55 protein-coding genes (2 of these 55 only partly in view) are annotated in these 57,031 nt (G+C 67.2%); 29 read left to right on the top strand and 26 right to left on the bottom strand.

Annotation, left to right across the window (positions count from 1 at the left end):
- Positions 1–558, top strand: the 3' portion of a protein-coding gene (locus DAT37_RS11610; protein WP_198654192.1) for a hypothetical protein. It extends 537 nt beyond the left edge of the window; the window shows 558 of its 1,095 coding nt (coding positions 538–1,095); its start codon lies off the left edge, out of view; it ends in the stop codon at positions 556–558.
- Positions 559–579: 21 nt separating this feature from the next.
- On the opposite strand, the gene DAT37_RS11605 is transcribed toward DAT37_RS11610, so the two are convergent.
- The 3 genes from DAT37_RS11605 to DAT37_RS11595 form a co-directional block, all read right to left on the bottom strand.
- Positions 580–1,791: a PGAP1-like alpha/beta domain-containing protein gene (locus tag DAT37_RS11605; protein WP_109524747.1), complete on the bottom strand. Its 1,212-nt coding sequence runs from the start codon at positions 1,789–1,791 to the stop codon at positions 580–582.
- Between the two features lie 49 nt (positions 1,792–1,840).
- A complete protein-coding gene (locus tag DAT37_RS11600) occupies positions 1,841–2,749 on the bottom strand; it encodes an SMP-30/gluconolactonase/LRE family protein (RefSeq protein WP_232839688.1) in 909 nt (302 codons plus the stop codon).
- 677 nt (positions 2,750–3,426) lie between these two features.
- A complete protein-coding gene (locus DAT37_RS11595) occupies positions 3,427–4,143 on the bottom strand; it encodes a metal-dependent hydrolase (RefSeq protein ID WP_109524745.1) in 717 nt (238 codons plus the stop codon).
- A gap of 507 nt (positions 4,144–4,650) precedes the next feature.
- On the opposite strand from DAT37_RS11595, the gene DAT37_RS11590 reads away from it, so the two are divergent.
- The 8 genes from DAT37_RS11590 to DAT37_RS45385 all read left to right on the top strand — a co-directional run bounded on the left by DAT37_RS11590 (position 4,651) and on the right by DAT37_RS45385 (position 13,368).
- Positions 4,651–5,985: a sensor histidine kinase gene (locus tag DAT37_RS11590; protein ID WP_232839687.1), complete on the top strand. Its 1,335-nt coding sequence runs from the start codon at positions 4,651–4,653 to the stop codon at positions 5,983–5,985.
- Positions 5,985–6,401: a roadblock/LC7 domain-containing protein gene (locus tag DAT37_RS11585; RefSeq protein ID WP_109524744.1), complete on the top strand. Its 417-nt coding sequence runs from the start codon at positions 5,985–5,987 to the stop codon at positions 6,399–6,401. Before DAT37_RS11590 ends, DAT37_RS11585 begins: the two co-directional genes overlap by 1 nt.
- Positions 6,398–6,775, top strand: coding sequence for a DUF742 domain-containing protein (locus DAT37_RS11580; RefSeq protein WP_109524743.1), 378 nt, complete (start codon positions 6,398–6,400; stop codon positions 6,773–6,775). The genes DAT37_RS11585 and DAT37_RS11580 overlap by 4 nt, the downstream gene beginning before the upstream one ends.
- Positions 6,776–6,827: 52 nt before the next feature.
- Positions 6,828–7,403, top strand: a complete 576-nt coding sequence (locus tag DAT37_RS11575; protein ID WP_232839686.1) for a GTP-binding protein — start codon at positions 6,828–6,830, stop codon at positions 7,401–7,403.
- A complete protein-coding gene (locus DAT37_RS11570) occupies positions 7,400–8,686 on the top strand; it encodes a cytochrome P450 (protein WP_232839685.1) in 1,287 nt (428 codons plus the stop codon). Before DAT37_RS11575 ends, DAT37_RS11570 begins: the two co-directional genes overlap by 4 nt.
- A 35-nt stretch (positions 8,687–8,721) precedes the next feature.
- Positions 8,722–9,909 (top strand): cytochrome P450 family protein, encoded by a 1,188-nt coding sequence (locus DAT37_RS11565; protein WP_109524741.1) that lies wholly within the window; start codon positions 8,722–8,724, stop codon positions 9,907–9,909.
- A gap of 168 nt (positions 9,910–10,077) precedes the next feature.
- On the top strand, positions 10,078–11,130 hold the full coding sequence (locus DAT37_RS11560) for a fused (3R)-hydroxyacyl-ACP dehydratase subunits HadA/HadB (RefSeq protein ID WP_109524740.1): 1,053 nt from the start codon (positions 10,078–10,080) through the stop codon (positions 11,128–11,130).
- Positions 11,131–11,484: 354 nt separating this feature from the next.
- Positions 11,485–13,368 carry a DUF4153 domain-containing protein gene (locus DAT37_RS45385; RefSeq protein ID WP_232839684.1) on the top strand — a complete coding sequence of 628 codons (1,884 nt, stop codon included), beginning with the start codon at positions 11,485–11,487 and terminating at the stop codon, positions 13,366–13,368.
- A gap of 10 nt (positions 13,369–13,378) precedes the next feature.
- Here DAT37_RS45385 and DAT37_RS11550 read toward each other — a convergent pair whose 3' ends face one another.
- Positions 13,379–14,077, bottom strand: coding sequence for an SDR family oxidoreductase (locus DAT37_RS11550; RefSeq protein ID WP_232839683.1), 699 nt, complete (start codon positions 14,075–14,077; stop codon positions 13,379–13,381).
- A gap of 59 nt (positions 14,078–14,136) precedes the next feature.
- Positions 14,137–14,808: a TetR/AcrR family transcriptional regulator gene (locus DAT37_RS11545; protein WP_198654191.1), complete on the bottom strand. Its 672-nt coding sequence runs from the start codon at positions 14,806–14,808 to the stop codon at positions 14,137–14,139.
- 85 nt (positions 14,809–14,893) lie between these two features.
- On the opposite strand from DAT37_RS11545, the gene DAT37_RS11540 reads away from it, so the two are divergent.
- The 3 genes from DAT37_RS11540 (at position 14,894) to DAT37_RS11530 (ending at position 17,648) form a co-directional block, all read left to right on the top strand.
- Entirely contained in the window at positions 14,894–16,030 is a 1,137-nt protein-coding gene (locus DAT37_RS11540; protein ID WP_109524812.1) for an FAD-dependent oxidoreductase, read from the top strand.
- Between the two features lie 450 nt (positions 16,031–16,480).
- A complete protein-coding gene (locus tag DAT37_RS11535) occupies positions 16,481–16,807 on the top strand; it encodes an amphi-Trp domain-containing protein (RefSeq protein WP_109524739.1) in 327 nt (108 codons plus the stop codon).
- A gap of 358 nt (positions 16,808–17,165) precedes the next feature.
- Positions 17,166–17,648, top strand: coding sequence for a hypothetical protein (locus tag DAT37_RS11530; RefSeq protein ID WP_157978419.1), 483 nt, complete (start codon positions 17,166–17,168; stop codon positions 17,646–17,648).
- A gap of 683 nt (positions 17,649–18,331) precedes the next feature.
- Here DAT37_RS11530 and DAT37_RS11525 read toward each other — a convergent pair.
- Genes DAT37_RS11525 through DAT37_RS11510 form a run of 4 tightly spaced genes read right to left on the bottom strand, consistent with a single transcriptional unit; the run spans position 18,332 to position 21,274 of the window.
- Entirely contained in the window at positions 18,332–18,892 is a 561-nt protein-coding gene (locus DAT37_RS11525; RefSeq protein WP_109524737.1) for a nuclear transport factor 2 family protein, read from the bottom strand.
- A 32-nt stretch (positions 18,893–18,924) separates the two neighbouring features.
- Positions 18,925–19,785 (bottom strand): SDR family NAD(P)-dependent oxidoreductase, encoded by an 861-nt coding sequence (locus DAT37_RS11520; protein WP_109524736.1) that lies wholly within the window; start codon positions 19,783–19,785, stop codon positions 18,925–18,927.
- Positions 19,786–19,817: 32 nt separating this feature from the next.
- Positions 19,818–20,357, bottom strand: coding sequence for a nuclear transport factor 2 family protein (locus tag DAT37_RS11515; RefSeq protein ID WP_109524735.1), 540 nt, complete (start codon positions 20,355–20,357; stop codon positions 19,818–19,820).
- Entirely contained in the window at positions 20,354–21,274 is a 921-nt protein-coding gene (locus DAT37_RS11510; RefSeq protein ID WP_109524734.1) for an SDR family NAD(P)-dependent oxidoreductase, read from the bottom strand. The genes DAT37_RS11515 and DAT37_RS11510 overlap by 4 nt, the downstream gene beginning before the upstream one ends.
- A gap of 228 nt (positions 21,275–21,502) precedes the next feature.
- Between DAT37_RS11510 and DAT37_RS11505 the strand changes: the two genes are divergently transcribed.
- Together DAT37_RS11505 and DAT37_RS11500 are read left to right on the top strand one after the other, a co-directional pair.
- Positions 21,503–22,762, top strand: coding sequence for a hypothetical protein (locus tag DAT37_RS11505; protein ID WP_109524733.1), 1,260 nt, complete (start codon positions 21,503–21,505; stop codon positions 22,760–22,762).
- 352 nt (positions 22,763–23,114) lie between these two features.
- Entirely contained in the window at positions 23,115–23,945 is an 831-nt protein-coding gene (locus DAT37_RS11500; protein ID WP_109524732.1) for an acyl-CoA thioesterase domain-containing protein, read from the top strand.
- Between the two features lie 94 nt (positions 23,946–24,039).
- Here the strand turns inward: DAT37_RS11500 and DAT37_RS11495 are convergent, their stop codons facing one another.
- The gene (locus DAT37_RS11495; RefSeq protein WP_109524731.1) at positions 24,040–24,900 is read right to left on the bottom strand and encodes a TauD/TfdA dioxygenase family protein; all 861 of its coding nucleotides are present in this window, start codon (positions 24,898–24,900) and stop codon (positions 24,040–24,042) included.
- A 138-nt stretch (positions 24,901–25,038) separates the two neighbouring features.
- On the opposite strand from DAT37_RS11495, the gene DAT37_RS11490 reads away from it, so the two are divergent.
- Positions 25,039–25,683: a TetR/AcrR family transcriptional regulator gene (locus DAT37_RS11490; RefSeq protein ID WP_232839682.1), complete on the top strand. Its 645-nt coding sequence runs from the start codon at positions 25,039–25,041 to the stop codon at positions 25,681–25,683.
- Here the strand turns inward: DAT37_RS11490 and DAT37_RS11485 are convergent.
- Genes DAT37_RS11485 through DAT37_RS11475 form a run of 3 tightly spaced genes read right to left on the bottom strand, consistent with a single transcriptional unit; the run spans position 25,680 to position 27,832 of the window.
- Complete coding sequence (locus DAT37_RS11485; protein WP_109524729.1) at positions 25,680–26,345, bottom strand: GntR family transcriptional regulator; 666 nt, start codon at positions 26,343–26,345, stop codon at positions 25,680–25,682. The two genes, DAT37_RS11490 and DAT37_RS11485, sit on opposite strands and share 4 nt — an antisense overlap.
- Positions 26,332–27,078, bottom strand: coding sequence for a maleate cis-trans isomerase family protein (locus DAT37_RS11480; RefSeq protein WP_109524728.1), 747 nt, complete (start codon positions 27,076–27,078; stop codon positions 26,332–26,334). Before DAT37_RS11480 ends, DAT37_RS11485 begins: the two co-directional genes overlap by 14 nt.
- 13 nt (positions 27,079–27,091) lie before the next feature.
- On the bottom strand, positions 27,092–27,832 hold the full coding sequence (locus DAT37_RS11475) for a maleate cis-trans isomerase family protein (protein ID WP_109524727.1): 741 nt from the start codon (positions 27,830–27,832) through the stop codon (positions 27,092–27,094).
- A gap of 86 nt (positions 27,833–27,918) precedes the next feature.
- On the opposite strand from DAT37_RS11475, the gene DAT37_RS11470 reads away from it, so the two are divergent.
- Together DAT37_RS11470 and DAT37_RS11465 are read left to right on the top strand one after the other, a co-directional pair.
- Complete coding sequence (locus tag DAT37_RS11470) at positions 27,919–28,884, top strand: D-2-hydroxyacid dehydrogenase (protein WP_109524726.1); 966 nt, start codon at positions 27,919–27,921, stop codon at positions 28,882–28,884.
- A 13-nt stretch (positions 28,885–28,897) separates the two neighbouring features.
- Positions 28,898–30,298 carry an amidase gene (locus DAT37_RS11465; RefSeq protein ID WP_109524810.1) on the top strand — a complete coding sequence of 467 codons (1,401 nt, stop codon included), beginning with the start codon at positions 28,898–28,900 and terminating at the stop codon, positions 30,296–30,298.
- A gap of 79 nt (positions 30,299–30,377) precedes the next feature.
- Here the strand turns inward: DAT37_RS11465 and DAT37_RS11460 are convergent, their stop codons facing one another.
- Together DAT37_RS11460 and DAT37_RS11455 are read right to left on the bottom strand one after the other, a co-directional pair.
- Positions 30,378–30,872, bottom strand: coding sequence for a DUF3830 family protein (locus DAT37_RS11460; RefSeq protein ID WP_109524811.1), 495 nt, complete (start codon positions 30,870–30,872; stop codon positions 30,378–30,380).
- Positions 30,873–30,901: 29 nt separating this feature from the next.
- Complete coding sequence (locus DAT37_RS11455; protein WP_109524725.1) at positions 30,902–32,143, bottom strand: aspartate aminotransferase family protein; 1,242 nt, start codon at positions 32,141–32,143, stop codon at positions 30,902–30,904.
- Between the two features lie 159 nt (positions 32,144–32,302).
- Between DAT37_RS11455 and DAT37_RS11450 the strand changes: the two genes are divergently transcribed.
- Both DAT37_RS11450 and DAT37_RS11445 read left to right on the top strand, forming a co-directional pair.
- A complete protein-coding gene (locus DAT37_RS11450; protein ID WP_109524809.1) occupies positions 32,303–33,775 on the top strand; it encodes an NAD-dependent succinate-semialdehyde dehydrogenase in 1,473 nt (490 codons plus the stop codon).
- Entirely contained in the window at positions 33,772–34,842 is a 1,071-nt protein-coding gene (locus tag DAT37_RS11445; RefSeq protein WP_109524724.1) for a tartrate dehydrogenase, read from the top strand. The genes DAT37_RS11450 and DAT37_RS11445 overlap by 4 nt, the downstream gene beginning before the upstream one ends.
- A gap of 34 nt (positions 34,843–34,876) precedes the next feature.
- On the opposite strand, the gene DAT37_RS11440 is transcribed toward DAT37_RS11445, so the two are convergent.
- From DAT37_RS11440 to DAT37_RS11430, 3 genes are read right to left on the bottom strand one after another with little or no spacing between them, the layout of a single operon-like run.
- The gene (locus tag DAT37_RS11440) at positions 34,877–39,226 is read right to left on the bottom strand and encodes a type I polyketide synthase (RefSeq protein ID WP_109524723.1); all 4,350 of its coding nucleotides are present in this window, start codon (positions 39,224–39,226) and stop codon (positions 34,877–34,879) included.
- Positions 39,223–39,507: an acyl carrier protein gene (locus DAT37_RS11435; protein WP_109524722.1), complete on the bottom strand. Its 285-nt coding sequence runs from the start codon at positions 39,505–39,507 to the stop codon at positions 39,223–39,225. The genes DAT37_RS11440 and DAT37_RS11435 overlap by 4 nt, the downstream gene beginning before the upstream one ends.
- A gap of 22 nt (positions 39,508–39,529) precedes the next feature.
- A complete protein-coding gene (locus DAT37_RS11430; protein WP_109524721.1) occupies positions 39,530–41,188 on the bottom strand; it encodes a fatty acyl-AMP ligase in 1,659 nt (552 codons plus the stop codon).
- 463 nt (positions 41,189–41,651) lie between these two features.
- Between DAT37_RS11430 and DAT37_RS11425 the strand changes: the two genes are divergently transcribed.
- From DAT37_RS11425 to DAT37_RS11415, 3 genes are all read left to right on the top strand, one after another.
- The gene (locus tag DAT37_RS11425) at positions 41,652–42,575 is read left to right on the top strand and encodes an LLM class F420-dependent oxidoreductase (RefSeq protein ID WP_109524720.1); all 924 of its coding nucleotides are present in this window, start codon (positions 41,652–41,654) and stop codon (positions 42,573–42,575) included.
- Positions 42,576–42,587: 12 nt separating this feature from the next.
- Positions 42,588–43,397 (top strand): SDR family NAD(P)-dependent oxidoreductase, encoded by an 810-nt coding sequence (locus DAT37_RS11420; protein ID WP_109524719.1) that lies wholly within the window; start codon positions 42,588–42,590, stop codon positions 43,395–43,397.
- Between the two features lie 77 nt (positions 43,398–43,474).
- Positions 43,475–44,689, top strand: a complete 1,215-nt coding sequence (locus DAT37_RS11415; RefSeq protein WP_109524808.1) for a CaiB/BaiF CoA transferase family protein — start codon at positions 43,475–43,477, stop codon at positions 44,687–44,689.
- A 47-nt stretch (positions 44,690–44,736) separates the two neighbouring features.
- Here DAT37_RS11415 and DAT37_RS11410 read toward each other — a convergent pair whose 3' ends face one another.
- A complete protein-coding gene (locus DAT37_RS11410) occupies positions 44,737–45,387 on the bottom strand; it encodes a TetR/AcrR family transcriptional regulator (protein WP_109524718.1) in 651 nt (216 codons plus the stop codon).
- A gap of 39 nt (positions 45,388–45,426) precedes the next feature.
- Between DAT37_RS11410 and DAT37_RS11405 the strand changes: the two genes are divergently transcribed.
- From DAT37_RS11405 to DAT37_RS11395, 3 genes are all read left to right on the top strand, one after another.
- On the top strand, positions 45,427–46,356 hold the full coding sequence (locus tag DAT37_RS11405) for an acyl-CoA thioesterase (RefSeq protein ID WP_109524717.1): 930 nt from the start codon (positions 45,427–45,429) through the stop codon (positions 46,354–46,356).
- Entirely contained in the window at positions 46,353–46,952 is a 600-nt protein-coding gene (locus DAT37_RS11400; protein WP_109524716.1) for a VOC family protein, read from the top strand. Before DAT37_RS11405 ends, DAT37_RS11400 begins: the two co-directional genes overlap by 4 nt.
- Before the next feature lie 82 nt (positions 46,953–47,034).
- Positions 47,035–47,604: a carboxymuconolactone decarboxylase family protein gene (locus DAT37_RS11395; protein WP_109524715.1), complete on the top strand. Its 570-nt coding sequence runs from the start codon at positions 47,035–47,037 to the stop codon at positions 47,602–47,604.
- A gap of 15 nt (positions 47,605–47,619) precedes the next feature.
- On the opposite strand, the gene DAT37_RS11390 is transcribed toward DAT37_RS11395, so the two are convergent.
- Positions 47,620–47,913, bottom strand: a complete 294-nt coding sequence (locus DAT37_RS11390) for a hypothetical protein (RefSeq protein WP_232839681.1) — start codon at positions 47,911–47,913, stop codon at positions 47,620–47,622.
- A gap of 55 nt (positions 47,914–47,968) precedes the next feature.
- A complete protein-coding gene (locus DAT37_RS11385) occupies positions 47,969–48,739 on the bottom strand; it encodes an SDR family NAD(P)-dependent oxidoreductase (protein ID WP_109524713.1) in 771 nt (256 codons plus the stop codon).
- Between the two features lie 153 nt (positions 48,740–48,892).
- On the opposite strand from DAT37_RS11385, the gene DAT37_RS11380 reads away from it, so the two are divergent.
- Positions 48,893–49,519: a TetR/AcrR family transcriptional regulator gene (locus DAT37_RS11380; RefSeq protein ID WP_232839680.1), complete on the top strand. Its 627-nt coding sequence runs from the start codon at positions 48,893–48,895 to the stop codon at positions 49,517–49,519.
- Between the two features lie 25 nt (positions 49,520–49,544).
- On the opposite strand, the gene DAT37_RS11375 is transcribed toward DAT37_RS11380, so the two are convergent.
- The 5 genes from DAT37_RS11375 to DAT37_RS11355 all read right to left on the bottom strand — a co-directional run bounded on the left by DAT37_RS11375 (position 49,545) and on the right by DAT37_RS11355 (position 54,005).
- A complete protein-coding gene (locus tag DAT37_RS11375; protein ID WP_109524711.1) occupies positions 49,545–50,180 on the bottom strand; it encodes a hypothetical protein in 636 nt (211 codons plus the stop codon).
- Positions 50,177–51,106, bottom strand: a complete 930-nt coding sequence (locus tag DAT37_RS11370) for an NAD(P)-dependent oxidoreductase (RefSeq protein WP_109524710.1) — start codon at positions 51,104–51,106, stop codon at positions 50,177–50,179. The genes DAT37_RS11375 and DAT37_RS11370 overlap by 4 nt, the downstream gene beginning before the upstream one ends.
- A gap of 10 nt (positions 51,107–51,116) precedes the next feature.
- Positions 51,117–51,497 carry a carboxymuconolactone decarboxylase family protein gene (locus DAT37_RS11365; RefSeq protein ID WP_109524709.1) on the bottom strand — a complete coding sequence of 127 codons (381 nt, stop codon included), beginning with the start codon at positions 51,495–51,497 and terminating at the stop codon, positions 51,117–51,119.
- A gap of 36 nt (positions 51,498–51,533) precedes the next feature.
- The gene (locus DAT37_RS11360; RefSeq protein ID WP_109524807.1) at positions 51,534–52,340 is read right to left on the bottom strand and encodes a TauD/TfdA dioxygenase family protein; all 807 of its coding nucleotides are present in this window, start codon (positions 52,338–52,340) and stop codon (positions 51,534–51,536) included.
- 216 nt (positions 52,341–52,556) lie between these two features.
- Positions 52,557–54,005: an aldehyde dehydrogenase family protein gene (locus tag DAT37_RS11355; protein ID WP_232839679.1), complete on the bottom strand. Its 1,449-nt coding sequence runs from the start codon at positions 54,003–54,005 to the stop codon at positions 52,557–52,559.
- 182 nt (positions 54,006–54,187) lie between these two features.
- Here DAT37_RS11355 and DAT37_RS11350 point away from each other — a divergent pair, with 182 nt between their 5' ends.
- The 3 genes in view from DAT37_RS11350 to DAT37_RS11340 are tightly spaced (at most 46 nt apart) and all read left to right on the top strand, a layout consistent with a single transcriptional unit that may run on beyond the window.
- Positions 54,188–55,378: a CaiB/BaiF CoA transferase family protein gene (locus tag DAT37_RS11350; RefSeq protein WP_232839678.1), complete on the top strand. Its 1,191-nt coding sequence runs from the start codon at positions 54,188–54,190 to the stop codon at positions 55,376–55,378.
- 24 nt (positions 55,379–55,402) lie between these two features.
- Positions 55,403–56,581, top strand: a complete 1,179-nt coding sequence (locus DAT37_RS11345) for an acyl-CoA dehydrogenase family protein (protein WP_109524707.1) — start codon at positions 55,403–55,405, stop codon at positions 56,579–56,581.
- 46 nt (positions 56,582–56,627) lie between these two features.
- On the top strand, positions 56,628–57,031 hold the 5' portion of the coding sequence (locus tag DAT37_RS11340) for a GntR family transcriptional regulator (RefSeq protein ID WP_109524805.1). The gene runs 343 nt beyond the window's last position; only the first 404 of its 747 coding nucleotides appear in the window; it begins with the start codon at positions 56,628–56,630; the stop codon falls past the right edge of the window.

Here is a 57,031-nt window from a genome sequence, read left to right as displayed (position 1 = left end):
GCCGACCCGCTCGGCTCCCTCGAACTGTTCACCGAACTCGACCCGGCCTCGGCCTCGGTCGCGGCCGCCCACTGGCTCTACGCCGCCGCGGAGGTGACCGCGGAGATCGCCGACGTACCCGCCGCCGAAGTCGTGGTCGAAGCCGACGATATCGAGGCGCTCCAGGTCCAGACCCCGACGCTGGTCCTGGAACGCTCGGTCGCGGGGGAGAGCCCCACCGAGATCGTCGTCGATCTGATCGCCGAGGCCATCGCGGTATCCGAGGGACATGTGCCCTCGCCGTGGGGTGTCGTCGCCCGCGTGGCCGAAATCGAGGAGCAGGCGCGCAAATACGAGGTCGACAGTGCCACGCGCGCCGCGATGCTCGCCGAATTCCGGATCAGCAGGCTCGACCCGGTCCGCCCCGCGCTGGACCTGCTCGAAGATCTGCTCGACGGAATCCGCGGATGCCTGCTGCTCTACGCGGCACACAGCGCGGGCGACGACGACGCGATCGAGGAACAGTTCGCCGTCGACGTGCGCGCCGAAGCGGAAGCCCACTCCGACCAGCTGTTCTGACCGAACCGAATATTCGCTCCCTCAGCCGGTGCTGTCGGCCCGCGCCGCCTCCGAAGCGCCGAGCCAGTCACGCAGCGCCGCGTACACGGCCTCGTGGTTCAGGAGCGTGAAATGGTTCGCCCCCGGCAGATGTAGCCCGTTCGATTCCTCGAAGCCGATCCGACGGGATCGGTTCCTGCCCGCGCCACTGGGTGTGAGCACCAGGCCGTCACCGAGTACGCGCCCGAGTGGATTACGTGGACTGCGGGTGATACTCGCAGTCACGAAGTAGTGGTCGACGCCTTCGAGCAGCGGAATATCGGCGGCCTCGGCGTCCTCGAGTACCGATCCCCGCCGCAGATCCCGAATTCCGGCACTGCGCCTGCGCAGCAAACGCCCGAACGGACGTGTCTCCGGCAGCAGACCGAGCAGCGACGAGCCGTGGTGCACCACCTGTTCCAGCGGCGCACCCAGATGCGGAGAACCCAGGCACACGACCTTGCGCACGGCGCGCACCCATGTCCGTCCGGCTTCGGTGGCTTCGAAACACGCGCCGCGCACGATCAGCCCGCCCATCGAATGACCGACCAGCGATATCCGCTCGACCGGCACGGGCCAGTGATCGACCAGCCGCTGCATCAGTTCGCTCAGCTGCGCGGCATTGTCGTGAATGCGCAGACCGCTGTTGTATCTGATCTGTAGCGCCGAACAGCCCATGTCGGTGTCGAGCCGCTCGGCATAGCTGGGCCCGCCGCCCAGATGCCAGGCATGTTCGGTTTCCACCAGTCCGTGCAGGAAGACCACGATATGCCCGCTCGGCCGTGTGAGTCCCGCCGCGACCTGTTCGGCGGCTATCGGCGCGCCCGCGCGCCGGAAGGTCATGGGGCCGGCCAGAATCGGCCGCTGATCGGCGAGCGTGTCACCGATCAGCCCCTGCAACGCGGCGAGCAATCCCGACCCGTAGACGGTGCGCGAGGGCGCGACGCCCGGTACGTCGGCCGTATGTTCCGCGACCGCGCCCGCGGCCACCGCCGCTGCGCTCACCGCCCGGTACACGCCGTCGGTGATCGCGTCGTGCACCAGTTTCACCGGCTGCGCCGCCGGTCCGACCCCGAGCCGCACGGCGGCGAAGACCCGGTCGGAGATCGCGCGGTGGACCGCGCCGATACCGTCGACCGCGCCGCCGAGTTCGTCTCCGGCCAATCGCGCCAGCGCCCGCACTTCGGCCTTGCGTTGCGGGTGGGTACCACTCATGCATTTCAGTGTACAGTCGTGCACTGAAATGGGTTGCGCTGCGGGTGGACTACGCCGGAACTCGCGTCACCGCCACCGCGGACTCCGTGAGGCTGCCCAGATACAACGTCCCGTCCTGCTCGACGACGCCGGTCACCATCGAGAAATCGGTGCCTTCGCATTGCAGGTCGTGCACCAACCGGCCGTCGAAGTCGACGGCCTGCACCCACACCGTGCGTTTCGGCTTCGGGCGGGCCCGATCCGGCAGCGCCCAGACGACGCGCCGCAGAATCCCCGGCAGCGGAAGCAGACGATCCAGCAGCGGATCCCTCGGAGCGGGAACCGCGATCCACACCAGACCGTCGCTGCCGAGGGCCATATTGTCCGGGAAACCGGGAAGATTCTCGACGAGGATGTCGTGGGTACCCGCCTTCGGGCCGGTGAGCCAATAGCGGGCCACCCGGTAGCCCGCGGTCTCCGCGACCAGCACACAGGTGCGGTCGGGGGCCAACACGACCCCGTTCGCGAATTGCAATCCCGTGAGAAGGGTTTCGACCCCGCCGTCCGGATCGCGCCGCATCAGCCTGCCGGTACCCGAATGCTCCAGCAGGTCGCCGGTGTATTCCGCGAGCGAGTACCGACTCGTGGACGAGGAGAAGTAGATCGTGCCGTCGGCGTCGCGCACGACATTGCTCGCGAACTTCAACCGCTCACCGTCGACTTCGTCGACGAGCACCTCCAACGTGCCATCGGGACGCCTTTCGAGCAGGCCCCGCTCGAAATCGCAGATGAGCAGACTTCCGTCCGCGTCGGCGTGCAGGCCGAGTGGCCTGCCGCCGGTATCAGCCAGTTTCCGCACCGACCCGTCGGCCGGATCGATCGCCAGGATGGAGCCGTCGTGTATTCCGACGATCAGCTTGCCGTCGGAAGAGAGGACGACATCCTCGGGCCCGTCGCCGGGGAGTTCGAGTCGGCTCACCGGGGGCAGGGGAGGAGTGCTGCTGGTTCGGCGTGCGCGAGCCGTGGCTCGGGGAGGTTGCCAGCGTTGCGGCTTCATTGTCGGTCCAGCGGTCATGGCTCAGGTTAGCTCGGGCGTCACGCATCGCATGGTCGGTTCAACCACAAAAGAAATCATGATACGTATATATGCGCATCAATGCATGCCAATCTCCTATCCATCCGTCGACAACGACTGACCGCACGACAAAAACCGCATAGAGCAGGGGAGTGGCCGCCGTGAAGCACCGCTGCAACGGGTTCGGCGGCCGCCGATATCGCGACCGTGTCCGGTCGGGTGACACGAGCTGTTTCGTCAGATATGGGTACGAGCGTCGGTCATCCCTGCACACCGGGGAAGTGTCGCCTCGAACCGCGGCCCGGCGATGAAGCTTTCGACGGCACCGTGCAGCTGTAGTCTGTCGGACTATGTGCTGCTTCGGCTCGTCGTCCACGTCGTATGTCGCACTGCGGGTCATTCGATAAATCCCGCTATCCGGATATGCGTATTAATGCACTGATGCCATACCCCGGCCGAGCTTCCTTCATAACAGCCACCACAAAGAAAGCTCCAGACGAGAAGGGCTCCACGCGCGGTACGTTTCCGTCTTCGACTGTCGAGTCGCCGGTGGTGGCGCCGATCAGGAATCGGCGCCGCTCTCAGGGCTGGCGTGTGATCGCGTACCAGAGCACCGCGAGCGTGCCCGCGACGAAAAGCGGTGAGATGAGCCAGGTCTCGACCTTGTTGCCGGTGCGTTCGATGATCGGGAACCGCACCCGGATGTCGAACGGCCAGAAGAGCCTGCATCCCTTGTCGGTGAGGCAGTCGCCGAGGATGTGGGCCAGGGCGCCGAGTCCGACGGCGAAGGGCAGCCACGACGGTTTGTCCGCGAGCCAGTGATCCATCGCGAATGTTCCGGCGGCGGCCAGGACGGCGACGGTGCCCCAGGCTTTCACGCTGTCGCCGCCGGGGCACAGGTGCAGGGCGCGAACGGCCAAGGCCAGCAGGAAGAATACGAGCGCGAGGGTGAACGGTTTGCCGAGCCAGTGCACGCCGGCCCACGTTCCGTAGGTGACGAGGGCGACGAACAGCAGTGAGTGCGTGCCGTGCCGATGTCCGCCGGACACCTTCGAGATGATGGTGCACAGGATGTGGGAGATCGGTCCGAGCACGTGCGCGATGGAACTGTTGGGGTGGTCCGCGTCCGGGAGCAGTGCGGCTCCCGCGGTGAGGAAGGTGCCGAGTAAGAGGTCGGCGATGCCGAGATGTCCGACGCCCGTCTGCACGGCCGGATAGGTCAACGCGGTGATGGGCAGCGCCACTGCTGCCCCCGACCAGGCCAACGCGCCACTGGTCGCATGTGAGTGTCCGAGCATAATGGTTCAACGCTAGTCGAACCGGCGAACGAACAGTAACGGCGTCGGAGACGAATAGCGTTGGTGCACTGGATAATACGTAGGTGTTGTCAAGATCACCAACGGGGCGATCGGCCTCATCGAACGATCCGCGTCGTCGTCGGGCGCAGCGAACAACCTGTCGCCGTGGCATTTCCGATGCGAGACGCGGGCGACCTCGTGGCAACACCTGTCGCACGCCCCGATTCGGCGGCCGTACGCAGCGCAATGCGGCTGATCGACATCTTCTCGTGACCTACCGGTCGCGTGCATTCCCGGCTACCGCTATGCTCGTGTCCCGATATTCGAAACTGCTTGTCGGTCTGCTTATTTGACAACGTCCGAACAAGAAGTGAGGTGTCAGGGGATAACGAATTCTCCCCGGTAGGCGAGCACGCGAGGGTGGTAGTACGGACTTTGTCACAGTCATCGAATCAAGTGGATGACGGCGTTGGGGACCCTCCGGTCCGTGGTAGGCGCCTCCCACACGTGACATGGTGGGGATGCCTTCTCATCTCCTCGGGCGGCGTCGGCGTCGCGGTGTACTACGCGCCGGAGGAAATGCGAATTCCGTTGGCCATCGGCGCCGGAACGACCGCGGTCGTACTTTCGGTAGCGGTGTCGGCGGCGGTGTATTTCCGGAGGGCTTCTCTGGATGCCCGCGCCGAGGTGGTCGCCACCCGTGAACAACTCGCGGCGGCGCGCGGCGATGTACTCGCCACCCGCGACGAAGCGCATGTCACCATCGTCTCAGCGACCGCCGAGCTACGTTCCCAGGTCGCGGCCGCGGAACAAGCCACGGCAGAACATTATTCGGCGGCCAGGAGCAGTGAGAGCCGTCGCGTGGCGGCCATGGCGGCGTTCGCGGGCGCCGCGGGACGTATGCAGGCGATGACGACGAGCATGCTCGCCGAGCTGCGCGAGATGGAGCACAAGCACTCCGATCCGTCCGTGCTCGCCGACCTGTTGCAGTTGGATCATCACACCGCCCAGGCGGGCCGTCTGGCCGACAGTATCGCGGTGCTCAGCGGTTCGCGGTCGGGTCGGCGCTGGGCCAAACCCATCGCCATGCAGTCGATTCTGCGTGGCGCGATGGGCCGCGTCGCCGGCTACCAGCGGGTCCGGTTGCGCGCCGTCGCGAATATCGCGATCGCGGGCCACGCGGCGGAGGGCGTCATGCACGCCCTCGCCGAGTTGATCGACAATGCCTGCAACTTCTCACCGCCCACCACCGAGGTGCATCTGTACGCGGCCGAGGTTCCGGCGGGCGTGGTGCTCACCATCGAGGACAGCGGCCTGGTGATGAGCGAGTCCGCGCTGCGGCGCGCCGAAGCCTCCGTCTCGTCTGTCGCGCCCGGTAGCCGGAACACCTCGGGCACGGATCTGTCGACCCTGTCGGGGACCAGGCTCGGTCTCGCGGTGGTCGGCTACCTGGCGCGCAAACACGGGCTCACCGTGTCCTACCGGCCCTCGGCCATCGGCGGCACCGCTGTCGTGGTCGTGGTGCCGCGAGATCTCACCACCAGGGTCGACATCTCCGTGGTCGAACCCCCGGTGGGTCCGCCCGCACCGAGGGCCCTTGCGGTCGCCGCGCCGGCCGCGGTCGCGCCGGCTCCGTCGTCGACCGGTATCGAACTGCCCAAACGGCGGCGTGGAAGTACTTTCGCCGCTGTCCATCCCGAAGGTCTGAGCGACAAGAAACCCGCCGAGATCAGCTCCCCGCCGACGACGACGAAACCCGCCGCGCTCGGTGCGTTCCAGCGGGCGATCACCGGCCGGGAGCCCGCCGTATCCGCCCCATCTGCCGCCCAGGAGAACGACTGATGACAACTTCCGTGCCCTCGCAGCTGAGCTGGTTGCTCGAACAACTCCTGTCCCGCACCCCTGGCACCAGGCATGCGCTGCTGCTGTCCAGCGACGGGCTCAAGATGTGCCACAGCGAACGCCTCACCGAGGACAGTGCCGATCAACTGGCGGCCATCGCCGCCGGGATCCAGAGCCTCTCGCACGGCGCGTCGATCGAATTCGGTGACGGACGCTCGGGTGTGCGTCAGTCGATGACCGAATTCCACGGCGGCATCCTGTTCATCGTCGACGCGGGCATGGGCGCGCATATCGCGGTCGTCGCGGGGGAGGACTCGGACGCGGGCCTGGTCGGCCACAACATGCGGGAGTTGGTCGAACAGCTCGGTGACCATTTGGCGACCACCCCGCGCTTCGGGGAGGAGAGCGTGTCGTGAGCAGTAGACCAGGCCGTGACGAGGATCCCGACCGGCTGTACACACTGACCGGCGGGCGAAGCAAACCGGATTACGAGCGCTTCGACTTCGTCACCCTGGTGGTCAGCGAATCCGAGCCGACGTCGGGGATGAGCAGTGAACACGCCGCGATCCTGACGATGTGCCGGGCGCCGACCGCGGTGGTCGAGATCGCCGCGGAACTTCGAATTCCCGTCGGCATCACCACGATTCTGCTTTCGGACCTGCTGCACGCGGGCAAGATCACTGTGCGTCATCCCCAGATCGGCAAGGCGACTACCCCCGGTGCGCCGTGGAATTCGATGCCGGACACCACCACCCTCGAGAAGGTGCTCGTTGGACTCCGCAATATTTGACCCTCGGCCGACCCGCGCCGACGCGCCGCTGCACTCGGATACCCGTCAGGGCTTGAAAATCGTGATCGTCGGCGGTTTCGGCGTCGGCAAGACCACGATGGTGCGTTCGGTGAGCGAGATCCGCCCCCTCGACACCGAAGCGACGATGACCCAGGAAGGTCTGCACGTCGATGATCTGACCGGGGTGACCGGTAAGACGACGACCACGGTCGCGTTCGACTTCGGGCGGATCAGCATCGACGCCGAACATGTCCTGTACCTGTTCGGCGCGCCGGGACAGGAACGGTTCTGGTTCCTGTGGGACCGACTGTTCACCGGTGCGCTGGGTGCGATCGTGTTGCTCGATCCGCTGCGGATCGCCGATTCGTGGTACGCCATCGATCGACTCGAGCACCAGGGGATTCCGTTCATCGTCGCCTGCAACAATTTCGGCGGATCGCTGGACCCGGCCAGGATTCGCGAGGCGCTCGATCTGGACCCGGATGTGCCCCTCATCGACTGCGACGCGCGGTCGCGTGAATCCTGTAGAGATGTGCTGGTCGCGCTGGTCGAGCGGCTGTTCGTGTGCCGCGCCGTCGCGCGTGAGCGTCGATCCTTCGTCGGACGGACCCCGGAGAACGTGTCGTGACCAACCCGAACGTCGTCTCCGAGGAGAGCGCGGGCACCCGTGCCGCGCCGTCGAGGAAAGCTCCGGTGCCGCTGAGCGGTCCGCGTTTCCATTCCGATCCGCAGCGCCTGTACAACGATATGCGGCGCGAGCACGGTCCGGTGGTCTCGGTGGAACTGCCCGGCGGGGTTCCGGCCTGGCTGGTCATCGGCTATCGCGAGATGCATCAGGTCACCAGTGATCCGGAGTTGTTCCCGCGTGATGTCGCGCTGTGGAACCAGTGGCCCGAGATTCCCGAGGACTGGCCGTTGCGGCCCATGGTCGGGCAGCCGATGCCGTCGGTCTACTACACCGCGGGCGCGGAACATCGCAGGCATATCGAGATGGTCGAGTCGGCGATGGACACCGTCGACCAGTACGCGTTGCGTCGCGTCTGTGAGGATCTGGCCGACCGGCTGATCGATCATTTCTGCGGTAAGGGCGAGGCCGAACTCGTCGCCGACTACGCCGAGCCGTTGCCGATTCTCGCGCTCGCCTGGATCCTCGGGTTCCCCGACGAGGTCGGCGGCCAGCTCGCGTGGACGATGAAGGCCCTCGCCGACGGTGGCGCGGACGCTCAGGCCGCGCACGGGCAGTTCTTCGGTCATATGCAGCAATTGCTGGCCTCGACCAAGGCGCGCCCCGGCGACAGTCTGGTCTCTCGGATGCTCGAGCACGAAGGATCGTTCACCGACGAGGAGTACGTGCTCGATCTGATGGCGATCACGGCGGCCGGGCATCTGCCGACCTCGGACTGGATCGGCAATTCGGTGCGTCTGATGCTCACCGACGACCGGTTCGCGGCGTCGATGGGCGGTGGCCGCCACAGTGTCGGTCAGGCGATGAACGAGGTCCTGTGGGAGGACACGCCGACCCAGATCCTGTCCGGTCGCTGGGCCGCCCGCGACACCCGGTTGGGCGACAGCGTGATTCGGCGCGGCGACATGCTGCTGCTCGGGCTGGCTGCCGCGAATTCCGATCCGCATGTGCGTCAGCACGTGGCCGATTCGGTGGAACCCGCCTACACCGGCAACTGCGCGCATTTCGCGTTCTCCCACGGTGAGTACCGGTGCCCGTTTCCGGCGCAGCAGATCGCCGAGATCATCGCGCGCACCGGCCTGGAGGTGCTGCTCGACCGCCTGCCCGATATCGATCTCGCGATTCCCGCCGAGACGTTGGTGCGTCGGCCTTCGGCGTTCCTTCGTGGAATGACATCACTGCCAGTCCGTTTCACCCCGGTCCGTGCTGTTGGAGGTACCCCGTGAGTCAGGTCTGCCCACACGCTCTCGTCATCGATCCCATGGTCGCTGATCTCGCGGGCGAGACCGCCCGGCTGGTGGCCGGGGATCCGGTCGCGCGTATCGAGTTGCTCGGGGTGCCCGCGTGGACGGTGACCCGTCACACGCTGGCCAGGCAGTTACTGGTCGATACCCGCTTGGTCAAGGACATCAACGCGTGGTCGCTGTGGCAGGACGGGGTGGTGACCAGGCAGTGGCCGCTGATCGGCATGATCGACGCGGGCCGTTCCATGTTCACCGTCGACGGTCCCGAACACCGCAGGCTGCGTATCAAGACCACGCAGGCGTTGACCAAACGTCGGCTGGACGGGCTGCGTCCGGCGGTCGAGCGGCTCACCGCCGAATTGCTCGATGATCTCGAGGAGGCGGGACGCGGGGGAGCGACGGTCGACCTGAAGTCCGTCTTCGCCTACCCGCTGCCGATGCGGGTGATCAGCGAGCTGATGGGTGTCGATCGCAGCGATCACGCGATGCTGCTCGACTGGTACAAGGCGTTCTTCTCGCTGTTGACTCCGCAGGACGAGCGGTTGCGCGTCATCGATGAACTCGACGCCTATTTCACCACCCTGGTACGCAAGAAGACCGCCGATCCGACCGACGACCTGACCAGCGCCCTGATCCAGGCCACCGACGGCGGCGAACCGCTGACCGAGGAGGAAGTGGTCGGTAACCTCAAGGCCCTCGTCGCGGCGGGCCACGAGACCACGATCGGGCTCATCCTCTGCGCGGTTCGCGCGCTGCTGAGCAATCCGGAGCAGTTGGCGCAGGTCAGCTCCGGTGATGTCGATTGGGATGTGGCGGTGGAGGAGACGCTGCGCTGGGACAGCCCGGTCACGCATCTGCTGATGCGTTTCGCGACCGAGGACATCAGCGTCGAGGGGATGACGATCGAGAAGGGCGAAGGTGTCGTCATGTCCTACCGTGCGATCGGGCGCGACAGTTCCGTGCACGGTCCGGACGCCGACGTCTTCGATGTCAATCGCCCGACGGCGAACCGGCACATCACCTTCGGGTACGGTCCGCACATCTGCCCCGGCGCCGCGCTCGCACGGCTCGAGGGCGGTATCGCCCTGCCCGCTCTGTTCGCTCGCTTCCCGCGATTGCAGCTGGCGACACCGGTGGAAGAGATCCACAATCTGCCGGTTCTGACACAGAATGATCTGGCGGCGTTCCCGGTTCGCCTCGGCTGATCGAGGTCGTGGCGGTGTCGTCGCAGGCGGCGGCACCGCGGTGATCTCTCACATCGTTTCGTCCGACGCGCTGTCGTGCTCGCTCGGATCCGACTGTCCTGGCACGATCGCACCCGGCTTTCCGATATCGTGCCGGGGGTCCGTTCCTCGAGCAAAGGGTAGGTTCACGTGAGTTCGGTAGTCGATGCACCCGATGTCGCGTCACAAGTGGGGCACTATTACCAGGCCGAAAGCACCTATGAGGTCGGGCGGGAGAAGATCCGCGAATACGCGCGGGCGGTGCAGGATTACCACCCCGCGCACTGGGACGAGGACGCGGCGGCGGAACTCGGCTACAGCGGTCTGGTCGCGCCACTGACCTTCACCTCGATTCCGGCGATGGCCGCCAACCGGCTGCTGTTCGAGACCGTGGTGGTCGGCTACGACATGTTCGTGCAGACCGAGCAGGTCTTCGAGCAGTACAAACCGATCGTCGCGGGCGACACGCTCGTCACCGACGTCGAGCTGTCCTCGGTGCGTCGGATCGCGGGCAAGGACCTCATCACCGTCACCAACACGTTCACCGACGGGTCCGGCGAGGTCGTGCACATCATGCACACGACCGTCGTCGGTATCGCCGGTGAAGGCGTCGATCCCGAGATCACCCACGCCGTGGAGAACATCATGGTGCACGGCGTGAACATCCTCGGCCGCGGCCGGACCGCCGAGGAGATCGCCGCCATCCGCGCGCAGCCGACGCCGCGCCGCCCGGAGGGTGAGCTGACCCTGTCGATGGAAGGCGCCGCCCGGATCCCTTGCACCGCAATCTCGTTCGACGATCTGAGTGTCGGCGACGAACTCCCGATCCGTAACGCCCGCATCTCCCGCGGTGACCTGGTGAACTACTCCGGCGTCTCCGGTGACGGCAACCCCATCCACTGGGACGACAGGGTGGCGCGGCTGGCCGGTCTGCCCGACGTCATCGCCCACGGCATGCTGACCATGGGCCTTGGCGCGGGCTTCGTTTCCACCTGGTCGGGCGATCCGGGAGCCGTCACCCGATACGGCGTCCGCCTGTCGAATTTCGCCCTGGTCGACGCCAAGGAAGGCGGGGAGATCGAATACACCGGCCGCGTGAAATCCCTCGATCCCGCGACCCGCAGCGCGGTCGTCAATATCGTGGCGAAGTCCGGTGGCCGCAAGATCTTCGGCTTGGCGACCACCAACATGCAGTTCCGCTGAGCAGAGCCGGGTGCGAGGTCGGCGAACCATCGTCGGCCACCACCGTCGAGTTCGCGGTGCTTGCGTCAGGCCGACGTAATTCGGTCGGCGGTTCGGGCGATCGCCAGCAGGTGCGCGCTGGTGTCGATGATCCCCGGGCAGAAGGGGTCGCCATGCCCGCACCGAGTCCCGGTTTCGCCACGCAGGCCCCGGGGGTTGGATGCCCGATGGTAGGTGTGCGGTATCGCGAGGGTGTGCGGCCGGGCGCGCGGTGACCGACAGCGGCTCGGGCCGTGGCGATCTCGGTTCGGCCCCACGCCGAATCTCCACATTTGACGCGTCTGCTCTCCACACCGTCTGGCTAGGGTCCCCCTCATGGCACAGCGCAGCGGTGACGGGGAGGGGTCGATGACCGACCACGGCGAGAAGGCGAACGAACGCGAGGCCGACGCGGCCGAGGCGACGTCGGACAGCACCACCGTCGAAGACGCGGCCGCGGAAATATCGGACGACCACCGCGTCCCGACGACAACGAGTGTGCAAGAGACCGCGCCGAAATCCGCGCCGTCGGTCCCCGCGCCCGAGACGGGGAAGCGGTCGACCCGCACCGACGCCGACCACATACCGATTCCACCACCGGGGCCGACGCCCTCGGCGACATCGGTTTCCGCGTCGAGCGGACCGGCCCCCGCCGGGTGGCCGATCGTGCCCGGCGGCTCCGCACCGTACGTACGCATTCCTCGCCGGCGTCATGTCGTGTGCCCTCCCGGAGTGCTGCCCGCCGCGGTCGTCAGCGGAACCGTCGCGGCGGCAGCGATTCCGCTGGATCGCCCGGGCCTGGGCTGGCTGCTGGCCGCCGCCGTCTCCGCGGTGGCGGTATTCGAGGTCGATCGGCGGGCGAGAAGGTCCGCTACACCGCCCCGATCGGTTCCGGCAGCGCGCGCGGCGGAGGCCGCCTCCCCATCGACGGAATCGGGGAGTGCGGCCGCCGTCGCCGTGATCGATTCCGAGACGGCCCAGACCGATCGAGGCGTGTCACCACTGGCCCTCGTGGTGGGCAATCGTGAACGGATCTGGTGGACCGCGATAGGTCTCGGCCTGCTGTCGGTGGGTACGTTCCGCGCCGCGGGCTGGCTGTTCGTGCTGTGCGTGATCGCGGCGTCGGTGGCGGGCTCGCTCGCGGTGATCGGGCGGCGCACGGCCCGGGGCACCTGGCACGACGTCGCGGCGGTACCGTTGGCCACGATCTCGGCGGCTATCCCGTGGGCATACGCGCGAGCCGAGGGGATTCGCGGCAATGGGCCGTCGGTGCGAACCAGTTGGTCGATCCTGGTCACCGGAGCGTTGCTCGCAATGTTGGTCCCGCTGCTCGCAAGCGCCGACGCGACATTCGGCGCGCTGGTCGGTGATGTGGTGCCCGAAGTCGGCACCGGCGCGGTCCTGCGGTGGATTTCTTTGTTCGTCGTGGTCGGGGCAGGTTCGCTGGGGGCGATGTACCTGCTGGCGGGACCACTGCCCACGGCCGTGGACGCCGCACCCGAGCGCGGCCTGCGCCGCCTGGAATGGGCGCTGCCGATGGGTGCGTTGACGGCGCTGTTCGCGTTGTTCGTCGCGGTTCAATTCGTCGCGCTGTTCGGTGGCGACGATTATGTGCAGCGCACCTCGGGTCTCACCTACGCCGAATACGCCCGCACGGGTTTCTGGCAGCTGTCGATCGTCTCGGTGCTCACCCTCGCCATCATCATGGTCGTGCTGCACCTGGCGGGCCGGGACAACGCCACCGACCGCGCGTGGTTGCGAATCCTGACCGGCGCGGTGAGCACGCTGTCGCTGGTGATCGTGGCCTCGGCCTTGGCTCGAATGTGGACCTACCAGCAGGCATACGGGTTCACGGTGCTTCGGCTACTGGTCGAGGTCTTCGAACTCTGGCTCGGCCTGATCTTCGTGCTCGTACTGGTCGCGTTGCCGCGACTGGATCTGGCCTGGCTGCCGCGCGCCGCTATCGGCACCGCCTTCGCGACACTGCTCGCGCTGGCGGTCATCGACCCGGAACGGCTGATCGCCGACCGCAACATCGACCGCTGGGAACACGGCGAATCAATCGACACCGACTACCTGACAACGCTGTCCCCGGACATCCTGCCCGCGCTGACTCGTCTACCCGTCCCGATGGGCACCCCGATCCGGTATTCGATTCGTGCCGAAGTACCCGACGATTCGTGGAATTCGTGGAATCGCTCGCGTGCCCGCGCACGCTGAATATCAGGGATCAGCGCGATCGGCGGAAGCCACCTTCGGTGTTGATGATCTGCCCGGTGATCCAGCGGGCCTCGTCGGTGGCGAGCCAGGCGATGAGGCGGGCCGGGTCGTCGGGGTCACCCCATCGCCCGGCCGGGAAGCGTCGTCGTACTGCCTCGTGGAGTTCCGGTGATGCGTATCCGGTGTCGACGGGACCGGGGTTGACGGTATTGAGGGTGATGGCCCGATCGGCGAGGTGATCGGCCAGTGTGGGGGTGATGGAGGCCAGTGCGCCCTTGGCCGTGGCGTAGGCGATCTCGTCGCGCATGGGGCCGAGGTCCTGCCCGGAGGTCATGAGGATGACGCGGCCGCCGTCACGTCGGTCGTGCTGTGCGGCGAACGCTTGGACGAGCAGGAGGACCGATCGGGTGTTCACGGCCCAGTGGGCGTCGAGCAGTGCGGCGTCCAGCGTGCCCAGGGGACCGTCTGCGCCGCTGCGGGCGTGGTTGCAGACAAGGATGTCGAGGTGGCCGAATGCTTCTGCGGCGGTGGTGATCAGCGCGGCAGGGGCGTCGGGATCGATGAGGTCGAGGCCGAGGTGATGGATCGAAGCGTCGTCGACGTGATGCAAGAACAGACTCGCCCCCGACGCAGCCAATCGGCGAGCGATGGCACAGCCGATGCCTTCGCGGCGGCTCACGCCGGTGACCAGGGCTACGCGACCGCGCAACGGCAGTGGATCGCTACCGAATCCCGCAGTCGCAGAATCGATGTGGTGCCCGGTCCACCTCAACGGACGGCGCTGATTCCGGCGAGGATGAGGTCGATGCCCGCGAGGAACTGTTCGCGGTCGTCGTGGTCGCGCAGTTGGGCCGACAACCTTCTGACGAAGGGGTATTCGGCCGGATCGAGGTGCGCCCACTGTTCGGCGATGGTGGCGAGGTGGGTCGAACGGTCCGTTTTTCCGCCGTGGATGCGGGCGTTCGCCGCGTTCTGTCCGGCGACGCCGAGTATGTAGTTCACGAGCGCGGACGCGGAGTCGAACTGAGCTCGTTCGGGAACGCCGAGCGCTTCGAGTTGACGACCGATACGTTCGAAGATTTGCAGCATGGCGGTTTGCGCGGGTTCGCGGGCGAGTTGGGCGCCGACCCAGGGGTGGGTGTCGATCACGTCGAATACGCCGAGTGCGACCGTGCGGATCACCTCCCGCGGCGTCGCGCCCTCGGTGATCTCGGTCATGACGCGGGCGATGACGTCGTCGGTGGTCGCGGCGAGGAGTTCGTTCTTGTCGGCGACATGCCAGTAGATCGCCCCCGGCCCCGTCGCCAAGCGTGCGGCGAGCGCGCGGAAGGTCAGAGCCCTTTCGCCCGCGGTGTCGAGGATCTCCCGCGCGGCCTCGACGATCCGCTGCTTGGAGAGCGCGTCCGCGCGACGTTCGGTCCGCTGTGACTTGGTCGCCATGCGGAATATCTTGACACGATTGGAACGATGTTCCAACATGGCTTCCATGGAACGCTGTTCCAACAAACTCGAAAGGAGTACCGAGATGACGACACCGATCACGATCATCGGCGCGGGCCTCGGCGGCCTCACCCTCGCACGCGTCCTCCACGTCCACGGCATCCCCGCCACGGTCTACGAGGCGGACGTCTCGGCAGACGCCCGCACCCAAGGCGGCCAACTCGACATCCACGAACACGACGGCCAGATCGCACTCGCCGCCGCGGGCCTCATCAACGAATTCCGCGCCGTCATCCACCGGGGCGGAGACGTCGCGCGGGTGCTCGACCAGCACGGCACGGTCCTGCTCGACGAATCCGACGACCGAACCGGCGCACGACCGGAAGTGCTGCGAGGCGACCTCCGCCGGATTCTGCTCGACTCCGTGCCCGCCGATACGGTCCGATGGGGACACAAGGTCACCCTGGTCCGCTCGCTCGGCGACGGACGACACGAACTGACCTTCGCCGACGGCTCGGCCGTCACGACGAATCTCCTCGTCGGCGCCGACGGCGCCTGGTCGAGAATCCGCCCGCTGGTATCCGACGCGAAGCCGGAGTACACCGATGTCACCTTCGTGGAGACATACCTCTACGACGTCGACCAACGGCACCCGGCGACGGCCGAAGCGGTCGGTGCGGGCGCCATGTACGCGCTCACCCCGGGAAAGGGGATCGTCGCGCACCGGGAAGCGGGCGACATCCTGCACACCTACGTCGAACTGAACCGCCCCGCCGAGTGGATCGCCGACATCGACTTCACCGACGCCACCGCCGCGAGAGCCCGAATCGCGGCCGAGTTCGACGGATGGGCCCCGGAACTCACCGCGCTGATCACCGACGGCGAAACCGCACCCGTCCCACGCATGATCCACACCCTCCCCGCCGCCCACCGCTGGGACCGCGTGCCAGGAGTGACGCTCCTGGGCGATGCCGCGCACCTGATGCCACCCTCCGGCGACGGCGCGAACCTGGCGATGCTCGACGGCGCCGAACTCGCGCGGTCGATCGCCGCGCACCCCGACGACATCGAAGCCGCCCTCACCGCCTACGAGACATTTCTGTTCCCGCGCAGCGCGGCGGCCTACGCGGACGCACACGAGGTGATCGACCTCTGCCTCGGCGAGCGCGCGCCGTTCGGACTCGTCGAACTACTCGAAGGCAGCCTCCAGGAACAGCACTGACTGCGACTTTGCCGCACATGCCGGAATGAAGCGTATTCACAGCTGACGCGCCATCTCCCATGGCTGACGATCCTGTTGGTGCCGCTGATCCTGGTGCTTCGCCCGAGAGTGCATCGATCACGCCCGAGAAGCCAGAGGCCCACCACGTCGGCTCCGCAGCGTCGCGTCGCCGGACCGACGCCCGTGCCGGACTCCGAATTGCTGGGTGCTGACGGGGGATCCACCGTATCCGTCGGTTATGGGGACGTCCCGGGCGACACTGAGTCGGCCGCGCCGGTAGCCCCGCAGATCGGACCGTGTGTTTGCCCGTAGGCGCGAGTTCGAGCCATACCTCTGGCACCGACCCCCGAGGTACCGACACGTCGGTTTTATAGCCGGTTCGCGCTGTCCGGCCCGCCGCGGCGGTTACGGTGAGTGCACGTCCACACTGAACCCAGGTCAGGAGTCGTCGTGCCGAAGTTGGAGATCAAGAGTAAATCCGAACTCTCCCGCAAAGAGGTATCCGAGCGACTCATCGCGATCGGACACGCCCTCGCCAGCGGCTCGGAGGTGGAAATGGGCTCCGGTGGCGATTCGATCGAAATCGTCGTCGCCGACCACGTCGAATGGGAACTCGAGATCGAAGTCGACGGCGACCGGACAGAAATCGAGATCGAGATCAGTTGGCGCGATGATCCGTCCGGCGGAGCCGTGGGCGACGCGGAGGCGGAGGCGGTGCCCGCGGTTCCACGCAAGGCCGCGCGGCGGGCCCGGGCCCGGAAAGCCACTGCCAAGTGATTCGCCGGTAATGACATGGATTCGGTGTGCGTTCATGCCACGCCCGTGACGCCTGTCGAGCACCGACCTGGTCGGTGACGCCGATGACCGGCGGTCGCCGATCGGGGCGTTGCTCGGCACGCAAATCGGGGATCGGGGCATCGGTGAAACGGAAACCGGATCGTTGCTGGTTGCGGTAGATGTGGGGGAGCCGCTTGCCGTTGTGAACGTGAATGTCGCCTGTTCCGGGATTAGAGTGGCAGGACCTGGAATGGAGGGCCTGAGGAGTACGCACCTGAGAGATACCGAGACCGCCTGTTCCGGAGACTGTTTCGATCCGGGGGATCGTTGGGTTCCAGTGGATCGCCGCTGGAAGGGCATGGACAAGCGGACTCTGGTGCCGGCGATGGTGGTGCTGGCTCTGGCTTTCGTACAGGGTGTACTGCTGCCGCGCATCGATGCGGCCGTCCCGGTCGATGATGTGACCGTGGTCGGCGATGTGATCGCGTTGGAGGGCGGCATCACGTTCCCGGCGGTCGCTGACTGGTCGCTGATGGACGGCGAGCGACTGGGTGAGGAAAGAAACACGCAGGCTTATCCCCGCGACGCGGTCCTGGCTCGCGGAGGTGCCCAGTTCAGTGTGCAGACCGGCGACTTCTCCGGTGACGTCGCCGCACTGCTGGCGCAGATCGAGAAGACCAACGATGCGTTGACCGGCGGGCACGGGTTGACCGCTGCGGGAGATCCGGTCGCGATCACCGCTCGAACCGGTGAGCCGGGTTTGATCACCAGGTACGCGTCGGCCGAATTGGACGGGGTGCTGGCCTCGAGGCAACGCGCCGCCCAGATCCCTACTAGTTGACATAATGTAGATTATCGGCGTTAAAATCCGCCTCATTTATGCCATATGGAAATAGCCTGAAGCGTCCGTTCCGAGGCCGCTCCGAAGGAGTTGCGAGCAATCCGGGATCGGCCGAGTTGAGATGCGACGCAAACCCCGGGAAAGTTTGCCCACTGACCTGATGGACAAGTTCTGTTCGCGCATAAATATGCATCACACATATCGTCACTGTGACGAATATTGCCCAAGAAAGCCCCGAGCGCGCCACAAACACCTGGTCTCGTGCTTTGCCGGATTCGCCGTCGGCGACCTCGGTCGTAGGCAACCGCGAGTTCACCGACCGGCTCGCAGCCACTTACGGCGCACGGCGCTCTAGTACGCGATCACAAGCGTGCCCGCGACGAAAAGCGGTGAGATGAGCCGATGGGCACTCCCCTGGGCCATCCCGCCTACAGCAGTCTCATGTTATGACATATATGCAGCTCATTGGTGAATTCTCTCTAGCCAGCACCTCGCCTGCGGTCTGGGCGATATCCAGCTCGTTCATTGACGCCCGGGTGCCCACGGCCCCGTCGCGCGCTGGATTCGACTGCGGGAAGCCTCCACCGGGGCGGCTGTCGCCGAGTTCGCGACGGGGTCGGTGGCCACCTCGAACCCGCTGCTTCGAGGTGGCGAACCGCGCGGCAAGTCGCGGCCGCGAGAGCTCAACCGGGGATATTGGGTTCGCGGTTGTTGGTCAACGGCCGTCGGTAGGACGGGTCGTCGGTGTCGCGCGAGGGGGTGCCGTTGAGGTGTATGTCGGCCACGTCGGCGAAGGGCAGCGGCATGGTCGGCACCATTCCCGACCATTCGATGGCGTTGGTGCGCAACGCGATACGCCACTCGCCTGCGCGCCGTTCGAGGCGGTCGATGTAGCGTCCGCCCGCGATCCAGTTGCTGTCGTCGCGGTTGCGTCCGACGAACAGGTAGTACAGCTCGGTGTGTGCGGTGTCCTCGTCGATGTCGACGGTGAGGTTCAGCAGATTGTGGTGGGTCGCGTACTGGCCGTTCGCGTGCATGGCCGAGGCCCAGTCGTAGAGGTCTGCGGGTCCGCCGACGAAATCGCCTGCGGCGATGGTCGCGTCGGTGTGGAAAGCCGACAGGAACAGTGCGCGATCGAAGCGGTCCATACCTCGGCTGAATCGCGTCAGCGTGTCGAGGATGTCCTGCCGGTCGAGCAGGGTTTCCAGCCGAGCGTTCCGATCGGTATTCAACGAGGTGGTCATGGTGTCCTTCGTAGGTTGGAGGGAAACGAGGATCAGATCGGCGACCAGAGGGGTTCGCCGCGTGTGGCGCGCAGCGAGGGAATCTGTCTGCCGTCGATATCGGTGACGCCGTAGGCATTGCCCAGTTCGGCGGTTATGAAGGTGCCGCCGCTGAGTTTCATCACTTCGGGGTCGATCGCGGCGGCCGCGATCACTCGGCCCGGGTACTCCGGTGAGCAGCCGTTCTCCGGCCGGGTGGATGCCTGCCCGCTCAGGCCGGGAATGTTTGCCAGGTTGCGTTCGGCACGCTCGGTGAAGGTCAGGCCCTGCCAGATCGAAATGGACGCGATGTCATAGGGTTTCAGTTCGACGGCCATATCTCGGGCCATTCGGTCGACGGCGGATTTCGCGGTGCCGAAGATGACGCCGTAGGTGTAGGAAACTCCGGTGTAGCCGGAGATAGCCACGATCAGTCCCGAGCGTTGCGGCGCCATGATCTTCGCGGCGTGCCAGGCTGTGACGAAATTGGATCGCACGCCGACATCGATCATCTCCCAGTTGGACAGTGGCTTCTTCCAGAACGGGTCCGGGTCGGTGAGATCCTCCGGCAACGAGAAGGCGTTGTTGACGAGGATGTCGAGGCGGCCCCGCTCGGATCGGACCCGTTCGAACAGCGCGGCGACCTGAGCGTCGTCGGCGTGATCGACCTGGACCGCGATACCGGTGCCGCCGCGGCGGTCACATTCGGCCGCCGTCTCGCCGACGGTGCCGGGCAGTGGACAGGTTCCCGGTGTCACGGTTCGACCGGTGACATAGACGGTGGCGCCCTGTTGTGCCAGCGCCAGCGCGATACCTTTGCCGATTCCACGGCTGGCTCCGGTCACCACGGCGACCGCGCCGGACAATGAATCCATGAAATTCCTTGCTGACGAGAACTATTCGGGGTTCAGGACGAGGTGATCCGCCCGAAGAAGGCCACACTGTGGTCTCGGGTGGTCGTTCCGGTGAAGTGATCACCGCTGAACGGCGCGCCCATCAGCCCCTGGGACCAGTCGGCGGCCACGCCGAGATCCTGGGTCCAGTCGTAGAGCATCGTGCGCTGGAGGATGCGCCATTCCCCGGTCCGCTGCTCGAACGTGTCCAGGTATCGCCCACCGAGCAGAATGTCGTGGTGTTCGGTGCCGTAGTCGACGCGGTGGTAGGCGAAGACATGGGTCTCGGCGAGCGCGGTGTCGCCGTCGAGTTCGATCAATGTCTGCCCGAGCAGGTGCTGAGTCACCGGAACCGCCGCGGCGCCGGGCACCACCCACGCCAGGTATTCGTCGAACGAGCCGGCGAAGATTCCGAAATCGGTTGTCGCGTCCGGCCAGAACGCGGCCCGCACGAGTGTGGCGTCTCGGCGATCTTCGCCACGGGCCAGCCCGACGAGGCGATTGCGGATCTGGTGCTGTGCGACGATGTCGCGCAGTTCGTCGGGGATGGTCATCCTCGGTGTCCTTCCGTGGCCATGGCGAAACTGCGGCTGATGTGGTCGATGAAACCGGTCGGGACCGGCGGCAGGACCCACGCGTCGGTGGTGTCGCGGATGGTCTCGATCTGTGCGGCGACCTCGGCGCTGGTCCATTGGGGCCGGTAGACACCGGGCGTTTCGGCGACGTAGGCGCGCGCGAGTCGTCCGGCGATCGCGACCAGCATGTCGCCGCTGACGGCGCAGGATTCGTGCGCCAGGTAGGCGACCGCGGGTGCGACGAGTTCCGGGGTCATGTCCGGGTAGGCGGAGGTATCGATGCCGTCGGCCATCCGGGTGAGCGCGGAGGGCACGATGACATTGGATTTCACGCCCGACGCGGCTCCTTCGAGGGCGACGACGTTCGACAGGCCGATCACACCGGCCTTGGCGGCGGCGTAGTTGGCGACCGATTGATTGCCGTACAGGCCCCCGATCGATGACGTCAGCACGACTCGCCCGTATCCGGCGCTGCTCATCACCGGGAACGCGGCGCGTACCGCGTGGAACGCGCCGCGCAGGTGCACGTCCAGGACCGCGTCGAAGTCCTCGTAGCTCAACTCGGTCAACGATCCGTAGCGGACGTTGCCCGCGTTGTGGATCAGTATGTCGAGCCGACCGTAGGTGTCCAGGGCCGCCTCGACGATGGACCGGCCGCCGGCGGGTGTGGCCACCGATTCACGGCAGGCGGTCGCTTCGCCGCCCGCCGCGGTGATCGCGTTCACGACCTCGGTGGCGACGTCGGATTCGATGGAATCACCGCGCATGGTGCCGCCGGGGTCGTTGACGATCACGCGCGCGCCCGCCGCCGCCAGCGATTCGGCGTAGGCGCGGCCCAATCCTCTTCCGGCGCCGGTGATCACGGCGACGCGGCCGTCGAATCTGAGTTCGGTCATGAAGAATTCCTGCCTAGGTGGCTGCGCACGACGTTGTCTCCTCCGATGGCCCACCCGCTCGGCTTAGGCAATTGCCTAAAATGCGGTGAGGAATTCGTAACATCCGACAGAGGGCTCGGTCAAGGGGCGGCACGGGAACCCGGGGTGGTCGGCCGGACCGCGCGATCAGACCACTTCCCCGCGATCTCGAACGACTCGCCCACCGATCCGGTCTGTACTGTCGAGTAGGTGGGGATTTCGCTCTTCGTGCCGTTCAAATACGATCTGGGCGGGCAGATTCGCGACGTGGAGCGGTTGGAAGGGATTCTCACGCGATTGCACGGGCCGTCCACTCCCGATCCGGCCTTGCTGCGCAGTTGGAACCTGTCCTATCTCGCGGGTCACGCGCCGATCATTCGCCACACGCTGCCCGAGGGGCGGGTCAGCCTCGGCGGCGTCGTGTGGCGCTATACGCGCCAACTGCAATTGTTCCCCTGGCTGGGCATCGCGTCGATCAACTATCGACTGTCCTCGGACGAGGCGGTGGCCGAACTGCTGACGGTCTACGACGACATCATCGATTGGAAGAATCGGGACTACATCCCCTATCTGGACAGAATGGGCGCACTCGGCGTGAGCCTGAGCAACCAGGTGGCGATCGATCCCGGGACGGAACTGGATCTGCACGCGGGCATCATCATTCGGTTGCGCGAGGCAGTCGCTCGGTTCGTCGAGCCGCGCCCGTTCCTCTACGCGTTCCACGACTACCGGATCTGCTGGATCGGTGACCGGCAGGACCTCGCGGATTCGACCGCCCGGCGACTGCTCTGGCTGTCGAGCACCGGTGACACCACCGACGACGCCGAGTCCACCTTCTTCCGCGCGGGCACCGTCGAGGTCGCCAGCTCGGGCTGGTCGACGGTGATCCGTGGGCTGACCAGGGCCTCGGATATCGACACCGCGTCCGTGCTCGGGTTGCTGAATCTCATTCACACGCACTGGTATGTCTGCCAGATGTGGATCAATGCCCACGAGGTGACCACCGCGCAACTGCGTGCGGGGTGGCGACATGCCGACGCGCACGTGCTGTCGGCCAGTCAACTCGCGCTGGCGGCCGCGTATCTGGCGGAGACCCGCAACCTCAACGTCATGCTCAAAGATCCCGAGATGCTGCGGGTGGCAGAGGATCTCGAAGCCCACTTCGAAGTCAGCAAGCATCACGACACCGCCCAGGCACGTCTGCGGGCATTGGAAAGCCACACTCGCCAGCTCGGCGACTACCGCAGCGAGGTCGAACTGCGCCGGTTCCAGGGACTGTTCGCGATCTCGGCCGCCGCGAGCGTCGCCGCGCTGGTGCCCGCGCTCGCGCAAATCGGCTTCTCCACCACACATGTCATCACCACGGTCGTGCCCCTGGCCGGAATCTGGGCGCTGTTCGCCGTCGACTACTCCCCGCTCCGTCGGTCCATAGCGCGGGGGTATCGCCGCCTGTCGGGTCGTGAACGCTGAGACGACGCCCCGAGAGGTGCCGCGTTCCGCAGATCAGGGAATGGCCGGTGCGCCACGCGGCGGCGGGAGTGCTCACCACGTTCGGCGTGACGACCGAAGGTGACGTCGACCGCGTATTCCCCCTCGCCTCGGTGGGTCGATGAGTCGTGGATCGTGTGGTCCGGATCCGCGCTGCTCCGCTGAGGCGACGGTGACTGCGCGGAGAAGCCGGGGTCGCCCGTTTGTTCACCGCTCGAATCTGAACTACTGTGCGGACAGTTGTCCGAACTGTTCGTGGTCGGCGAAGGGTCGACTCCGCGCTGTCTCCAGGCCCGGATCGGCACGGCGATCACGTCGGAGGGTGAGGTTGTCCATGAACGAGTCTCCGCACGGTGTGTTCGTCGCAGACGGTGAGAGTTGCGTTCCCACTCCGCTCGCCCGAGGCCCGTGGGGAGACTTCGTCAGCGGTCAATATGTGGGCGGGTTGCTGAGCAGGGCTATCGAACGGTGCGTGAACGACACCGAATTGCATCCGACGCGGGTGACGATCGATCTGTCGGGCCGAGCCCTGCTCGCGCCGGTCACCGTGAAGACCACGGTCCTTCGCCGAGGCAGGCGTATCTGCGTGATCGACGCCGCGATGGTTCAGGAAGGCGCCGAGGTCGCCCACGCGCGCGCGGTCTATCTGCGGCGCGGCGAACAGTCGCCCAATCAGGTCTGGACTTCGCCGATAGAGATGCCGCCGCCACCGGAGATTCCGACGACTCCGCCGTCCGGTTCGGCGAGCCACGGCCTCATCTACAGCGCCGACGACCCCGGCGTGCCGGGCGCGGATCTGAGGTCGTGGGAGAGCGCGAGCCAGAAATTCATCTGGCTCACCTACCTCACTCCCCTGGTCAGCGGCGAGAAGTTGACGCCGCTGACCCGCGCGGTCATGGTGGCCGATTCCGCCAGTGCGGTCGCGAATTACGGTGCGAGCGGGCTGCATTTCATCAACGCCGACTACACGGTGACGCTGTCTCGGCTGCCTGAAGGCCCTTCGGTGGGCATGGCGGGGCTCACGCACAACAGCGAAGCGGGGATCGCCACGGCTTCGGTCGCCCTGTTCGACCGGCGCGGCCCGATCGGCACCGCGGTGACGGTCGGCATCGCCAACGGCGGCTTTCGTCCGACCGGCGCACGCGGTGCCGCCACGTCGACCTGATCCGGGTCGCCCCGCCGCCGGGACTGTCGCGCCCGTGCCGATCCCGCGGTTGCGGATCGGCGACACCGTGCTCACCGGCGGTGAAGCCGTCCGATCACTCGAACGGTTCTTCGCCTTCGAGTTTGGTGCGGTGCAGCAGGCGGCCGGAGTCCGGGTTGTAGGGCGTGGCCCGGTGCATGGTTCCGGTGTTGTCCCAGATCACCAGGTCGCCGACAGACCAGCTGTGGCGGTAGACGAACTGCGGTTGGGTGGCCCAATCGCGCAGGCGCACCAGCAGGTCCACGCTCTCGCGGAATTCCGTGTCGATGACGTGGCGGGCGGTGCATCCGAGGACCAGCGATTTGCGTCCGGACTGATGCGTCCACACCAGCGGCAGTTCGCGGTCGCCGATGGCCATCATCCGGCGCAGGGTCCGGTAGTCGGGTTCGGGGTCGTAGTAGAACAGGGTGTTCCAGGCCGAGTGCATGACCCGCAACTGCTCGACACGTTCCTTGTCCTCGTCGGACAGGTCGTCGTAGGCGGCGTAGGTGTTGCAGAACTCGGTGTCGCCGCCGCCGTCGGCGGGCAGGACCTTCGACGAGAGCAGCGAGGCCCGGATCGGGACCTCGTTCATGGTGCCGTCGATATGCCAGTACAGCGAACCCTTGAGGTAGTCGGCCTGTTTGTTGACCGCGGTGTCGAGGGTGACGTTGTAGACCTCCTCGCCGCTGCGTTCGGGGGCGAACGTGCCCAACGTCTTGGTGAACGCGATGTGCTCGCTGTCGGTGAATCCGATCTGCGGGAAGACCAGTACCCCTCGTTGTTCGAGGAGGTCGCGCAGTTCGGCGGCGTGGACGCCGCTCAGCAGCGCTGTCTTGTCGGCGTGGATCGCGGTGGCGATGCGTGGGGTCAGGTCCACCGTCATCAACGTGTCGGTCGTGTCCGAAACGGATTGTGGCGCTGGGGATTGGGGCATGAAGATCTCCTTCGCGGGGCGTCGCGACGATGCGACCGCGATCAGCGTCGGTGTCGCCGCACCGATAACTATACATATGTGTCTAGTTATTTCGACATCTCGGCACTGTCGGCTTCCGCGACGTCGTAGAGTCGTGAGGTGGTGCGAAACCGTCCGGTGGGAGTGGAGCGACGAGGCGGCCGTCCGACGCACGCCGAAGCCGCGGCGCTTCATCAGCGACTGCGCGACGCGGCGGTCCGGACATTTCTCGAGAACGGCTACGACGCGACCACCATGGTGGCGATCGCGGAGGCCGCCGGTACCGCGAAGGCCACCCTCTACGCCCGCTATCCCGATAAACGGGCGGTCTTTCTCGATGTCATCCCCTGGGCGTTGAGCCGGGCCGTGCCGCCCGATCCGGCCCCCACCGATGACGACGACCTGCGCGGCACGCTGATAGCGATCGGTCGCGGAGCGCTCGATCACGCGCTCGATCCCGACATCGTGCAACTGCACAAGATCGCCAGGACCGAAGCGCACCGATTTCCCGAATTCGCGCTCGCCGCCGACTCGTTCGGCTGGTCACGCCGTCAACAGCAGGTGATGGAGGTGCTGCGCCACCATGTCGAGGCGGGGGTCCTCGATCTCGACGACATCGAGTTGGCGGCGGAGCACTTCATCGCGGTGGTGGAGATCCTGCCCGCGCGACTGGCCGATTTCGGTGTCTATCGCAGCCCCGTGGAACGACAGCGTCACCTGGTGCACGCGGTCGATCTGTTCCTGCGGGGCGCGCAGGCGCGTTAGACCGCGGTGCGGCCCGCCAGCCGTTGCACGGCGTCCTCCATGTGTTCGACCAGTAGCGCGCGCGCCCGCTGCGGTGGTCCGGCGCTGACCGCAGCGCGCAGGTCGACGTGTTCGCGGGCCTGATCGCGCAGATCGGGGTAGGTGGTCTGGAGGGCGCCCAGACACATCCGAGTCTCGATCAGCAGGGTTCGCGCGGCGCGGACCAGGCGCGGACTGCCCGCGCATTCCACGAGCGCCTCGTGGAATGCCTGGTCGGCGTCGGAGACTCCGACGGGATCGCCGCGTTCGGCGGCGGCGCACATCAGCTCGACGCTGGGTCCCAGTGCCGCCTCGGCGCGGTCGCGGTAGCTGGTCAGGATCAGTTCCAGGGCGCCGCCTTCGATGGCGGTTCTGGCTCGGTAGATGTCGATCACGTCGTCGATGGTGAGTTCGATGACGAAGATGCCCCGATTGCGGATGCTGTAGAGCAGACCTTCGGAGACCAACCGCTGCATCGCTTCGCGGATCGGTCCTCGTGACACCTCGAATCGTGCGGCCAGGTCGGCCTCGCCGAGTTGGGAGCCGGGCGCGAGGCTGCCGCGCATGATGGCCTCGCGCAGTCGGTCGGCGATCATCTCCGCGGTGGAGCGTTTGTTGACCGGTTCGAAATCAACGATCGACATGGGGTCTCCCTTCGGCGAAGAGGGTGCCCAGTGCCGGGCAGGTCGGGGTGAGACCGGCCAGCCGCAGTCCCGCCCAGAGGGTGACCTGATTCGCGGTGAGTACCGTTTTGCCCAGGGCCGTTTCGAGTTCGGGCAGTATCGCGAGGGTGTGCATGGCGGTGTCGGGGACCAGTATCGCCTGGGCGTCGGGATGATCGTTGGACTCGGCCAGTTTCCTGACCTCGGCGGCGGTCATCGTGCCGACTTCGGCGGCGGTGTCGATCCCGGCGCTGGACAGGGAGACGACCTCCACGCCGGCGTCGGCGAGGAATTCGACGAACAGTTCGGCGACCTCGTCGGGGTAGCTCGCGGCCACCGCGACGGTGCGCACGCCGAGGTGACGGGTGGCGTCGGCGAAGGCGAGGCTGGTGCTGGTCGCGGGTACTCCCGCGGCTCGGGCCAGTGCCTGGACCTGGTCGCGGGCGCCGCGCGGGCCGTAGACGAAACTGCCCGAGGTGCACGCCCACACGACGGCGGCGGGGCGGTGCGGGGCGAGCAGGTCGGCGCCGCGGCGCAGTTTGGCGGGGCTGCCGAGGTCGAGCAGTTCGGGGATCGCGTGCAGATCCGTGCCGTAGATGTGCGCGACCGGCAATTCCACGTCGAGCCCCGCCGCGCCCAACTCCGTTGCCGCCAAAGGGTAGTCGTCCTCGGCGGCGTGGTCGGGGTAGATGAAGCCGATGGTGGGTGCGCGCATAGGTCGGTTCCGTTCAGAAGACGTTGTGTAGCCACTTTCCCGGACCCATCATCGGAAGTTTCATCCGGCCCAGACAAGCCCACATGGTGAGCTGGTTGGCGGTGAGTACGGGTTTGCCGAGTGCTTGTTCGAGCGGCTCGATGACATCGTAGGTAGGCAGGTTGGTACAGCTGACGAACACGGCCTGGGACCGGGGATCGTCGGCGCCGATGATTCGTTCGGCGATGGTGCGGTAGTTGACCTTCCAGATGCCGCCGCCCAACCCGAGGTGGTCGGAGCGGATGACGCGACAGTGGGCCTGGCCGAGGAAGTCGTGCAGTTTGCGGGTGAGGACCTCGTCGTAGGGGGTGATCACCGAGATCCTGCTGATGTCGAGATGACCGATCGCCTCGATGAGCGCGCCGGAGGTGGTGACCGCGTCGCGGGCGCCCGCCGCGCAGATGGTGTCGCGTAGCGACCGCTCGTGCTCGAGGCCGTTGATGAAACTGCCCGAGGTGCACAGGTAGGCGATGACCTCCGGTTCCACGTGCATGATGTCGCGGGTAGCGGCGGTCAGGTGCAGCGGGTTGGAGACCAGTTCGGCCATCGCGAGCGACACCGGCACCGGTTCGTAGGGTGTGCGCGCCAGGTGCAGACTCACTTCCAGGGGCGCCCACCGCCAGAGTTCGCGTTCGAGTGCGAGGTCGAACGGAGCGATGATCCCGATGCCGCGTTGGGCTACGGGTCCCTCTATCTCTGGGAAGCTGAGTTCCACTACGGCCCCTCTCGCGCTCAGCCGGGCAGACCTCCGAACACGATCGGATTGTTGACAATCATACGATGGGTTTTTAGTGTGTCAATGTGGAACAGGGTCCGATCATCACCGTCCTGCACGGCGACAGCCTGCCCGACGACGATCTCATGGCCCCCGTCCGTGAGCGTGCCGTCGTCCGCTACACCGACGCATCGGGCCTGAGTAAGGCACTGCGCGGCGCCGAGGTCCTGTTCGTCTACGACTTCCTCACCCGCGCGCTGCCCGGAGCGTGGCACGCGGCCGATGCGCTGCGTTGGATCCACATGGGTTCGACCGGGGTGGATCCGGTGATGTTCCCCGAGGTGCGCGCCGGCGATGTCGTCGTCACCAATACGCGCGGGCTGTTCGACTCCGCCATCGCCGAATACGTACTGGGGCAGATTCTTTGCTTCGCCAAGGATCTGCCCGGCTCGCTGCGACTGCAACAGCGCGGCGTGTGGCGCCATCGCGAGTCAGAACGGATCTCGGGCGCGACCGTGCTGGTCGTGGGCACCGGGCCGATCGGGCGGGCGATCGCGCGCTTGTTGCGCGCGGCGGGTATGACGGTGCGGGCGGTGGGCCGTCGCGCCCGCGCCGAGGACCCGGATTTCGGGACCGTCGGCGTCGATCTCCACGCCGAACTTCCCGGTGCGGATTACGTCGTCGCCATCGCGCCGCTGACCCCGCAGACCCGGAACATGTTCGACGCGAGAGCGTTCGCCGCGATGAAACCACACGCGAGGTTTGTCAACGTGGGCCGTGGGGAACTCGTTGTCACCGACGATCTCCTCGCCGCGCTGCGCGACGGATCGATCGCCGGTGCGGCCCTGGACGTGGTGGATCCCGAGCCGCTGCCGGCTCGGCACCCGCTGTGGCAGCTGCCCAATGTGATGATCACCCCGCACAATTCGGGTGACTTCATGGGTTGGCGCGGCGGAATCGTCACCGCGTTCGTCGAGAACTTCGAGAACTGGATCGCCGACCGGCCGTTGGACAACGTCGTCGACAAGGAGCTGGGGTATGTGCCCGGCTGAAGGAGCCCACGCCATGAGCAACCCCCGGAACACTCCGCCTACCGATCCGGTCGCCATGACAGCCGTCGAGTTGGTCTCGGCCTACGCCGCCGGTGTCCTGTCCCCCGTCGAGGCGACCGAGGCCGTGCTGGAAACGATCACCGCGCGTGACGAGGCCGTGAACGCCTTCTGCCTGGTCGACCCCGATCGCGCCCTGGTGCAGGCCAAGGAATCCGAGGCGCGCTGGCAGTCCGGTCACGTGCGTGGCCTGCTCGACGGCGTGCCGATCTCGATCAAGGACATCTTCCTCACCGAGGGCTGGCCGACCAGGCGCGGATCGACCTCGATCGACCCGGGTGGACCCTGGACCGAGGACAGTCCGGTCGCGGCGCGGCTGCGCGCGGACGGGATGGTCTTCCTCGGCAAGACCACGACCCCCGAAATCGCGTGGAAGGCGGTCACCGACAGTCCGTTGACCGGCATCACCCGCAACCCGGCCGATCCCACGACCACCGCGGGCGGCTCCTCGGGCGGGAGCGCGGCGGCGGTGGCGGCGGGAATGGGACCGGTGTCGGTGGGCACCGACGGCGGCGGCAGCATCCGTATTCCGGCGTCGTTCTGCGGGATCGTCGGATTCAAACCGACCCACGGCCGGATCCCGTTGTATCCGGCCAGTCCGTTCGGACCACTGGCGCACGCGGGCCCGATGACCCGAACGGTCGAGGACGCCGCGCTGCTGATGGATATCCTGTCGCTGCCCGATCCGCGCGACCCGACCGCGCTCGCGCCGATGATCACCACCTTCCGTGGGCAGATGACGCGTGACGTGCGCGGCCTGACCGTCGCCTATTCCCCGACACTGGGCTATGCCGAGGTCGATCCCGAGGTCGCCGGACTCGTCGACGCGGCCGTGCGGTGTCTGGCCGAGGCCGAATTACGGGTCATCGACGCCGATCCCGGCTTCGAGGACCCACGCGAGGCGTTCGAGGCGCTGTGGGCGGCCGGGGCCGCGACCATGTTGGCGAAACTGCCCGAGGGTGCCCGTGAGCGGGTGGATCCGGCACTGCGGACCGTGTGGGAGCGCGGTGACGGTGTCGGCGCGGTCGAGTATCTCGAGGCGCGCGATGTCGCGGCGCGGGTCGGCATCAGGATGGGTGAGTTCCATACCGCCTACGACGTGCTGATCACGCCGACGATGCCGATCACAGCGTTCGAGGCGGGCCACGATGTGCCTCCGGGCAGCGGTATGCACAGTTGGGCGCAGTGGACGCCGTTCACCTACCCGTTCAACATGACCCAGCAGCCCGCGATCAGTATTCCGGTGGGCACCACCGCGGCGGGTCTGCCGGTGGGGTTGCAGATCGTGGGTCCGCGTCATTCCGACGATCTGGTGCTCGCCCTGGCCCGCTACGCCGAACTCGTGATCGCCGCCTGACGTGATCTTCGCCTGACCCTGGCCGAGCGCGAAATGCCCCCTGCGACAACCGATATCGCAGGGGGATTTCGTTGCCCTGTCAGGCGCGGGCGAACGCCAGGGTCTCGCCGTGCACGCCGTGCAGCCACAGGTCGTTACAGGCGGCCGCGATATCGGCGAGGCCGTCCTCGATGGTCGCGAAGACATTGCCGGGCACCCAGCCCATGTCACCGTTGATCAGCAGGTTGTTGCGGCCGTAGAAGATCGCGAGATCGGTCGCGCCGAGTTCGTGATGGGCCGCCGAACCGGGGTCGTAACCGTAGGCGGGATTGCCGATCTCCCACGGTTCGAAATCGAACAGGCAGACATCGCCCGGGATCGGGGTGACGGTCGGATTCTCGCGGTGCGGGGCCGCGCCGATCCTGGGGACCAGCGTGTACACCTCGTTGCGGGCGTATTTGGCGTGGAAGGCGTCGCCCTCGTGGGGCAGTGAGTTCCACACCGCCTCGCAGGTGCCGGGCGCGTCCTCGTCGAGCAGGCGCGCGCGGCAGCTCACTGCGGATTTGGTCAGGGTGATGGTGATGTAGCGGGCCATGGATCCTGCTTTCGGGTCGGTGCTCGCGGTCACAGCTCGGCGAGGACTTCGGACCAGATGGCGAGCGCGTCGTCGATCTGGTCGTCGGTCACGATGAGCGGCGGGATCATGCGCACGACGTTGCTGTGCGCGCCGCAGGTGAGCAGCAGCAGTCCTTTGTCCACCGCGCGCCGTTGCGCCGCGGCGGCGGTCTCGGGATCGGGTTCGCCGGTGAGCGTGGTGAATTCGGCTCCGGCGAGCAAACCGAGGCCGCGCACGTCACCGATCGCCTTGCTGGCAGTGCCGCGCAGGCCACCGAGCAGTCGGGCGCCGCGGGCGGCGGCGTTGTCGACCAGATGTTCGGACTCGATGACTTCGAGCGTGGCGATCGCGGCCGCGCAGGCCACGGCGTTGCCGCCGTAGGTCCCGCCCTGCGAACCCGGCCACGCCCGCGCCATGAGTTCGCGCGAGGCCGCGATTCCCGAGAGCGGGAATCCGCTGGCCAGGCCTTTGGCGATGGTGATCACGTCGGGGCGCGCGCCGAAGTGCTGGTGGCCGAAGAACTTTCCGGTGCGCCCGAAACCGGTCTGGATCTCGTCGAAGATCAGCAGGATGCCGTGCCGGTCGGCGCGTTCGCGCAGGCCCTGGAAGAACGTGGCGTTGCCGGGGATGTAGCCGCCCTCGCCCAGCATCGGTTCCACCACGAACGCGGCTGTTTCCGCCGGTGAGGTGAGGGTGGCCAGCAGGTAGTCCAGTTCGCGCAGTGCGAAGTCGGTGGCCTCGGCTTCGCTCCAGCCGTAGCGGAAGGCCGTGGGGAACGGGGCCACGTGCACACCCGACATGAGCGGGCTGAATCCGGCCGAGAAGCGGGTGCCCGAGGTGGTCATGGTCGCCGCGGCGACGGTGCGGCCGTGGAATCCGCCGTGGAAGACCACGATATTCGGGCGTCCGGTGGCCTGGCGGGCCAGGCGCAGTGCCGCTTCCACCGCCTCGCTACCGGAATTGGCGTAGAAGACCGAGTCCAGGCCTTCGGGCAGCACGGTGCCGAGCCGTTCGGTGAGTTCGAGCAGCGGTCGATGCATGACCGTGGTGTATTGGCCGTGGATCAGTTTCGCCACCTGCGCCTGGGCCGCGGCGACCACGTGGGGGTGGCAGTGGCCGGTGCTGGTGACGCCGATGCCCGCGGTGAAGTCCAGGTAGCGCGTGCCGTCGGTGCTGTAGAGGTAGCAGCCCGCGCCGTGGTCGACGACCACGGGGGTGGCTTGTTTGAGTACTGGCGACAGTTCGGTCATGGTGATCGCCCTCCCGGAGTGGGGGTGGTCCGTGAACGTCGACGGGCCGGTGTCGGTTATCTGCTGACTATTGTCGGATTGTTGACAATATGCATAACATGGCAGCAGGGTCCGCAGCAATGGTCCACGGCTGCGGCAGGGATGGAAGGACCGTTGTCGATGCTCGCCGAAACAACGCTGACCGCCGCGGAACGAAACGCCGTCGCGAGCGTGCCCACCGGTCTGTATATCGCCGGCCGGTGGCGCGACACCTCCGCGACGCTGCCCGTGATCGATCCGTCCACCGGCGCGGTGCTGTGCGAGGTCGCCGACGCCTCACCCACCGACGGACTCGACGCGCTCACCGCCGCGTCGCGGGCACAACCGGGCTGGGCCGCCACTCCCCCCAGGGAACGCAGCGATCTGCTCATGCGCGCGCACCGGGCATTGCTCGACGACACCGAACGCCTCGCCCTCGTGATGACCATAGAGATGGGTAAACCACTGGCCGAGGCACGCGGCGAGATCGCCTACGCCGCCGAGTTCTTCCGCTGGTTCGCCGAGGAAGCGGTGCGCCTGGACGGCGGATACCTGCCCGCCCCCGGCGGCGGATCGCGTTTCGTGGTCACCAGGCAGCCCGTCGGGCCCAGCCTGCTCATCACGCCCTGGAACTTCCCGATGGCCATGGGCACCCGCAAGATCGGCCCCGCGCTGGCGGCGGGCTGCACCTGCGTGGTGAAACCCGCCGAGCAGACCCCGCTGTCGATGCTGGCGCTGGCCGAGATCCTCGACCGCGTCGGTGTGCCCGCCGGAGTCGTCAACGTGCTCACCACCTCCGATCCCGGCCCGGTGATGACACCGCTGATCCTCGACGGCCGCTCACGCAAACTGTCCTTCACCGGTTCGACCGAAGTCGGCAAACGTCTGCTCGAACAGTGCGCGCGCACGGTGATGCGCACCTCGATGGAACTCGGCGGCAACGCCCCCCTCATCGTGTTCGACGACGCCGATCTCGACGAGGCGATCGACGGCGCGCTCGCGGCGAAGATGCGCAACACCGGGCAGGCCTGCACCGCGGCGAACCGAATCTACGTGCAGCGCGGCATCGCCGACGAATTCGCCGCGCGACTGGCGACCCGATTGTCGGCCATGCCGATGGGGCGCGGCACCGAAGCGGGAGTTCTCGTCGGTCCGCTGATCGACGGCGACGCGGTCGCCAAGGTCGAACGACTCGTCGCCGACGCCGTCGGACGCGGCGCCACCGTCCTCGTCGGAGGCGCGCGCACCGACGGCCCCGGACATTTCTATCCCCCGACCGTGCTGACCGGCGTGCCCGAGGACGCCGAACTGTTCCACACCGAGATCTTCGGCCCGGTCGCGGCGATCACCACCTTCGACTCCGAATCCGAGGTCGTGGACCGGGCCAACGACACGCCCTACGGATTGGTGAGCTACGTGTTCACCCAGAATCTGCGCCGCGGATTACGGGTCTGCGAGGCCCTCGACACCGGAATGGTCGGCCTCAATCAGGGGGTGGTGTCGAATCCGGCCGCGCCGTTCGGTGGGGTGAAGGAATCCGGACTCGGCCGCGAGGGCGGTCTGACCGGTATCGACGAATTCCTCGAAACCAAATACATCGGAGTGCGACTGTGAGCAATCGGCGAATCGCGACCATCCCCGGCGACGGGATCGGCGTGGACGTGACCACCGCGGCGGTCGAAGTCATCGACGCGGTGGTACCGGGAATCGAATGGACCGAATTCGACTGGTCGTGTGAGAACTATCTGCGCACCGGCGCGATGATGCCCGCCGACGGGCCCGAACAGCTGGCCGGATTCGACGCGATCTTCCTCGGCGCGGTCGGATTCCCCGGTGTGCCCGACCATATTTCGCTGTGGGGCCTGCTGATCCCGCTGCGGCGCGCGTTCGGGCAATACGTCAACCTGCGCCCGGTCCGGCTGTTGCCGGGCACCGAATCGGCCCTGCGCGACCGCACGGCCGACGATCTGGACATCCTGATCGTGCGGGAGAACTCCGAAGGGGAATACTCCGAGATCGGCGGCACCCACAACCCAGGCAGGCCGGACGAATTCGTACTCCAGGAATCGGTGTTCACCAAGGTCGGATGCGAGCGCATCATGCGGTACGCGTTCGAACGGGCCGCCGAGCGCGGTGGCCGACTCTGCTCGGCCACCAAATCGAACGGACTGATCCATTCGATGCCGTACTGGGACGACGTCTTCGACCGCATCGCGACCGAATATCCCGGTGTACGGACCCGGCACATGCACGTCGACGCGCTGGCGGCCGAAATCGTGCTGCACCCCGACCGCCTCGACGTGATCGTCGGCTCGAACCTGTTCGGCGACATCCTCTCCGACCTCGCCGCCGCGGTCACCGGCGGGCTCGGCCTGGCCCCCTCGGGCAATATCAATCCCGATCGCGGCGTGCCGTCGATGTTCGAGGCGGTACACGGCAGCGCCCCCGATATCGCCGGACAGGGCATCGCCAACCCCGTCGCGCAGATCCTGGCCGGGGCCATGATGCTCCAACACCTCGGTGAACACGCCGCGGCGGCCGCGGTGGACCGCGCGGTCTGCGAAATCCTCGCCGAAGGCCGTATCCGCACACCCGACCTCGGCGGCACCTCGACCACCGAGGAACTGGGTACCGCGATCGCCGAGCGAGCCGCCGAGGTGGCGCATCTGGCACCGGCATGACACTCGCGCGTCACCGCGCCGCAGCACGTGCCCGTCAGCGCCCGGTGAGCAACGCGAGTTCCTCCGACAGGGCCTTCACGGTGTCGTGGATCTGGTCCTCGCTGTGACACGCGGTGACGAAGAACCGCAGGCGTGCGAGGTTCTCGGGGACGGCCGGGTACAGGATCGGATTGACGTTGATGCCACGGCACAGGAGCGCGGCCGACAGTTTCAGCGTCTTGTAGGAGTCGCCCACGATGCACGGGATGATCGGGGTGTCGCTGCTGTCGCCGGTATCGATTCCGGCCTCGCGCGCCAGGCGCAGGAACAGCCGCGAGTTGTGCCGCAGGCGTCGCAGCGGTGCGCGATCGGCGCGCAATTCGCGTATCGCCGCCGTCGAGGCGGCCGCGTTCATCGGTGTCATGCCGACGCTGTAGACGAATCCGGGAGTTGTGTACTTGAGGAAGCGGATCAGTTCCGCGCTGCCCGCCACATAGCCGCCACAGCCCGCCAGGGCTTTGGACATCGTGCCCGACCACAATTCGACCTCGCGCCGATCGACGTCGAAGTATTCGCCGATGCCGCCGCCGCTCGCGCCCAGCACACCGATGCTGTGCGCTTCGTCGATCATCAGCAGGGCCCGGTGCTTCTTCTTGATCTCGATGATCGCGGGCAGATCCGGGATATCGCCGTCCTGGCTGTAGACGCCTTCCACGAGAATGAGCACGCGCCGGTACTGGTGTCGGATCTCGCTCAGCAGGCCGTCCAGCGCGGCATGGTCGTTGTGCGGGAACGGTCGACGGGTAGCGCCCGACAGTTTGCACCCCTGCAGGATGCTGTCGTGCGCGAGGCTGTCGTGGATGACGAGGTCCTGCGGGCCGACGATATGGCCGATGACCGTCACGTTCGTCGAATGGCCGCCGACCAGCGCGATGGCGTCCTCGGTACCGAGCAGGGCGGCCAGTTCGGCTTCCAGTTCACGGTGCACCGGCTTCTCACCGGAGAGCAGGCGGCTGGCCGATACCGAACTGCCGTAGCGGGCCACCGCGTCCTGCACCGCCGCGACGACCGCGGGGTGACCGGACAGGCCGAGGTAGTTGTAGCTGGCGAAGTTGACGACCTCGGCGCCGCCGATGACCGAGGTGTCGCCGGTGACTCCGTCGTTGATCAGGAAATACGGGTTGGACAGGCCGAGCGATTCGGCGCCGGAGAGCCGGTCGGCGATCTCGCGTACCTCGGCGAAATCGCCGATCCGGTATTCCGGTGCGACGGTGCCGGGCCGCTGTTCCTCGACGGACGGGTCGAGTGATCCGGTGTCGGCGGCCGTCGCCGGTGAACTCGTGCCGGTCGCGGGCGCGACCGTGTCGGTCGCCGGTATCGGCGTGAGCTGATCGATGACGTAGGTGGTGACCTGGCCCATGGTGCTATCGGCGGTCAACCGGGTCGGGTCCACGGTCAAGCCGGGGACCTTGCGTACCAGGCCGGCGAACAGGTCGGTCAACATCAGCGAATCGAAGCCGAGGCCGTCACCGAGGGTGTGTGTCTCGCGCAGCCGATCGGCCGGGAAGCCGCTCACCCTGGCCAGTTCGCAGCGCACAATGACCGCGACCGCGTCGGGGAGCGGGCGCGCGGAATCGGCCACGCCGGGGCGAGGTTCGTCGGTCACGGTGCGCGGCGCGCCACCGGTGGTGGACGCCGCTACCATGTCCGCCAAGATCGCGTTCTGCGCCCGGAAGTGCGCGATCACCCGATCCGTCGTCGCTTCCTCGGTCGGTGCGGAATCCACAGAGCCGGTGGATGATTCGAATCGATGTCCGGTGGTCGAGTCGAGCGCGGGTGGCTCGATCCAGAATCGGTGCTCGACGGAGAACTCGTAGCCCGGCAGGCGATGACGGACGCGCTGCGCCGGTTCGTAGAGTGCGTTCCAGTCGGGGTCGAGACCGTCGCGGTACAGCGCGGCGACGGTTTCGGCGAGTTCGTCGCCGGTGGCGTTCGGGCCGGGGCTCGGAACCAGGGTCCGGTCACGGAGTTCGGGACGCATCCGCCCCACCGACGCGGCGAGCACACGACGGGGGCCCACCTCGATGACGTGGGTAGGGTCGGTGCCGAGCGCGGCTTCGGCGGCGGCGCCGAAAAGGACTGTCGCGCCGATGTGTTCGGTCCAGTAGTCGGCGTCCATGGTCTCGTCGGCGCCGAGCAGCCGCCCGCGCACGGTCGAGTAGATCGGCACCGCGGGCGCACGGTAGGAGCATGTGGCGGCGACGGCCTCGAACTCGGCCAGTATCGGTGCCATCAGCGGACTGTGGAACGCGTGGGACACGGTGAGCGACTTGGCGATCACCGACCGCGTGCGCAGCAGCGCGCGGATGCGGGTGATCGCCTCGGCCTCACCGGAGAGGACGAGATCGGTCGGACCGTTGACAGCGGCGATCGCGACCGACGGTTCGTCGGCGAGCACATCGGCCACCTGTGTGGTCGCGGCTCGTACGGCGAGCATCGCGCCGCCGTCGGGCAGGCTCTGCATCAGTCGCCCGCGCGTCACGACCAGCCTGCACGCGTCCTCGAGATCGAACACTCCCGCCACGGCGGCGGCCGCGAATTCGCCGATGCTGTGCCCGATCAGCCATGCCGGCCGCACGCCCGCGTCGGCAAGTGCCTTCGCGATGGAGTACTCCATCGCGAAGATCGCGGGTTGCGCGAGTTCGGTGCGGTCGATCTCGAGGTGCTCGTCGAGCAGCAGATCTCGTACAGAGCGGCCCAAGTGGTCGGTCATGGTGTCCTCGACCGCCGCGAGCGCACGCCGGAACGGCGGACTCGCCGTATGCAGGGCTTTTCCCATTCCGGCGTATTGCGAACCCTGTCCGGTGAACATCCAGCCGCCGCGCACCGTGTTCGCGACACCGGATCGCAGACCTTCACGAAGGCGCGCGACCGCCTCCTCGCGGTCGCGGGCGACGATCGCGAGCCTGCTACGGCCCGACGATTTGACCTGGTTGCTCGTCCAGCACGACTGCGCGAACCGGTCCCCCGGCATCGACTCCAGCGTCTCGGCAATCCGAAGCGCGTTGCGTCGTAACCCTTCCTCGTTGTCCGACGACAGTGTGAGCACCCCCGCGCCGGACGCTGCCGCTGTCCGGGTGCTCGGGGCACTGGCCAGCACCATGTGCACATTCGTGCCGCCGATGCCGAAGCTGCTGACACCGCAGTGCGAGTATCCGTCCAGCGGCATGGGTTCGGCGAGCAGGCGCAGGCCGTGCTGGGCCATCCGCAGCCGGGGGTTCTCCTGGTCGGCGAATCTCGACGCGGGAACGACACCGTGGTGCAGCCCGAGTGTGGCCTTGATGAGACCCGCGATGCCCGCGGCGCCCTCGGTATGCCCGAGATTGCCCTTGATGGAACCGATGCCGCAGGGCCGCACCCGGTTGTTCGCGTGCAGCGCGCCGAGCGCTTTGACCTCGATCATGTCGCCGAGCACCGTTCCGGTGCCGTGGGCCTCGATGAAATCCACTTCCTCGGGGCCGACCCCGGACCGTCGATATGCTTCGGCGATCACTCCCTGCTGTGCCCACCGGTTCGGTGCGGTGATGCCGTTGCTGCGCCCGTCGGAGTTGACCGCGCTGCCTTTGATCACCGCGTAGATCGGCAGCCCCGCCGCCTGTGCGTCGGCCAACCGGCGCAATACGAGTACCGCGACACCTTCCCCGCGCACGATCCCGTCGGCGTTGCCGCTGAACGGTTTGCACCGGGCATCGGGTGCCGAGAGCCCTGCCTGGGTGTAGAAGACACCGACCGCGGGGGTCAGCACGAGGTTGACCCCGCCCGCGACGGCCTGGTCGCACTCGCCGCCGGCCAATGCGGCGCAGGCGAGATGGACCGCGACCAACGACGAGGAGCAGGCCGTGTCGACCGCCATGCTCGGACCTTTCAGGTCGAACTGGTAGGACAGGCGGTTGGCGGTCATGAAGTATCCATTGCCGGATCCGTGCTGCGGGGTGATCGCGGCGTAATCGCTCATCTGCAGATTCGCCCACTCGTTGGCCATCACGCCGACGAAAACCCCTGTCCGCGAACCGGACTGGGCGCGTGGATCGAGGGTGGCGTCTTCGAAGGCCCGCCAGGTGGCCTGTAGCAGCAGCCGTTGTTGCGGATCCATCGCTTCGGCCTCGCGCGCGGTGATGCCGAAGAACTCGTGGTCGAAGGCGTCGGCGTCAGCGATGAATCCACCACTGCGGGTGTTGATGGTGCCCGGTGCGCCCGCCGGGTCGTGGAAATCGTCGACGTTCCAGCGATTCGCCGGGACTTCCGAGATCGCGTCGCGTCCCTCCATCAGCAGCTGCCACAGCGCGGCCGGATCGGCGGCGTGCGGGAATCGGCAGTCGAGGCCGACGACGGCGATATCGGTCATGCCGCGAGGGGCGGTCGGTCGGCGAGTGCGGTTTCGGCGGCGAGGTAGGCGGCGATATCGGCGATGGTGGGGTAGTCGAAGACCAGGGTCGGGTCGATGTCGAGCGACCACCGGTCCTCGATCTCACCGCAGAGGGTCACCGCCGAGACCGAGTCGATGCCGAGTTCGGCCAGAGCGACAGTGGGATCGACCTGGTGCGGTGCGCGTTCGGTGTAGTCGGCGACGCGCCCGACGAGCCAATCGTGGATCGTCGTCGTCGGTGTGACGATGGTGCTGAACATATTCGGCTCCTCGGCTGGTCGGTCAGACGGTCAGTGATCGGCTCAGCGCCGGTTCGAGATCCTCGTGCAGGACGGTCGCGATGCTGTTGTCGACGAACGCCTCACGCATCGAGGATCGCCGGACCTTGCCGCTGGTGGTGCGGTGCACCGATCGGCTCTCCACGAGAACGACATTCGGTGCGGGAACATCGAAGCCGCGGGCGACCGCGACCTTGATCGTCGAGGTGAGTTCGGCCAGCGAGGTGCCACGAAGCAGTGCGGTCCTGATGCCCTGCACCACGACCATGCGTTCGCGTCCGCCCGCCTCGACCGAGACCGCCACTCCCGTGGTGAGTGCCGGGTGCAACTGCTCCACCAGTTCTTCGACGTCCTGGGGATAGACGTTGCGGCCGTTGATGATCAGCAGATCCTTCAGCCTGCCCGTGACGAAGAGTTCGCCGTCGCGCAGCATTCCGAGGTCGCCGGTGCGCAGGAACGGGCCCTCGGCGCCGAGGTGGGCGTCGAAGGTGTCGCGGGTTTCCTCTGGCCGGTTCCAGTAGCCCGCGGCGACGCTGTCGCCTCGGATCCAGATCTCGCCGACGGTGCCGTCGGCGGACTGCTCGAGGGTGTGCGGGTCGACGACGCGCAGGTCGAGACCGTGCGCGGCGCGCCCACAACCGACCAGTCCGCTGTCGGCGTGCTCGATGACCACCGGTGCCGCGTCGATCGGTCCCGCGCTGGCGAGCAACGTCACCTCGGCCAGGCCGTAGGCGGGCAGTAGCGCGGTGGGACGCCAGCCAGCGGGCGCGAACCGCTCGCGCACCGCCGCGACGGTGCGTTCGCGGACCGGTTCGGCACCGCAGAGCGCGACTTCGAGAGTGGAGAGGTCCAGGTCGGCCAGCTGGTCGTCGGTGATCCGCCGCGCGATCAGTTCATAGGCGAAATTCGGGGCCGCGGTGAAGGTCGCGCGATACTTGTCGATCGTCCGCAGCCACCGCACCGGGCGTTTGAGGAATGTCGTCGGCGACATGAACACCAGGTTCGCTCCGCTGTACAGGGAGCCGAGCAGCGAGCCGATCAGGCCCATGTCATGGAATTGCGGAATCCAGCTGACCCCGGTCGCGGCGTCGTCGAATCCGATCGCGGTGATCGCGGCCAGGTTGTGCATGAGGTTGCCGTGGGTGACGACGACACCTTTCGGTGTGCCGGTCGAACCGGAGGTGTATTGCAGGAAGGCGATGGTTCCGGTGTCGATATCGGGCATCCGCCACGCGTCGGGGTCGCCGAACTCTTCGTCGGTGGCCGCGACGATCGCGGTGGTCGCGGCCGCGACCACCGGGGCGAAATTGGCGGTCGTGAGCACCAATTCGGCGCCGCAATCCGCGATGACGGCGGCTACCCGCTCTGTGCTGCGCTCGTCGTGGGGCAGCGGCGCGGGAACGGCGATGACCCCGGCGTAGAGACAGCCGAGGAAGGCCCGCAGGAATTCCATGCCGTCGAGGTAGAGCAGCACGACAGGTTCTGCCGATTCCGGCCGATCGGCCAGCCACGCGGCGACAGCCCTGGCATCGCGATCGAGTTCGCGGTAGGTGACGACCTCCTCGGTGAGTTCGCGCCCTGCCTCACGAAGGTAGGTGTAGGCGCGGGTGTCGCCGTAGACGAGGACTTGCTGCCTGACGTGCTGGACGTAACCGGGCTGCATTCAGTGGATCCTTCGGGGGTGTGGTCATAGTTGACAACTATGACTATCCGCTCTTCGTCGCTCGGTGAACAGTGCCCTCAGGTATCGCTCGGCTATCCCGAGGGTGGCTGCGTTCCACCCCCAGGGTCATGGATGAGATCGGGACAGGCCGGAACCCCAATGATCGGAAAGCCCCAGGTGAAGCGTTCAGGTCGACATTCTGTTCCTTGCGCTGATCGTCGCTGCCCGAGGGCACCGCTCGAAGACCTGCGAATGGGTGGCAACAGCGCTGATCAGTGGTCGGAGTAGGGACCTTTCCCCGCGTCGGACGACGACGAATACCGGCGTGCCGGGCACGGCGGGCGCAGTCGACCCTTCATGTCGACAGTGAAATTCTCATTCTGCAAAATTCCGACTCGCATGTATCGAGAACATGATTATCTGGAGTGGTCGACAGTGCGAGAACTACCAGAGAGGCGGCGCGATGCGCTTCGCGATGACCTACCCGATCACCAGTCATCCGTGTGATCCCGGGCTGGCATCGGGAGCCGGTGTCGCCGCGGTGGCCGCCGCGACCGAAGCCGCGGGTTTTCACGCACTCGGGTTCACCGATCACCCCGCGCCCTCGCAGCGCTGGCTCGACGCGGGCGGACACGACGCGCTCGACCCCTTCGTCGCCATGGGATTCGCCGCCGCCCGCACCACGACACTGCGGCTGATCCCCAACATCGTCGTGCTGCCCTACCGCAACCCGTTCCTGGTGGCCAAGGCGGGCGCGACGCTGGATCGACTCTCCGACGGACGGTTCACCCTGGCCATCGGCACCGGATATCTCAAACGCGAATTCGCCGCGCTCGGCGTCGACTTCGACGAACGCAAGGACCTGGTCGACGAAGGACTCGCGGTGATCCGCGCGATCTGGACCGGCGACGACATCTCCTACGAGGGCAAACATTTCAGCGCGCGCGGCATCACCGCGCACCCGAGGCCGGTGACCGGGCCCCATCCGCCGATCTGGATCGGCGGCAATACCGGCGCCGCCCGCGCCCGCGTCGTCGCCCACGGTGACGGCTGGTGTCCCTTCGCCGCACCCCCGGTCCTCGCCGCAACGGCGGGCACCACATCGATGAACTCGAACGAGGCACTGGTGCGCGGCATCGAGGATCTGCGCAGACGCTGCGACGCCGCGGGACGGGACTGGACCGCGCTCGACATCAGTTTCACCAACGTCGCGGGCGGCAATCCGGGCGAACCCGGATTCGACGCCGACGCCTACCTCGCCGGACTCGATGAACTCGCGGCGATCGGCGTCACCTGGGTACAGGTCCCGATGCCGGGACTGGGCGTCGAGCATCTGATCGAACAACTCGACCGTTTCCGCGTCACCGTCATCGACGCCCACAAGTAGAAGGAAACACCGATGGTTCTGCGTCGTGACGCCGTGTCGCTCGAGGGCCATACGGCGGTGATCACCGGCGGCGGCTCGGGTATCGGGCACGCGATCGCGCTGGCCTTCGCCGAATACGGTGCGCGCGTGGCCGTGTGGGAGAGGGACGGGGACCGGGCACGGGCGACCGCGCGCCTGATCGACGGGCTGGCCTGTGTCACCGACGTCCGCGACGAAGACCAGGTCGATGCCGCGATGAGCGCCACGGTCGAGAACCTGGGCGTGCCGACGATTCTGGTGAACAACGCGGGCGGTGTGTTCCGGTCCTCGCTGCTGGAGACGACCGTCAAGGGATGGGACGCGCTGATCCGGTCCAACCTCACCCACGTGCTGTTGTGCACCCAGCGCGTCGCCGCGGCGATGGTCGAGGCCGAGCGCGGCGGTTCGATCATCAATGTCAGCACCATCGAGGCCATCCGGGCCGCACCCGGATACGCCGTCTACGCCGCGGCCAAAGCGGGGGTGGTCAACTTCACCAAGACCGCGGCCCTCGAGTTGGCTCCGCACGGCATCCGCGTCAACGGAATCGCCCCCGACGTGACGGCCACCGAGGGCATCCTGAACATGGCACCGGACGGTTTCGAGGAACGTACGAGCCGCATGATCCCGATGGGCCGCATCGGACATGCCGACGAGACCGCGGGCGCGGCGGTCTTCCTCGCCTCCGCGCTGAGTTCCTACATCACCGGCCAGACCATCCACGTCGACGGCGGCACCGCCGCGGCGGGCGGCTGGTATCACCACCCCGAGGACGGGCGCTACGTGCTCGGACCGAGCACCTGAGCGTCCGGGCCGCCACGGTCCGGACATCCGGACCGCGAACAGAATTTCGGTAAGGAGTCGAGTTGAGCACCAAGGTCATGCAGGGCGTCCGGGTACTCGAGGTCGCCCAGTTCACCTTCGTCCCCGCGGCGGGCGCGATCCTGGCCGACTGGGGCGCCGACGTCATCAAGATCGAGCACCCCGTCCGCGGCGACACCCAACGCGGCTTCCTCAACATGGGCGGACTCGCACTCGACCCGGACCGTCACCCGCTCATCGAGCACCCCAACCGCGGCAAACGCAGCGTCGGCATCGACGTCTCAACACCCGAGGGCCGCGAGGTGCTCTACGAGATCGCGAGAACCGCCGATGTGTTCCTCACCAACTACCTTCCCGCGCAACGACAGAAGAACAAATTCGACATCGAACACATCCGCGCGGTCAACCCCGACATCATCTACGCCCGTGGCAGCGCCTACGGCGACAAGGGCGACGAACGCGACACCGGCGGATTCGACGGCACCGCCTTCTGGACCCGCAGCGGCGTCGGACACGCGCTGACCCCCGAGGAACTCGGCGGCGCGCTCAGCCAGGGCATCCCCGCGTTCGGTGACTCGATCGGCGGAATGAATATCGCGGGCGGAATCTCGGCGGCGCTGTTCCACCGCCAACGCACCGGCGAGGCGATCGAGATCGACGTCTCGCTGCTGAGCACCGCGTGGTGGGCGGCGGGAGCCAGCGTCACCCAGGGCATGGAGAGCGGCGTCACCATGCGGTCGGCGATGCCGAATTCCACCGGGGGATCGGTCAATCCGTTCCTCGGCAACTACACGACCTCCGACGGCGGCACCATCAACCTGTGCATCGTCAGCCCCACCGGCTACATCGGTGACGCCTTCGAACACCTCGGCCTGCCCGAGGCCGCGCGGGATCCACGCTTCGGCGAGGTCGCGGCCCTGTTCGAGAACGCCGACGCCGCCGTCGCCCTGATCGGCGCCGCCATCGCGGACAAGTCCTTCGACTACTGGCGCGAACACCTCAAGACCATGAAAGGCCAGTGGGCGCCGTTCGCGAGCCTGGTCGACCTGGGCACCGACGAACAGGCCATCGCCAACGACATGATCGCCGAGGTGCCCGCCGCCGACGGCGGCGCACCGTTCAAGGTGGTTCGCGGACCGGTCCAGTTCAACCACGAACCCCTCGAGACCACCCGCGCCCCCCAAGCCTCCGAACACACCGAGACGGTGCTCATGGAACTCGGAATCGGTTGGGAGCGTATCGAAGCGCTCAAGAACTCCGGCGCGATCGCCTGACAACCGGCCGCGGTCCGGCGCGAAAGTCCGAGTCGGAGCGCGGCGGCTCACATGTCGTGATGGGCCTGCCACAGGCCGACGATGGCCGCGATCAGTCCCGACGCGGCGGCTTCCCAGGTGGGACGCGTCACCTGCTCGCCGACGGCCAGCGCGCGTTCGCGTTCGGCGCACATGTGCACGATGAGCAGGCGGGAGATGTCGCCGCGTTCGCGATGTACTTCGTGGGGCAGGTCGGGCAGGCATCGGTCGAATCCCTCGACGATGCGTGCCACCGAACCGGACGCGCGTATCTCCTCCTCGATCACCTCCCGGTACAGCGGGTCGGAGGTCACCTGGGCGGTGAACCGCGCGTACCAGGTCGGAGATCGCAGCCGTGCGAGGTGTTCGGTCGTCGGGCACACCAGACACGCCACCCAGTCACGCAGATCGGTGGAATCGCCTGCGGCGGCGACCATCCGGGACCGGCGGCGCTCGATCGGCTCACCGTGTCCGCGCGCGATCGCGCGAACGAGGTCGATCTTGGCCCCGAAGTGGTACCCGACCGCACCGGTATTGCCCTGACCTGCGGCCTCACCGATCTGACGGTGCGAAACCGCCGCGATCCCGTTCTCGGCGAACAGGCGCTCGGCCGCGACCAGGATCGCCTCGCGGGTGGCGTCGACCCGCGCGGATCGGGCGCGCGTCGGATCAGCGTCCACGCCACGATTTTAACTCACACGCGTGAGTTAAAATGAGCGATGGACACACTGCACGGTGTGGACGGTTCCCTGCGAAGCGCGATCCTCGGCGCGCTCGACAGTCTGCTGTCCGCTCTGGAACTCGAGCCCGTGAAACTCGAGCCCGCGGGAACCCACACGTTCCGCGCGCGCAACGAGTCCGAACGCTTCACCCGGATCTTCGGCGGCCAGAGCATCGCCCAGGCGGTGATCGCCGCGAGCGCCACCGTGCCCGAGGGCGGACTGCATTCGCTGCACGCCTATTTCGTCCATCCCGGCGACAACCATCAGACACTCGACCTGAAAGTCGACGCCGTGCGCGACGGTCGGTCGATGGCCACCCGGCAGGTCTCGGTATCGCAGTCGGGCCGACCGTTGCTGGTCGCCATGACCTCCTTCGGCACCGTGTCGACCACGCCGCACTCGCCCGCGCCCGCTCCCACCGTTCCCGCGCCCGAAGAGCTCCCGCTGCTCCAGGATTGGGCACGTGACGCCCCGCCCGAGGCGGCGCCGAACGCCCTCGGATGGGTGCACACACCTCCCCCGCTCGAGATCCGGATCGGCGAGGCTCCCTACTTCCTCGGCGGCGCCCGCGCCCACGGTCCACGCTCGCATTGGATGCGTCTGCCACGGTCGGTGGGTGAGGACCCGGTCCTGCACACCGCCTTGCTGGCGTACGCGACGGACTACTTCCTGCTCGACATGGCCTTGCGGTCCTACCCGCTGCCGGTGCCGCTGACCTCGCTGGTCGCCGTCAGCCTCGATCACGCGGTGTGGCTGCACCGGCCCGTCCGATTCGACCGCTGGCACGTGCACACCCAGGACCTGGTGACCATCTCCGGGGAACGCGCGCTGATCCGGGGCACGATCCACGACGAGGACGGCCACCATGTGGCGAGTACGACCCAGGAGGCGCTCATCCGGGTCCCCGGGCAGGAGAGCCGACGATGACCGCCATCCCGCACCGACCCTTCGACCCGACGGGACCGAGCACCGGACCACGGATGTTCCAGATCGGCTACGTCGTCGAGGACCTGTTCGCCGCGGCGGCCGAATGGGCGCGGGTCTACGAGGTCGGCCCGTTCCACATCATGCCCCGAGTGCGGGCCGACTGCGCCTACCGCGGCGGGGCGGGGACACTCGACATCCGCATCGGCATCGCCCAGGCGGGCCCCGTGCAGATCGAGTTGATCCAGCCGTATTCCAGCGGCCCCAGCGTCTTTCGTGATCTGCGCGAACGGTACGGCCGACCGGAATCGGGGGTGCACCACCTGGCGACGCTGACCGCGCGGTACGACGACACCAAGGCGCGCTACGACGGATTCGGCTACGAACTGGCGTGCGAGATCGACACCGCGCGACAACGCGTCGCCTTCTACGACACCGTCGCGGACTTCGGCTACTTCACCGAGGTCGTCGAGGAGAAGCCGAGTTTCCTGGCGAACCTGGAGAAGATCGCGACGACGTGCGCGAACTGGGACGGCAGCGATCCGATCCGGATTCTGACCCGTGAGGGCTACACCACACCACCCGAAGGCGGCGAGTGACTGCGCACCGTCTACTACCGGGCGTAGTGTCGAAATGACAGAGTCCGGGAGCGGGCCCGGGCGGTGACGGTGGGAGACGCTCATGCGGGCACTGACACGGATGCGGCACACGCTGGCGGCGCTGGGTAATGCCAAACGCCACCGCTCGGATCTGGGTGGATGGTTGATCCGGCGGCCACAACTGTTGGTCGCGACCGGGGTGTACGAGTCGATGCTGTTGCTGTCGAACCGGCTCGATCCCAAGCTGAAGGAGTTGGCGGAGTTGAAGGCCGCCGGAATGGTCAATTGTGAATTCTGTCTGGATATCGGGTCGGCGCTCGCGCGTTCGGGCGGACTGACCGAACAGCAGATAGTCGATCTGCCGCGCTATCGGACCAGTACCGCCTACAGCGAGTTGGAGAAATCGGTGCTGGCCTTCGCCGAGGCCATGTCCGCGACGCCCGCGGTCGACCTCGACGAGTTGCGCGCGGACCTGCTGCGGCACCTGTCCAAGGCGCAGTTGACCGAACTGGCGACGGCCGTCGCGTGGGAGAACCAGCGAGCCCGCCTCAATCAAGGGCTCGGTGTTCGGCCCACCGGAATATCGGAGGGCATGGCCTGCGCGATCCCGGAACGCCGGGCCGACGACTCGCCCCGATATTCGTCACGGTGACAATCGTCGGCGGCCTCAGGATTCCGGCGGAAGGATCGGCGGGGCGAACACTTCCTCGAGCGGGATCGGTCCGGTGTATCGACGGCAATTGCAGCTGATCCACTCCCGCAGACCGTGCATACCCTTGCGGGAGGTCTCCGCGTGACATTTCCCGGTCTCGCGGTCGTGCAACGCCAGGTCGTGGCCGCATCCGCATCGGGCGAGAACCTTCTGTCCTCGCCCGGTACGCCGCCGGGGGCCGAATCGACCGAATGCCCAACCGGCGCCGACCAAACCGGCGCCGACGGCGAGACTCAACGGATCCAACACAGTCGCAGTGTACGTAGACGCATCGACTCGATGACAGCGGTCACCGAGACCGGCGTCAGGTGTTGCGCCCGCCGTTGACGCCGAACACCTGCCCGGTGATGTAACCGGCCTCCTCGGAGACCAGGAACGCGCACGCGGCGGCGATGTCCTCGGGCCTGCCGGGACGGCGGACCGGGGTGATCGAGGCGTGGTAGTCCATGGTGTTGCCGAATCGGCCTTCCCGTTCGGCCTTGCGCGACATCGGCGTATCGATGAAGCCCGGCGGAATCGTGTTGACGGTGACACCTTTCGGGCCGAATTCCAGCGCGAGCGATTTGGTCAATCCGACGACACCGGATTTAGACGAGACGTAGTGCGCCATGTAGGGCTGACCGCTGTGGGTGCTCGACGAGGAGATGTTGACGATGCGCCCCCAGCCCGCGGCGATCATGTCGGGCAGGACGATCTGGCAGCAGTGGAAGGTGCCGGTGAGGTTGACCGCGAGCAAGCGGTTCCAGTCCTCGGGAGTGATCTTCAGAAACGCTTGGTAGCCTTCGGTTCCCGCGTTGTTGACCAGGATCGTGACGGGGCCGAACCGGGCCCGCACGTCGAGGATCGCGTTCTCGATCCCGGCCCGGTCGGCGACATCGACGCGCAGTCCGATCGCGGTGTGGCCCTCGGCGCGGATCTTGGCGGCCTCTTCTTCGGCGGCGAGGCCGTTGAGGTCGAGGATCGCGACGCTGGCGCCGTCGCGGGCGAGTCGTTGGCTGATTCCGAGGCCGATACCGGAGGCACCGCCGGTGACCACGGCCACCTTCGGTGTCGGCGATGTGGGATCTGTGGACATTGGCCCTCCGTCGTTGGTCGGCACCGCGACTTGAAGTATACGACGACGTATACTTAATCTAGTAGACGTGTCTTCTTCCGCTTTGTCAAACAGAATGCGGTGACCATGAATCGTGCTGGTGCCGGAAGTAGTCGTGGCCGTAGAGTTTCGGCCGTGACAGCGACTCGTCGTGGCCGACCGACACGCACCGAAGCCGAACAGCTCGATGAGCGATTGCGCCGAGCCGCGGTGGCGACCTTTCTGTCCCACGGATACGACGGGACGACGATGGAAGCGGTCGCCCGCGCCGCCGAGGTCACCAAACGCACGCTCTATGCCCGCTACCCCGACAAACACGCCCTGTTCGTCTCGGTCATCCCGTGGGCGCTCTCGCGACTCGAGAGTGCCGAGACCGACACGGAATTCGACGGTGAGGATCTGGCGGGCGCGCTCACCGCGATCGGTCGTGCGGCGATCGCGCGTGCGGTCGATCCCGACAGTTCCCAACTGGTGCGCATCGCGCTCACCGAATCGGCCCGGTTTCCCGAGTTCGGGATCAGCAGGGAGTCGATGCTGTGGTCGGCCCAGCAGCGCGCGGTCATGGCCGTGCTGCGCGAGCACGAACGCAGGACGGGCGCGAGGCTCGACGACGTCGAACTGGCCGCCGAGCAGTTCATCGCCATGGTCGCCCTCGTGCCGGGACGGATGGCCGATTTCGGGATCCTGCGCGCGCCCGAAGAAGAGGAACGACACCTGCGCCACGCGGTGACGCTGTTCCTCAACGGCATCCTGCCGAGATGACGCCGCGGTAGCCGACCGTGCTCGGCTACCGCGGCGCGCGAGCGCCATCCGCGCGCGCCCCTCCGATGAACGAGACCGGCGCGGGCGGGGTCAGGCCGATCGGCACGGTGGACTCCACGGCACGACGGCGGAACCCCTCGATACCGCTCACCGAATCGTGCGCGCAGTGGGCCGCGTGCAGCGCGTGGGTCTTGAATGCCTGTGCGGCGCCGCTGAGTCGGTGCTGGACCGATTCGATCTCGTGGTCGGACCCGACAGGCCACGGGTCGCCCCACAGGACCAATTCGGTGGGACCGGCATCGATCGTCTCGAGCATCGCGTCGCGCAGCCGATCGTCTCGCTCGTAGAGTTCGGCCGCCACCACCGCGACATGCGGCCACGGACTGCGGCCCGGACGCGCCAACGCCGACTCCAGGTCGAGAACGTCGGTGCCGAGAATGTCGAGCGCTCGCGCGTCGGTGTCGTCGGCGACGAGAACGGTGACATCCCAACCGTTGAGCACCAGGTCGACGGTCAGACCGCCCGCGTGCCGCACGACATCCTCGACACTGGTCCCGAGGACGGCGAGGCGATAGTTGCAGGCGCGCAGCCGAGCTCGCCTGCGCGCGGCGGCGACACGGTCGGCGCGCACGTCGGCGGCGAGTGCGGATCGGATGGTCATGACTGCCCCGCTCGTGTTGTCGCGTCGTCGCGATCCTGCGCGCGGGCGCCGACCGTGACACCCGCGGCGGCTTCGATCGGTTTGACGACCGCGGTGAAATCCGAATCCGGACCGGTTTCGGTGAGCGCCACCTCCCAGACGCGTCCGACGGCGTCGGCGATATCCATCGACAATCCCATCGACGCGGCCTCGGCCAGACACAGGCGGACGTCCTTGACCATCAGGCCGGTCGCGAAACCGAAGTCGAAGGTCCGAGGCAGGACCGCGCGCGGGAATTTGTCCCGGCTGGCGTGGGTGGCGCCGGATCCGGCGTTGAAGACCTCGATCATGACGGCCGGGTCCAGGCCCGCTTTGACACCCATGACCACGGCCTCCGACGTCGCCGCCAAGGTCGTCGCGGCCAGCAGATTGTTGGCCAGTTTCATGGTCTGCGCCGCACCGGGGCGCTCGCCGATGAAGAACACCGTGCCGAGCACGTCGAGGACCGGGCGGGCCCCGTCCACCTCGGCGGCGGGTCCGGACACCATCAGTGCCAGTGTGCCTTTTCGCGCCCCGCCGACACCGCCGCTGACCGGGCAGTCGATCCGGGCGATGCCGCGCTCGGCGAGGCGGGTGTCGATGTCGGCGGCGGTCTGCGCGCCGACGGTGGACAGGTCGATCAGGCGGCGGACCCGCTGTCCGTCGATGATCCCGTCGGCGCCGGTCGCGACAGCCGATGCCGCCGCGAGCGAGGGCAGGCTCGTCATGACCGTCTCGACGCGGTCGGCGATCTCCTTGGGCGAGTTCGCGGCCCGTGCGCCCAGTGCCACGAACTCCTCGACGGCCGCGGGGCGGGTGTCGTAGACGAGGAGTTGGTGTCCGGCGTCGAGTAGGCGCCGCGCCATCGGCGCGCCCATATTGCCCAGTCCGATGAATCCGATCTCCACGATGTCGTCCTCAGTTCTCGTCGAGTTCGGCGAAGACCTCGCCCGCGATGCGGAAGCTGTCCACGGCGGCCGGAACCCCGGCGTAGATCGCGACCTGCAGGAAGATCTCGCGGATCTGTTCGCGGGTCACCCCGTTGGTGAGCGCGCCCCGGATGTGGGTGCGTAATTCGGTGGGCCGGTTGAGAATCGGGATCATCGCGAGATTGAGCATGCTACGGATCTCGCGCGGCAGCTCGTCGCGTCCCCACACCGCGCCCCAGCAGTACTCGGTGACCAGGTCCTGCAACGGTCCGCTGAAATCGTCGGCCGCCGCGAGCGCCTTGTCGACATAGGCGTCGCCGACCACGGCCCGCCGGATCGCCAGTCCGTCGTCATACCTCGCCTGATCCATCGCTGTCCTTGCCTTTCGGGTGGGTGGTCGCCGGGATCACGCCCACGGTTCCTCTCCGGCGATGGTGGTGCGCTGCATGGTGCGTTCGGAGGCGGGGTCGTACGGCAGCGCGCGATGCAGCATGCCGGTGTTGTCCCAGACCACGACGTCGCCGACCTGCCAGTCGTGGGTGTAGCAGAACCGTTCCTGGGTCGCCCAGGCCAGCAATTCGTCCAGCAGCGCGCGGCTGCTCTCGGGGTCCATGCCGACGATGTGGTCCGCGGTCGCGCCGATGGCCAGCGAGTGCCGCCCGTCGCGACGTTTCCACACCAGCGAGGTCTCGTGCGTCGGCACCGAGCGCAGACCCGCGAGCCGGCGTTCGGTGGGTTCGGGATCGACGAGTCTCTGCGCCGCCTCGAAGCTGTGCACCACACGCAGGCCCTCGTAGCGTTTGCGTTCGTGGTCGGGCAGGTTCTCGTAGGCGGCGTAGGTGTTGGCGAATTCGGTGCCGCCTCCGACCATCGCGACGTGGCGCGCGGTCAGCACGGTGGCCTTGGCGGGCACATCGTTGGTGGTGTCGTCGATATGCCAGTGGAACGTGCCCTTGAGATATTCCGCGTTCGGGTTCTTCGACCGGTCCAGCGAGACGGTGAAGATCTCCTTGCCGCCGGGGGCGAGCACCGTGCCCAGCGCGCGACTGAACGCCAGTTGGGCGTCGTCGTCGAGGTGCAGGCCGCGAATCAGCAGCACGCCACGCCATTTCAGCGCCTCGAGGCATCGGGTGACCACCGTGGGCTCGAGCAGATCGTCGACGCCGAGGACCTCGACTCCCAGGCCGGGGGACAGTGCGATGGTCTCGATCACGAATTTTCCTTCCGCGGTGGGACGAGGGCGGCACTCCCGGCGTTCCTCGGGCGCGAGCTGTCGGTCCGAGGATGTGGCGGGGGTGCCGAGCCGGGGCGTCGACCGCGGGGCCGCGCGTGCGCCACCGGCTGTGAATGGCATTCTTACTGATGAGAGGAGCATATCCGGCCGACGCCGATTATGTAAACGATTGCGGATATTTAATCTCCGGCGAGATCAGAGTCTGACGATCACCGTCTTGGTCTGGGTGTAGGCGTCCAGCGCCTCGTACCCCTTCTCGCGTCCGTATCCGGACTTCTTGAACCCGCCGAAGGGCAACTCGACTCCCCCGCCCGCACCGTAGGTGTTGACATAGATCTGCCCCGCGTGGATGTCGGCGGCCAGCCGATGCGCGCGCGACAGGTCCCGCGTCCAGATCGCGCCGAGCAGCGCGTACTCGGTGCCGTTCGCCAAGGCCACCGCCTCCTCCTCGGTGTCGAAGGCGGTCGCCACCAGGACCGGGCCGAAGATCTCTCGCTGGGCGATCTCGGAACGCGGATCGACACCGTCGACGAGGGTCGGCGCGAAGTAGGCGCCCTCGCGCAGAGACTCCTCGTCCGGGGCGGACCCACCGACGACGATCTCGCCTTGGGTCAGACCGTCGAGGAAGGCCGCGACCCTGGCCTGCTGCTTACGTGAGACCAGTGGGCCCAGATCCCTGTCGGCGAGTCCGGGGCCGATACCGACCTCGGCGAACCGCGCCGCCACCCGCGAGATCACCTCGTCGTGCACGGAGGTGTGCACCAGCAGCCGCGATCCCGCCGAACAGGTCTGGCCCGCGTTCTGCAGGATCGCCTTGGTCAGGAAGGTCGCCGCCACCTCCAGATCCGCGTCGGGGAACACGATCTGCGCGGATTTGCCGCCCAGTTCCAGCACGGCGGGCACGACCCGATCGGCCGCGGCGTGCGCGATCAGCGACCCGATCTCGGTGGAGCCGACGAATCCGATGTGGTCGACGTCCTCGTGCGCGGCCAGCGCCGCCCCGGCTTCGGCGCCGATCCCCGGGACCACACCGAGCACCCCGGCGGGCAGACCGGCCTCGGTGGCCAGTCGCGCGAGGGCGATCGCCGTGCGCGGCGTCTCATCTGCCGGTTTGACCACGGCGCAGTTACCGGTCGCGATGGCGGGCGCGACCGCGCGGGCCATCAGTTGCATCGGATAGTTCCAGGCCACGATATGGCCGGTCACGCCGAACGGTTCGCGGCGGGTGTAGGCGTGCAGGTCCGGTTCGAGGGGGATCGCGAGGCCGTGGTAGGCGTCGATGGCGTGGCCGTAGAAACGGAAGTAGCGGGCGCAGACCGTCGCGTCGGCGCGGGCCTGACTCAGCGGCTTGCCCGTGTCCTCGCTTTCCAGCCGTGCGAGTATCTCCGCGTCGCGTTCGATCAGATCCGCGATCCGGGTCAGCAGTCGCGCCCTGGTCTCCGGGGAGGTCAGTCGCCAGTTCCGCTGTGCCGCGCGGGCGGCGGCCACGGCCGCGTCGACCTGTTCGGGACCGCATCGGGCGACCGGTCCCAGCGACCGGCCGGTCGAGGGATCGATGTTGTCGTAGGTGTCGGACACGGGGAAGTCCTGCCCGTTCAGGTATGCAGGAAGTATCTGCACCACGGTGTTCTCCTCACCCGCCACGATATTTGTGTGGCCATTAAGCGAAACATACGGCTCTGTCGTCACGGCGGAATTCAAGCCGGTGAGCGCACCACAATATGCGCCCGCTCAAGGCCATCGGTCAAGCAGGCGGGGTCGGGGATGCGCCGATCAACAATTGGCCGTACATTATCGGGCGTTCGGTATCGGCGGAAAGGAAACCTGTGACCGCATCGGCCCGCCCTCCCCTGGAGGGCATCACCGTGGTGAGCCTGGAACAGGCGGTGGCCGCCCCCTTCGCGACCCGTCAACTCGCCGACCTCGGCGCCCGCGTCATCAAGATCGAACGCCCGGAAGTCGGAGACTTCGCCCGCCGCTACGACGAGAGCGTGCTCGGCCAATCCAGCTACTTCGTCTGGCTCAACCGCTCCAAGGAATCCCTGACGCTGGACCTGAAATCCGATCGCGGCCGCGAGATCCTCGAACGCCTGGTCGCCGGTGCCGACGTGCTCGTGCAGAATCTCGGCCCCGGCGCGACGGCCAGGCTCGGGCTCGACGCCGACTCGCTCGCCCGGCGCTACCCGGACCTGATCGTCTGCGATATCTCCGGATACGGCAGCGGCGGGTCCTCGACCGACCGCAAAGCCTACGACCTGCTCGTCCAGGCCGAAACCGGACTGCTGTCACTGACCGGCCCGCCCGAGACACCGGCCAAGGTCGGCATCTCCGTCGCCGATATCGCCGCCGGAATGTACGCCTACTCCGGCGTCCTCACCGCCCTGCTGCACCGCCTGCGCACCGGCGTCGCCACACCGGTGCGGGTCTCCCTGTTCGACGCGCTGACCGAATGGATGGGCTCGCCGCTGTACTACACCGACAACAGCGGAAACCAGCCCGCCCGCTTCGGCGCCGAACACGCGACGGTCGCGCCCTACGGCCCCTTCGACACCGCCGACGGCACCGTCCTGCTCGCCATCCAGAACGAACGCGAATGGGCCGCCTTCTGCACCGAAGTGCTCGAGGATCCCGCCCTGGCCACCGACGCGCGTTTCGCGACCAATTCCGCGCGTGTGGCCCACCGTGCCGAATGCAACGCCCTGATCACCGCCCGACTCTCGACACTGACGACCGCGCAGACCTATGCCCTGCTCGACCGGACCGGTGTGGCCAACGCGCAGATGAATTCCGTGGCCGAATTCCTCGACCACCCCGCCCTGGTCGAACGCGACCGCTGGCGCGAGATCCAGACCCCGGCCGGACCGATCCGCGCACCCCTGCCGCCCGCGATCCTGGGCGGTGTGCCCGCGGTGATGGGACCGATTCCCGATGTCGGCGCGCACACCACCGACATCCTGGCCGAACTCGGCTACACCGACGCCGACATCGCGCGGCTGCGCGCGGACCGAACCATCTGACCCATCCGAACGGAGATCACGACGATGACCGCTCTCACCGACGAGGAACTGTTCCTCGTCACCACCGTCCGCCAGTTCGTCGACCGCGAGGTGAAACCCGTCGTCGCCGAACTCGAACGCGCCAACGAATACCCCGAGGCGCTGATCGAGCACATGAAGCGGATCGGCATCTACGGACTGGCGATTCCCGAGGAATACGGCGGGGCCTCGGTGTCGATGCCGTGCTACGTGCACGTCACCGAGGAATTGGCGCGCGGCTGGATGAGCTTGGCCGGTGCGATGGGCGGGCACACGGTGGTCGCGAAACTATTGCTGGCCTTCGGCACCGAGGAACAGAAGCGCCGGTACCTGCCGCGCATGGCGACCGGGGAGATCCGCGCCACCATGGCGTTGACCGAACCGTCGGGCGGATCGGATCTCCAGGCCATGACCACCGTCGCGCGCCGCGACGGCGACCGGTACGTCGTCAACGGATCCAAGACCTGGATCAGCAATGCCCGCCGCTCCGGGCTGATCGCCCTGCTGTGCAAGACCGACCCGGCCGCGGTCCCCCGGCACACCGGCATGTCGATCCTGCTCGTCGAACACGGGCCCGGCCTCACCGTATCCCGAGACCTGCCCAAACTCGGCTACAAGGGGGTCGAGAGCTGCGAGTTGTCGTTCCAGGACTACCGCATCGGCCTCGACAGCGTGCTCGGCGGCGAGGAAGGACGCGGCTTCGCCCAGATGATGAAGGGGCTCGAGACCGGCCGCATCCAGGTCGCCGCCCGCGCGCTGGGCGTGGCCCGCGCCGCCCTGGAGGACTCGCTCGAATACGCCAAGGGGCGTGAGAGTTTCGGCGTGCCGATCTGGAAACATCAGGCCGTCGGCAGCCAACTCGCCGATATGGCAACCAAACTCGCGGCCGCCAGGCAGTTGACCCTCGCCGCCGCCGACCGATTCGACGCCGGGCAGCGCTGCGACATGGAAGCGGGAATGGCCAAACTGTTCGCCTCCGAAGCGGCCATGGAGATCGCCCTGTCCGCCATCCGCATCCACGGCGGTCACGGCTATTCCACCGAATTCTCCGTCGAGCGGTACTTCCGTGACGCGCCGCTGATGATCGTCGGGGAGGGCACCAACGAGATCCAGCGCAATGTCATCGCCGCGCAACTCGTCGAGCGTGGCGTCGAACCGATCCAACGGGTGCGCCCCGCAGGATGATCCGCGCCGAATCGCCGCCGAACCCGCTGGTAGGATGGCCGCCACCATGACCGTGAAGCGCAGCGACACCGCGCCGGCCTACCAGCTCGTGGCCAGTGAGCTACGCACCCGGATCAGCGCGGGCGAATTCCCCGACGGCGTCCGCCTGCCCACCGAAGCCGAACTGGCCCAGCAGTACCGGCTCAGCAGGCAGACGATCCGACGGGCCTTCGTCGACCTCGTCGCCGAGGGCATCGTCTACCGGGTGCCCGGCCGCGGCAGTTTCGCCGCCGCCGACAGCGGACGCTACCTGCGCAGGCTCGGCTCCATCGAAGACCTGATGAGCCTGTCGCTGGACACGGTCATGCAGATCGTCACCCCCATGCGGCGCCGGGTCGACATCGACGCGGCGAGCCGACTGCGGCTGGACTCCGACATCCAGTACTCACTGACCTTCCGCCGCCTGCACGA

The organism is Nocardia aurea (genome assembly GCF_003123685.1).
GTDB lineage: Bacteria > Actinomycetota > Actinomycetes > Mycobacteriales > Mycobacteriaceae > Nocardia > Nocardia aurea.
The sequence above is the reverse complement of the archived record's forward strand: the minus strand, read 5'-3'. Positions and strand labels throughout refer to the sequence as shown.

Coding starts and splice junctions, on each gene's coding strand:
- DAT37_RS11605 (WP_109524747.1), bottom strand. CDS start 1,791: ATGAGTGGTACCCACCCGCAACGCAAGGCCGAAGTGCGGGCGCTGGCG.
- DAT37_RS11595 (WP_109524745.1), bottom strand. CDS start 4,143: ATGCTCGGACACTCACATGCGACCAGTGGCGCGTTGGCCTGGTCGGGG.
- DAT37_RS11585 (WP_109524744.1), top strand. CDS start 5,985: ATGACAACTTCCGTGCCCTCGCAGCTGAGCTGGTTGCTCGAACAACTC.
- DAT37_RS11565 (WP_109524741.1), top strand. CDS start 8,722: ATGGTCGCTGATCTCGCGGGCGAGACCGCCCGGCTGGTGGCCGGGGAT.
- DAT37_RS45385 (WP_232839684.1), top strand. CDS start 11,485: ATGGCACAGCGCAGCGGTGACGGGGAGGGGTCGATGACCGACCACGGC.
- DAT37_RS11545 (WP_198654191.1), bottom strand. CDS start 14,808: ATGGCGACCAAGTCACAGCGGACCGAACGTCGCGCGGACGCGCTCTCC.
- DAT37_RS11540 (WP_109524812.1), top strand. CDS start 14,894: ATGACGACACCGATCACGATCATCGGCGCGGGCCTCGGCGGCCTCACC.
- DAT37_RS11530 (WP_157978419.1), top strand. CDS start 17,166: ATGGACAAGCGGACTCTGGTGCCGGCGATGGTGGTGCTGGCTCTGGCT.
- DAT37_RS11525 (WP_109524737.1), bottom strand. CDS start 18,892: ATGACCACCTCGTTGAATACCGATCGGAACGCTCGGCTGGAAACCCTG.
- DAT37_RS11520 (WP_109524736.1), bottom strand. CDS start 19,785: ATGGATTCATTGTCCGGCGCGGTCGCCGTGGTGACCGGAGCCAGCCGT.
- DAT37_RS11515 (WP_109524735.1), bottom strand. CDS start 20,357: ATGACCATCCCCGACGAACTGCGCGACATCGTCGCACAGCACCAGATC.
- DAT37_RS11510 (WP_109524734.1), bottom strand. CDS start 21,274: ATGACCGAACTCAGATTCGACGGCCGCGTCGCCGTGATCACCGGCGCC.
- DAT37_RS11500 (WP_109524732.1), top strand. CDS start 23,115: ATGAACGAGTCTCCGCACGGTGTGTTCGTCGCAGACGGTGAGAGTTGC.
- DAT37_RS11495 (WP_109524731.1), bottom strand. CDS start 24,900: ATGCCCCAATCCCCAGCGCCACAATCCGTTTCGGACACGACCGACACG.
- DAT37_RS11485 (WP_109524729.1), bottom strand. CDS start 26,345: ATGTCGATCGTTGATTTCGAACCGGTCAACAAACGCTCCACCGCGGAG.
- DAT37_RS11480 (WP_109524728.1), bottom strand. CDS start 27,078: ATGCGCGCACCCACCATCGGCTTCATCTACCCCGACCACGCCGCCGAG.
- DAT37_RS11465 (WP_109524810.1), top strand. CDS start 28,898: ATGAGCAACCCCCGGAACACTCCGCCTACCGATCCGGTCGCCATGACA.
- DAT37_RS11460 (WP_109524811.1), bottom strand. CDS start 30,872: ATGGCCCGCTACATCACCATCACCCTGACCAAATCCGCAGTGAGCTGC.
- DAT37_RS11455 (WP_109524725.1), bottom strand. CDS start 32,143: ATGACCGAACTGTCGCCAGTACTCAAACAAGCCACCCCCGTGGTCGTC.
- DAT37_RS11450 (WP_109524809.1), top strand. CDS start 32,303: ATGCTCGCCGAAACAACGCTGACCGCCGCGGAACGAAACGCCGTCGCG.
- DAT37_RS11440 (WP_109524723.1), bottom strand. CDS start 39,226: ATGACCGATATCGCCGTCGTCGGCCTCGACTGCCGATTCCCGCACGCC.
- DAT37_RS11435 (WP_109524722.1), bottom strand. CDS start 39,507: ATGTTCAGCACCATCGTCACACCGACGACGACGATCCACGATTGGCTC.
- DAT37_RS11430 (WP_109524721.1), bottom strand. CDS start 41,188: ATGCAGCCCGGTTACGTCCAGCACGTCAGGCAGCAAGTCCTCGTCTAC.
- DAT37_RS11425 (WP_109524720.1), top strand. CDS start 41,652: ATGCGCTTCGCGATGACCTACCCGATCACCAGTCATCCGTGTGATCCC.
- DAT37_RS11420 (WP_109524719.1), top strand. CDS start 42,588: ATGGTTCTGCGTCGTGACGCCGTGTCGCTCGAGGGCCATACGGCGGTG.
- DAT37_RS11415 (WP_109524808.1), top strand. CDS start 43,475: ATGCAGGGCGTCCGGGTACTCGAGGTCGCCCAGTTCACCTTCGTCCCC.
- DAT37_RS11405 (WP_109524717.1), top strand. CDS start 45,427: ATGGACACACTGCACGGTGTGGACGGTTCCCTGCGAAGCGCGATCCTC.
- DAT37_RS11400 (WP_109524716.1), top strand. CDS start 46,353: ATGACCGCCATCCCGCACCGACCCTTCGACCCGACGGGACCGAGCACC.
- DAT37_RS11395 (WP_109524715.1), top strand. CDS start 47,035: ATGCGGGCACTGACACGGATGCGGCACACGCTGGCGGCGCTGGGTAAT.
- DAT37_RS11385 (WP_109524713.1), bottom strand. CDS start 48,739: ATGTCCACAGATCCCACATCGCCGACACCGAAGGTGGCCGTGGTCACC.
- DAT37_RS11375 (WP_109524711.1), bottom strand. CDS start 50,180: ATGACCATCCGATCCGCACTCGCCGCCGACGTGCGCGCCGACCGTGTC.
- DAT37_RS11365 (WP_109524709.1), bottom strand. CDS start 51,497: ATGGATCAGGCGAGGTATGACGACGGACTGGCGATCCGGCGGGCCGTG.
- DAT37_RS11345 (WP_109524707.1), top strand. CDS start 55,403: ATGACCGCTCTCACCGACGAGGAACTGTTCCTCGTCACCACCGTCCGC.